Here is a 44,152-nt window from a genome sequence, read left to right on the forward strand (position 1 = left end):
GCGCCGATGGTAGTGTGGCATTCGCCATGCGAGAGTAGGACACTGCCAGGCACCCAATACAAGAAACCCCGCTCATCGAGCGGGGTTTTTTGTTGCATGCAATTTATTAAATCGTCTGATAATTGTCCCGTTTTATTCCTCTCCCTTTGAATGCCTAGTCTTCCCCGTCGGTTTTACTCATAAAAAACGGTCACAACAGCGTAAAATGGTGCTTTATTTCGTCGGAGATAGCCCATGTTTTGTCCAAAATGCGGCGGTCAAACCCTGCAGAGCGTCAGCCCTAAAGAGTTTCGCTGTGGCTGCGGTTTTCATTTTTTCCAAAATGTGGCGACGGCTGTGATGGTGGCGCTTTGCTGGCAGGACGAGGTGCTGGTTGCGGTGCGTGCCCGTAATCCTGGCAAGGGGTTGCTGGATCTGCCGGGCGGATTTGTCGATCCCGGCGAGTCGCTGGAGGGGGCGCTGGTGCGGGAATTGCAGGAGGAGCTGGGGCTCAATGTCAGCGCCCAACCTTTTACCTATCTTGGTTCATACCCCAATATCTATCCCTACGACAATATCACCTACCACACCTGTGACACCTTCTTCGCCATCAGGCTGAGTCAAAAACCTGTCATCCAGCCGGCTGACGATGTGGCCGCCTGTCAGTGGCTGAAGATTAGCGATATCCCCTTGCCCCGCTTTGCTTTCGAGTCGACGCGCACCGCGATGGCGCGGCTGCAGCAATCCTCTTTGCAAGCCTGATTCCTGCTGATGACGATGGGGATTGGCAGCGACCATCCCTGTCTCATCCATGTCCGCTTTTGTCCCGCAGACGCCATTCGTCAGACGGTGAGTGGTATAGTCAGCAGTGGATCCGGATTCAAGGAGCATATCGTGAAGAAGATAGTTCTCATCTTGCTCGGCATCGCCGTAGCGGCCTTGCTGGCCATAGTGACGCTGATAAGCCTTATCGACCCCAATCAATTCAAGCCCCAACTGGCTGAACAGGTGCGCAAGAGCACAGGCCGGGAGCTGGTGATGGCGGGGGAGATTGACTGGCGTTTCTGGCCGAGTCTCGGCCTCTCGCTGGAGAAGGTCGCCCTGCGCAATCCGGCCGGTTTTGCCGAGCCGGATCTGGTTCGTTTCGAGCAGGGCGAGGCCTCGGTGGCCCTGTTGCCGCTGCTCTCCCATCGTCTGGAGATCGGCAAGGTGACCCTGAGTGGCGCCCATCTCTTTATCCAGACCAAGGCGGATGGCAGCTCCAATCTGAGCGGACTGATCAAAGATGCCACTGCTGATACAAGCGAACCGGTCGCTCCCGCAGCTCCTGCGCCAACCGCTGATAGCAAGCCCTGGCAGATCAGCTTGCAGGGTGTCGCGCTCTTCCAGGCCAGTGCGCTGGTACAGGATGATCGCAGCGGCACCTCGCTGCGACTGGATCGCCTCGATCTCGATATGGGGCAGCTGGCCACCGGTCAGTGGGTACCCGTGACGCTGGCCGCCAAGGGGAGTGCCGACAAGCTCGCTTTCGATGTTAAAGGGCAGGCCCAGATCAAGCTGGCGCAGGAGGTGATGGCGAGTGAACTGAAAGACTTGAGCCTCAGTGGCAGCCTGAGTGATCCGTCCCTGCGACTCGACAGTTTCTCCATCAAGGGAGACCGATTGGCCCTCGGTGAGTGGAGCAACCTCACGTTGGCGCTGAAGGGTGCCAAGGTAGAGGGGCAGCAAGCTTCACTGGCTGGCTCTCTGGAAGGAACACTTAAAGGGCGGCTCGACAAGGAGATGAAGCTTGCCGAGCTCTCCGATGTACTGCTGACCGCAGCGCTGGAAGGTGATGCGCTGCCACGCCCGCAGATGAAGCTGAAACTGGCCGGGTTTGCCCGTGCCGAGCTCGACAAGCAGCTGATCACCCTGAGCAAGCTGGTGATGAGTGCCGATGAGGCGCTGCTGAGTGGTGATGGAACCGTGCAGCTTGGCGCAGTTCCCTCCATCAGCTTCGATCTCAAGGGGGAGAAGCTGGATCTCGACAAATGGCTCGCCAAATCGGCACCGACCACACCTGCGCAGGCGAAAGAGGACAAACCGGCGGCCGGTGTTGCCAACACCGCTGCAAGTGGCAATAAAGCGATAACCGGCAAGAGCGAAGCCCTCTCCGCGGTTGAACCGGATCTGGGCGCGCTCAAAGGGGTGGATCTGGATGGTCGGCTGCAACTCGGCAGCCTGCGCCTGAAAGGGCTGGATCTCGGTGCTGTCGATCTGCAGCTGGCTCTGGCCAAGGGACTGCTGACGCTCAAACAGTTCAGCGCGACCGTGGCTGGCGGTCAGGTAAGCGCGAACGGGGTACTCGACGCGCGCCAGCAGCCCGCCACCTACAAGGTGCACAAGCAGGTGGCCGGAGTGAACATTCGTCCCTTGTTGCAGACTCTGGCCCAGAGCGATCTGCTGGAGGGCAGGGGCGATCTCGATGTGCAGGTGCAGGGGCGCGGTCTCTCTCCTCTGGCACTGCGCAACGGGATGCGGGGCAAGGTCACATTGAAACTGAGCGACGGCGCCCTGCACGGCATCAACCTGCCTGAGATGATCCGCGAGGCGCGGGCCACCCTCAGCGGCAAGGGGGCCGAGCAGGTGAAGGAGGCGCGCAAGACCGACTTCAGCGCCCTCACCGCCAGCTTCCAGATTGCCGACGGCATCGCCCGCAGCAACGACATCCAGCTCTTTGCCCCCGCCTTGCGGGTCAAGGGGGAGGGGCAGACGGCGCTGGTGCCGGAGAGCCTCGACTTCCTGTTCCTCACCTCCATTGTCGAGAGCAGCAAGGGGCAGGGAGGAAAGGATGTGGACGAGCTCAAAGAGATCACCATTCCGGTGCGGATCGGTGGCCACTGGCAAGCCCCCAGCTACCAGCTCGACGTGAAGGCGCTGCTCAGCAACAACAAGTTGCTGGAGGATAAGGCGCGCAAGGAGGCCGAACGCGGCCTCAAGAAGCTGCTGGGGGACAAGGCCGACAATGAAGCCGTCAAAGGTGTGGCTGACCAGCTGCTCAAGGGATTGTTCAAATAGCCCCAGCCTTTCGTTTTATCCCCATGCAGAGCCCGCCCCGTGCGGGCTCTTTCTTATTGTGGAGACCGTTCTGTGAGTGTCGTATCGGACTAGGCATTGGCCTGGCAACTCTATAGGGAAGGGCCCGCCTGAATTGCTTCAGGCGGACCCTTTTTCATTGCCGCTGGCGGGAATTACTCCCCCAGCAGGGTTTGCCAGACGCCGAGGACATGGCTGCGCTCACTCTGCAACTGATCGTCGCTCACCTTGCGGGAGATCTCCGAGAGGTTGAGGCGATGGCCGAGGTTGCGGATCTCCAGATAGGCCTGCTTCAGCCCCTCCGCTTGCTCCAGCGTCAGCACCCCTGCCATGACGCACTCGTCGAAGATGCGCACGTTATCGGACCAGCGAGTGAGGGCATCGGGTTCGACGCAGGCGTGGGCCAGCACCAGATACTGGGCGATAAACTCGATATCCACCATGCCGCCGGGGGACTGTTTGAGATCGAACTCGCCGGCACCGGCTTTGAGCAGGTGATCCCGCATCTTGTGGCGCATCTCGCGCACCTCGCGGGCTAGGGTCGGCAGCTCCCGCTCCTTGGCCAGCACATCGCGGCGGATACGGGCAAACTCGGCAACGATGGCATCATCGCCATAGATGGGGCGGGCCCGCACCAGCGCTTGATGTTCCCAGGTCCACGCCTCGTTTTGCTGATACTGCTCATAGGCCGAGAGGGACGAGACCAGCAGGCCGGAGTCGCCGGAAGGGCGCAGCCGCATATCGATCTCGTAGAGAATGCCGGAGGGGGTACGGGTGCTGAACAGGTGCAGGATCCGCTGGGCGAGACGCAGGTAGAACTGGCGGCTGTCGATGGGCTTGCGACCATCTGTGTAGCTGTTGGGATCGCCGCCGTGCAGAAACACCAGATCGAGATCCGAGCCGTAACCGAGCTCGATACCGCCCAGCTTGCCATAGGCCACCACTGCAAAGCCGCGCTGGCCGCTCAGCGCCACTTCGGGCGGCACTCCGTAGCGCTCGCTCATCTGGGCCCACGCCTGATTGACCACCTCTTCGGTGATCGCCTCTGCCAGCCAGGTGAGGTGGTCGCTCACCTTCATCAGCGGCAGGGCGCCGGCGATGTCGGCCGCCACGATGCGCAGCAGCTGTACCTGCTTGAACTGGCGCAGTGCCTCCATCTGCTGCTCCACGTCCTCTTCGGGGATGCGCAGCAGGAACTGGCGCAGCTGGGGCTTGTACTGGTCGAGCGGGGTGGGGTGGTAGAGGTGCTGGGGATCGAGCAGCTCGTCCAGCAAAATCGGGTAGCGGGCCAGCTGCTCGCTCACCAGATGGCTGGCGTCGCACAGCCGCACCAGCTGGCGCAGGGCGCCCGGGTTCTCCGCCAGCAGTTGCAAATAGGCGCTGCGGGTGAAGATGCGGGTCAGCAGCTCACAGACCCGTTCGAACAGGCGGGCGGGTTGCTCGCTGGCGACCACCAGCCGCAGCAGCTCCGGCATCAGCCAGTCCAGCGCGATGCGCCCCTGCGGCCCTACCTGACGGCGCTTGTACTCCTCCTTGAAACGCAGCAGCGCGGCACAGAGCGGGGCGGGCTCGGCCACCCCCTGCGCAGTCAGCAATTTTTCCAGCTCGGCGGCGTCGAGCTCGGTGCGCCACAGATCGAGCCAGAGCTGCTCCAGATGGGCGGGGGCCTCCTTCTCTTCCCCCACCACGGCGGCGAACTCCTGATGGACGGCGGCCATCTCCTCGTCCAGATGAGCCATAAAGGCGTCCCAGTCAGCAAAACCCAGAGCTGCGATCAGCCGTTGGCGATCCCGCTCCTCGGTGGGCAGGGTCTGGGTCTGCTGATCGCCGATCTCCTGCAGGATGTTTTCGACCCGGCGCAGGAAGCGATAGGCCGTCAGCAAGCGGTCGCAATGGGCGGATTCGAGGGCGCCACATTGGGCGATGGCGGCCAGCGCTTCGGGCAGGTGACGCACCCGCAGCGCCGGCTCGCGCCCGCCTCGGATCAGTTGCAGCGCCTGGGCGATAAACTCCACTTCACGGATGCCGCCAGCCCCCAGCTTGATGTTGCCCTCCAGCCCCTTGCGGCGCACCTCGGCGGCGATCATCGCCTTCATCTGGCGCAGGCCGTCGATAACGCCAAAGTCGATATAGCGGCGAAACACGAAGGGGCGAAGCATCTCGGCCAGCTCCACCGCGTGCTCGCACTGGGGCCCCAGTACCCGCGCCTTGACCATGGCGTAGCGCTCCCAGTTGCGGCCGTGGTGCTGGTAGTAATCCTCCATGGCGGCGAAGGAGATGGCGAGCGGCCCCGCATCGCCAAAGGGGCGTAAGCGCATATCGACCCGGAACACCTGACCATCCTGGGTGGGCTGGTGGAGGGCGTTGATGATGCGCTGGCCCAGCTTGATAAAGAACTGCTGGTTGGCGAGCTCGCGTCGCCCGCCAACCGTGTAGCCGTTCTCGGGGAAGGTGAAGATAAGGTCGATGTCCGAGGAGAAGTTCAGCTCGCCGCCCCCCAGCTTGCCCATACCGAGGATCAGCAGCGGTTGCGGGTTGCCATTGCCATCCATCGGGGTGCCCAGCTCGCCGCACTGTTTGGCGTAGAGCCAGTCGCGGGCAGAGCAGATCAGCGTATCTGCCAGCTTGGTGAGGTGGATAAAGCTCTCTTCTACTTCAGCGTGGCCCAGCAGCTCGCGCCAGGCGATCACCAGCATGCGGCTGCGGCGGAACTGGCGCAGGATGCGCTTGAGCGCCTCTTCATCACTCACCTCGGCGAGCAGGGCGGTCAGATCGCTCTGGTAGGCGGGCCAGCGCTCGGAGCGCTCCAGATCCCCGGAGGCGAGCAGTTCGGTCAGCAACTCCGGCTGTTTGAAGAGGGAGTCGGCGACAAAATCGGAGAGGCCGAGCAGGGTCAGCAGGGGCTGGCGAACGGGCTCGGGCAGCGAGCCATAGTCGGGGGCCAGCTCGACCAGCCGCTGCCACTGGCGCTCGGCCTGTTCTTGCAGCAAGGGCGGGAAAGCGGTGAGTGATGGGGAGATTGATGCGGAGATTGATGCTGAGGGAGAAGCAAAATGCTGGGCCACGGTTGCCGTCCTTGTGGTTCACGACAGGTGGTTAACGACATGGGGTTAACGAAACTGCCGGTTCAAAATGGTGGCTGCCAATCTAGCACTGTCAGGCCCCCGCGTCACAGCGCAGGGGCGAGAAGCATGATCCGGCAAATAAAAATGGGCTCCCTGTCGGGAGCCCATCGGATTGCGCTGGTCATTATCAGTGGCCGTCTACCCAGACGAACTTGAGCACGAACAGCAGGGCAACCACCAGCACGCAGGGGTTGATCTCGCGCCAGCGGCCGGTACCTGCCTTCATCACGCAGTAGGAGATGAAGCCCACGGCGATCCCCTCGGTGATGGAGAAGCTGAACGGCATCATCACCGCGGTCATGAAGGCTGGTACCGCTTCGGTCAGATCTTCCCACTTCACCCGGGTCAGCTCGGAGCACATCAGCACGCCCACATAAATGAGGGCGCCAGCGGCGGCGTAGGCCGGCACCATGGCGGCGACCGGAGAGAAGAAGATAGCCAGCAGGAACAGGATGCCGACCACGATGGCAGTCAGACCGGTACGGCCGCCGACGGCAACGCCGGAGCTGCTCTCGATAAAGGCGGTGACCGAGGAGGTGCCCATGAAAGCGCCGCCGACGGAGCTGACGCTATCCACCATCAGCGCCTGTTTCATGCGCGGGAAGTGGCCCTTGTCATCGGCCAGCTTGGCGCGGTTGGTGACACCGATCAGGGTGCCGGAAGAGTCGAACAGGTTGACCAGCATAAAGGAGAAGATGATCCCGGCGAGGCTGATATCGAGCGATCCCATCAGATCCAGCTGGCCGAACACCGGTTCGATGCTGGGGGGCATGGAGACAAAGCCCTTGAAGGTGACATCGCCAAACAGCCAGCCCAGACCCGTGGTGACCACGATGGCGATCAGCACGGCGGAGTGGACGCCGCGGGCGGAGAAAATGCAGATCAGGAAGAAACCGAGCAGACCCAGCAGGCAGGGCAGGGAGGTGAGGTTGCCCACGGTCACCATAGTCGCGGGGCTGGCCACCACGATCCCGGCGTTGTGCAGGCCGAGCAGGGCGATCAGCAAGCCGATACCGGCGGTGATGCCGACCCGCAGGGTGAGCGGGATGTTGCCGATCAGCCAGTAGCGCACCCGCAGCAGGGTGAGGATCAACAGACCCATGGCACCCCAGAAGATGGTGCCCATGCCCACTTGCCAGGAGTAACCCATGCCGGCGACGACCACGAAGGCGAAGAAGGCGTTGAGGCCCATGGCGGGAGCCAGGGCGATCGGCAGGTTGGCCAACAGGCCCATCAGGATGCTGCCGATACCGGCGATGAGGCAGGTGGTGACGAACACGGCCTGGGTGTCCATGCCCGCCGCAGAGAGGATCTGCGGGTTGACGAACACGATGTAGACCATGGTCAGGAAGGTGGTGATACCGGCGATCACTTCGGTGCGGGCGGTAGTGCCATGGCCTTGCAGGGCAAACAGGCGCTCAAGCAATCCTTGCCCGGCGGCCTGATTGGCAGCTTGGTGTTGTTGATTCATGTTGGATTCCAATAGGTGACGTGAAATAAGCAGCAGGGGAACGGGCTATCCCATCCATGCGGGGTAAATTGCCCTGTTTCTGGCGGTTAAGTAACCAGACTCGTCCTGATACCGTGACAGCGCGCACATTTTTACACAGGCGGCGCCGTTTACAAACCCCGGATCTGCGAAGCAGATCAATGAATAGAGTAAAAATTCAAACGTTTGCTTTTTGAGCGTGAAAAAAGGTTCTCAGCAGAGAACCTTTTATCGAAAATTGGGGCTTAAAGGGTCTTGAAGTAGCGCTCGACCAACTGGGCCAGCACCGAGTCGAGCCGGTCTTGAACCTCACCCAGTTCACGGCCGAAGCGGCGCAGAAAGAGGCTTGCCTGCTCTTCGGTCAGCTTGCGCCCCTCGATAAAGAACTCCTGCTCCGGCAGTTGCTTGTCGTAGCGGGGGATCAGCACCCAGCTCACCAGCTCGGGCTCCACGGCGGCAAAAATCTTGGCGGCTGCGGCACAGAAGGTCTCTATGTGCTCCTTGCCATCCGGCCCGAGGCACCCCGGTTCAACCCGGATCTGGATGGTGAGTTTTTTCTCTATGGGGGTCGTCATCGTGCTACATCCATGCAAAGGCATCCGTCTAGGATTGTAAGCCAAAAGACAACAGAAAGGGGAGCCGGAGCTCCCCTCAACACGCAGTCAGCCTTATTTGGCGATGCGCTTGTACTTGGCGCGATGGGGCTGGATCGCCTCGGCGCCGTAGGTCTTCTTCTTCCACTCTTCGTATTCGGTAAAGTTACCTTCGAAGAACTCGATCTTGCCCTCATCCTGATAGTCCAGGATGTGAGTGGCGATACGGTCGAGGAACCAGCGGTCGTGGGAGATGACCATGGCACAACCCGGGAACTCCAGCAGGGCGTTCTCGAGGGCGCGCAGGGTTTCGATATCCAGATCGTTGGTCGGTTCATCCAGCAGCAGCACGTTGCCGCCGGTCTGCAGCAGCTTGGCCAGATGCAGACGACCGCGCTCACCACCGGAGAGTTCGCCAACCCGCTTCTGCTGGTCGGAACCTTTGAAGTTGAAGCGGCCGATGTAGGCGCGGCTCGGGAACTCGTAGTTGCCGATGCGCAGGATATCTTGACCGTCAGCGACCTCTTCGAAGACCGTCTTCTTGTCATCCATGCTGTCGCGGAACTGATCGACAGAGGCCAGTACCACGGTTTCACCCAGGGTGATGGAGCCGGAATCCGGCTGCTCCTGACCCGACATCATGCGGAACAGGGTCGACTTACCGGCACCGTTCGGGCCTATGATGCCGACGATGGCCCCCTTCGGAATGGCAAACGACAGATCGTCGATCAGCACCCGATCACCGTAGGATTTGCGCAGGTTGGCCACTTCCACCACCTTGTCGCCGAGGCGCGGTCCGGGCGGAATGAACAGCTCGTTGGTCTCGTTGCGCTTCTGGTAGTCGTTGGTGTTGAGCTCTTCGAAGCGAGCCATACGGGCCTTGGACTTGGCCTGACGCCCTTTCGGGTTTTGACGAACCCACTCCAGCTCTTTCTCGATGGACTTGCGACGGGCCGCTTCGGAACTTGCTTCCTGCGCCAGACGGGCGTCCTTCTGCTCCAGCCAGGAGGAGTAGTTGCCTTCCCACGGGATACCTTCGCCGCGGTCCAGCTCCAGAATCCAGCCCGCCACGTTGTCGAGGAAGTAACGGTCGTGGGTGATCGCCACAACAGTGCCTTCGTAGTCGTGCAGGAAGCGCTCCAGCCAGGCCACGGATTCCGCATCCAGGTGGTTGGTCGGTTCGTCCAGCAGCAGCATGTCCGGCTTTTCCAGCAGCAGACGGCAGAGCGCCACACGGCGGCGCTCACCACCGGAGAGGTGCTTGATCTTGGCATCCCAGGCCGGCAGGCGCAGGGCATCGGCCGCGCGCTCCAGCTGGTTCTCCATGTTGTGGCCGCCCTGGGCCTGGATGATGGCTTCCAGCTCGCCCTGTTCGCGGGCCAGCTTGTCAAAGTCGGCATCCGGGTCGGCGTAGGCCGCATAGACCTCGTCCAGACGAGCCATGGCGCGCTTCACCTCGCCAACGGCCTCTTCGACCGCTTCGCGTACGGTCTGCTCCGGCTCCAGCTTCGGCTCCTGCGGCAGGTAGCCGATCTTGATGCCGGGCTGCGGACGGGCTTCCCCTTCGATCTCGGTGTCGATGCCCGCCATGATGCGAAGCAGGGTCGATTTACCGGCGCCGTTCAGACCCAGCACGCCGATCTTGGCGCCCGGGAAGAAGCTCAAGGAGATGTTCTTGAGAATATGACGCTTGGGCGGCACTACCTTGCCGACCCGGTTCATGGTGTAAATAAATTGAGCCATTGGCTAATTCTCTTCCTTTTCAGCAGGTTAATGTCTTGGCATTAACAGACTGATGTCGTGGTGGGGCCTGGTCGACACAGGTCAACCCGGTTCCAAAAAACGTTCCGATTGTAAACCAATGGGCAAGGGGGGGCAAAGATGGGGAAGATAGGCCGCCTGTCATGACGGCCTCTTATAGGGCCTTATGCCTTGTGGAAACTGTTGATCAGAGCGTTTGCGTAATCAATGACAAATTGCTGGCAGTGGATGGCAGTCTGCGGGTCAAACTCTTCACCGTGGAGATCGGTATTGGAGAGTACCCGGATGCCGACAAAGGGTACCTTGTAGGCCTCAGCCACTAGGGCGGCGGAGGAGGTTTCCATCTCTTCCGCGGCGGTCTGGTAGGTCTGATGCAGCCAGTTGATGCGCGCTACCTGTCGGTTCCACTCATCGGCGGTGCCAATGATGCCGCCTACTACTCGGCCGTGGCGATAGCGATCGGCCATACCGAGGGCGCGGCCAATCAGCTCGGGATCGCCAGCGAACGAGCTGTGCTCCACCAGCTTGCCGTTATCGCGCAGACGCATGGTGACCTCGAAGTTGTGCCATTTGCTCGGATCGACGCCTTGCTCGGCGGGCATCAGGTCACTGCGATAGGCTCCCATGTTGAAGCTCTTGGTGCCGATAACGATATCGCCCCGGTGCAGTGCCGGATCATGGCCTCCTGCCGTACCCTGATTGATGATGAGACGCGGCTTGAAACGCTCAATCGCCAACGTGGTGGCGGCAGCGGCATTGGCCAGACCCACCTCGGTGCGGGAGATGACCACCGGATAGTCCGAGATAGTACCCTGCCAGTATGTCCAGGCCCCCACAGTCAGCTCCGTCTTGTCTTTCAGTGCGGCAACGAGAGTTTCGACTTCGACGTCCATCGCCCCCTGGATCAGGATGGGGGCCGGGGTGGCCGCCATCACGCTGGAGGAGAGGAGGGCAAAGAGGGTGAGCAGGCGCGAACAGCGTTTGATGATATTCATGGGATACCTGTAGGGCTGGCGAGAAAGCGCCGGATCCTACCGAAAGGAAAACGGTTGCGCAATGTTGGTGCGTGTTTTGTCAGTAACGGACATGCTGATGAATGGCCTCAGGGCTGCTTGTGGCCAGCGAAGTAGAGCACCCGTTTTACATACTCCTGTGTTTCGTCATAGGGTGGGATCCCGCCATAGCGTTCCACCGCTTTTTCCCCGGCATTGTAGGCTGCCGAGATCAGTACCCAGTCGCCATCGAAGCGGCGATCCAGCCACTTGAGATAACTGACACCACCCTTGATGTTCTGGGCTGGATCGAATGGCCGGGTTACCCCGAACCGTTGCTGGGTTTCGGGGATCAGCTGCATTAGCCCCTGAGCATTTTTGGGTGAAACGGCGCGGCTGTTGAGATTGGATTCGGCGATGGCAATCGCCAGTACCAGCCGGGCATCCACCTTATGGTGTTTGGCGGCGTGACGCAGCATGCTGACCAGTTTTTGCTTGGCGGGGGGCTGGTGGGCAACCCAGGAGTCGACATTGAAGGGGGTGGAGGGGAGCTGCGCCAGATAGCCCCCCTGACCGCCACGGATCCCGATGCCACACCGCTCCCCCATAGGGGCATTGCCGATGCGGGCGTTGTAGTAACGGGCGGCCTGTTGGTTACCCAGGCGCATAGCCATGGCGAGATAACTGTTGGCCAGCCTGGCGCTGCGCACCGAGGCTGGGCCGGTGGCGAGCAGGCGGCCGATCCGGAAATAACCTTCGGGATTGCCGGTGCTGGCGGCGACACAGTAGAGGGCGATGGCTTTTTGCAGATTGCCGTGTTGCTGGGCCACTTGACCCTGCTTGATCGCCGTTAGCGCCTTGGGGGCCTGTCTGAAATCCCTGCCTTGTGCCATCGCCCGCGGCGTACCTGCCAGTAACAACGACAAAAAAAGCAGCAAAAACAGTCCGTTTTCGCTGATGTGCCTCATGGGTTATCTCCTGTTTGAGTACAGAAGATATAGAGGAACATGGCTGCTATCGCCACGAACCCAGTGGATCCTGTTGTTATAGCCGGTTGATTTCAGAGAGCAAAACGGTATGGAACTAACGGCATCTCGACAGTTTCACACCATTTTTCATCCGGTTAGAAGTCGTGGTGATACTCCTGCTCATCCAGCACCGTGGGAGGAAGCGTGCGATAGAAGCTGCCAATTTCGCTGACAACCCAGAGCGAAAGCAGGGCCAGCAGGCTGAGCAGGGGAAGCAGAGAGTGGCTCTGGGTCAGGGTATAGGCCGCAATGGCGGTACCGGTCAAAAGCAGGGTTCGGATCATGAGGTGGCTCCTTGTCGTCATGGGGGTGTTGCGTGGCCACGGACAGAGCGCCTGGGGTCGGGAGTTGTTCCCGGGTGGCACGAAGCGCGCTGAGTATATCGCGTCATGCCGTTGCCGATCCGTGGTGTCATCACACTTTCCATAGTCATGGGGTTCGTATCGAGTTGGGCCCCGCCAGATGCGGGGCCAGTAATGGTTTGATGGTCAGAAGAAACCGCCGTTGTTATCGTCACTGTCGGCCCAGCCGCTACTCTGGCTATCGTCGTCGAGAAAATTGCTGCCAACATCGGGAGGTGAATCCCAGCCGTCCCAGCGCACCGGTTCCGCATCGACCGGATTGGCGATGGGCGCTGGCTCTATGATGTCGATGATCTCCTCGGGGCGGTTGTGGTGAAACAGTCCGCCGATCATATCGGCCAGCATCACGCCACCGGCCACACCGGCGGCGGTTTGCAGAGCGCCGTCCAAAAAGGAGCTGGTACGGGATGCTGGCTGGGCAGGAGCGGATGCCGGTGGCGGCGTAAAGCGCGGAGGCGGGCTGCTTTCGCTACCAAACAGGCCGGAGAGAAAACTGCCGCCGCTCGAACTGTTCTGGCTGGCCTCCAGCTCCTTGACTCGATCGTTGAGGCGGGTAAGGGCTGCCTGCTGGATCAGCAGCGCCTGGGCCATGTAGTAGGGGGCATCGGGCTGCTCTGCCAGATGCTGGCGGATCAGCTGATCCGCTTGTGGGTCTCGTTTGCTATCCATGGCTTGCGCTTGCTTGAGGCGGTCGAACAGTCCATCGATCAGACCCTGTTCCTGTGATTGCATCTCAAATCCTCGCTATGGTGCGCAGACAGTGCGTTCAGCCATCCTAAAACCCGCGGGGCATCAGTGGTATCTGATTAACTCATCAATGACCGAGGGGCTACCCGCGCTCGTCAGCGGCGGGCGATAGTAGTCGAGATACCAGCGGACAAACTCGGCAACCCCCTGCTTGAGGGGCGTGGCGGGGCGCAGGCCGGTGAGGGTGTGCAGCGGTTCGCTGTCGGCCCAGGTAGCGTGCATGTCACCTGCCTGCATCGGCAGCATCCGCTTGATGGCGGGTTTGCCGATGGCCTCCTCCAGCGCCTCGATAAAATCGAGCAGCCGCACCGGCTGGCCGTTGCCAATATTGAGGATGCGGTAGGGAGCTGCGCTCTCGGCCGCGCTCTGCTCGCTGGCGTGCCAATCGGGATTGGGGCGGGGCGGCTGATCGGCGACGGCGAGGATCCCAGCGACGATGTCGTCTATGTAGGTGAAGTCGCGGCTGAGATCGCCGTGGTTGTATACGTCGATGGGCTCACCCGCGAGGATGGCGCGGGTGAACTTGATGATGGCCATGTCGGGCCGACCCCAGGGGCCGTAGACGGTAAAGAAGCGCAGCCCTGTGGTGGGCAGGCCATAGAGGGTAGAGTAGGCGTGGGCCATCAGCTCGCCGCTCTTTTTGGTCGCAGCGTAGAGGGAGACCGGGTGATCCACCTGCTGCGCGGTGGAGTAGGGCATCTGCTCCCCCATGCCATAGACCGAGCTGGAGGAGGCGTAGATGAGGTGCTGGATCCCGTGGTGACGACACCCCTCCAGCACCGTCAGCATGCCGGTGAGGTTACTGTCGGCATAGGCGAACGGATTGTCGATGGAGTAACGCACCCCCGCCTGCGCCCCCAGATGGATCACCCGCTCGAAACCATGATGGGCAAAGAGAGCCGCCATCGCCTCGCGATCCGCCAGATCCAGCCGCTCGAAGCGAAAATTGGGGAAACTGGCCAGCTGGGCCAGCCGTGCCTCTTTCAGGCTCACCTCGTAGTAGTCGTTGAGGTTGTCGATCCCCACCACCCGATGGCCTGCCGCACAGAGCTGGCTGGCCACATGAAAACCGATAAAACCGGCGACGCCGGTGACCAGATAGGTCATGGTTGGGGTCCTGTGCAGATCATGGGGCTCCTTACGGTGATGGGCAAAGGGGGCTGCGCGCTTTGTAGCAGAGCCGGCGCGTTTGTGCCATGGCAAACCGCCTCTGACGGCGCGGCATGCTGCATCTTGGTGCAGCGAGTGTCAATGCCAGATGACAGGCACCAGAATGGGGCGTTCAGCCTGACTGTTGTGATCCTTTTCACAAAAAATAGACTGGACCCCATAACGAAGCCCTGTGGACAGGGCTCGCAGCCTGCCCGCAACGGCAGGCGACAGACACTCTCTCTTTACTTCGCTTGGATACAGGTTATGGACAACACCTCGATTCGCACTGCCCATCCCATTTATGAGGATGTGCTGGCCCTGCTGACGGCGGCCAGCTTTGTTTCCCTCGGCATCTTTCTGTTTCATCAGGTTGGCCTGCTCACCGGCGGGACTGCCGGGCTGGCGCTGCTGCTGCAAAAGGTGACCGGCATCAGCTTCGGCCTGCTGTTTTTCGGCATCAACCTGCCCTTCTATGCGCTGGCATGGCTGCGGATGGGGCCACGTTTTACCTTCAACACCTTTGTCTCGGTGGCGGCGGTCTCCTACATGACCGATCACCTCAACGGTGTATTGCAGATCGGCAAGATAGAGCCCCTCTATGCGGCGCTGATCGGCGGTACCCTGATTGGCATGGGTCTGCTCATCATGTTTCGTCACAAGTCGAGTCTGGGGGGCTTCAACATTCTGGCGCTCTTTATTCAGGATCGCTTTGGCATCCGGGCGGGCAAGCTGCAGATGGGGCTCGATTGCGCCATTGTTGTCGCCTCGTTTTTCGTGGTGCAGCCCTGGATCCTGGCGCTTTCCATCGTGGCGGCGGTTATCTGTAATCTGGTGTTGACACTCAACCACAAGCCGGGCCGTTACCAGATTGCCTGACAAGCGGTAGCCGTGACCCGATAAGACAAGAGTGACCCGATAGCACGAGGCGGCCTGATGGCCGCCTCGTCTGTTTCTCCCCTGGTGTTTGTTCGCTGCGCCTAGCTCGCCTGTTCCAGCCTGCTGTCGCCGCTCATGGCGTTGCCGCTGATAGCGTGACCACCGACGGCGAGCGGGGTGTGGCAGGCCACTTGATGATGGGCCTCATCACACGCCTCAAGCTTGGGTGCCTTGCTTTTGCACAACTCGGTCGCATGGGGGCAGCGCTGGTGGAAGTGGCAGCCGCTTGGCGGCGAGATGGGGGAGGGCACATCGCCGGTCAGCAGAATGCGCTGACTGCGCCTGCGCGGGTCCGGTACCGGAATGGCAGAGATCAGCGCCTGGGTGTAAGGGTGGCGCGGCGCCAGATAGAGCGACTGGGCATCCGCCAGCTCGACGATCCGTCCCAGATACATCACCGCGATGCGATCCGAGATGTGTTTGACCACCGACAGATCGTGGGCGATGAAGATGATGGAGAGGTTCATCTCCCGCTGCAGGCTGAGCAGCAGGTTGACGATCTGCGACTGCACCGAGACATCGAGGGCCGAGACTGCCTCGTCACACACCAGCAGCTTGGGCTTGAGGGCGATGGCGCGGGCGATGCCGATCCGCTGGCGCTGACCGCCGGAAAACTCGTGGGGGTAGCGATCCACCGCACTGCCCGGCAGGCCCACTTTTGCCAGCAACTCCTGCACCCAGCCGCGGCGCTGCTCAGTGTTGCCTTTACCGTGGATGATAAAGGGCTCCTCCAAAATCTGGCCCACGGTGTGGCGGCTGTTGAGGGATTCTGCAGGGTCCTGAAACACCATCTGCATCTCCTGACGCAGGGAGCGCATCTCCTTCGGGCTGAGGGCGGTGATGTCGCGCCCCTCGAAGGTGATGGTGCCTGCGGTCGGCTCGAACAGCTTGAGCAGGCTGCGCCCGAGGGTGGACTTGCCGCAGCCCGACTCACCCACCAGCCCCAGCGTCTCCCCCTGCTTGAGATCGAAGCTGATGCCATCCACCGCGTGAACCTTATATTGCTTGCGCAGGAAGCCGCCTCCCAGCCGGAAGTGCTGTTTCAGATCCCTGACCGATAACAGAGTGCTCATGGGGTCAACTCCTTCCAGTAGTGACAGGCGACATGGTGGCGCGGATTGAGTTGCTCCACCGCCGGAATGGCGCTGATGCAGAGATCGGTCGCATGGGGGCAGCGGTTGGAGAAGCGGCAGCCTGCGGGCATCTCGTGCAGGGCTGGCACCTGTCCCTTGATGGTCTTGAGCAGGCTCTTGGGCTCATCCTCCAGGCGCGGGATCGAGCTCATCAGGCCGTGGGTATAGGGGTGACGGGGATGGTCAAACAGTTCGAACACATCGGCCTGCTCCACCGCCCGCCCGGCGTACATCACCACCACTTCGTCGCACAGCTCTGCAACCACCCCCAGATCGTGGGTGATAAAGATGATGGCCATCCCGGTCTGGGCCTGCAGCTCTTTCATCAGTTCGAGGATCTGGGCCTGAATGGTAACATCCAGCGCCGTGGTCGGCTCGTCGCAGATAAGCAAGTCTGGCTCGCAGGAGAGCGCCATGGCGATCATCACCCGCTGGCGCATACCGCCGGAGAGGTTGTGGGGATAGACCGCAAAGCGTTGGGCTGGTTCCGGGATCCCCACCTTCTGCAGCATGGCGATGGCCGCGGCTTTACGCTGGGCCTTGTCATACTCGGGGCGATGGAGACGAAACACCTCCATCAGCTGCTCACCGACCGTCTGCACCGGGTTGAGGGCCGTCATCGGCTCCTGAAAGATCATCGAGATGCGGTTGCCGCGCACCTTGTACATCTGATCCGGCGCAAGCGACAGCAGCTCCTCCCCCTGAAAGCGGATAGAACCGGCTACCACCTGACCGTGGGGTTTGGGCAAGAGCCCCATGATGGCGAGCGAGGTAACGCTCTTGCCACAGCCGGACTCGCCGACGATCCCCAGCGTCTGACCCGGGGCCACCTTGAAGCTGACCCCGTCGAGCACCTTGATTTTGCCGTCATCGACGGCGAACTCCACCTCAAGATCGCGTACTTCGAGGATTGGGGCCTGGTGCTGGCCGTTATCAGCGGCGAACACCCCCCCGTTATCCGGTACGTCAAGAATGGGGGCCTGAGTGTTGGGCATAACGGCTGCTCCCTTCGCAATGGCCTGAATATCAATGACGTGCATAGGTCTTGTCGAGCAGGTTGATGGGCGCCAGCGCCTCCCCTGCCTCCTTGGCGTTGCGGGTCTCTTCCTTCACCTTGGGATCGAGCCAGAGCAGACCACCACTACTGTGAGGATAACCATCCATCGGCCAGTAGAGCAGATCCGGCGTGTTCTTGGTGGCAGGTACGTCCGGCAGCATCACATAACGCCAGCTGCTGGCCCGCACATAGTTGAGCTGCACCCCGGGCACGAAGATGGCGAGATCATAGATGCGCTGCTGGATCTGGCGGGAGATCTCGGCCCGTTTGGCCATGTCGAATTCGACGTTGTAGGCGTCGATCAGTGCGTCCAGCTCCTTGTCCGCTACGTTGAACAGGTTGTTGGTCTGCGGTTTGTTGGCATTGGCGGAGTGGAACGACTCCCAATATTGTGGATAGAGACCGCCGCCGCCCCAGCCAAGCCAGGCCGCCTCGTGTTTCTTCTCCAGCATCACCTTGAAGCCGGTGGCGCCATCCACTAGGTTAAGCTCCAGATCGAGACCCGCTTTCTTGGCCTCCTCTTTCAACACGGTCAGGCGCTTGGAGTGCTCCTGACTGGTGTAGGTGAGTGCCAGCGTCAGCCGCTCCCCCTTCTCATTTTGCAGGATGCCGTCCGGCCCCGGCTTGTTGTAGCCGCCCTTGGCAAAGTACTCCCGCGCCTTGCCGATGTCATAAGCCCGCTCCGGCAGCGTCATGTCGGTGAACTCGCCAAAACCCGAGCCGAAGGTGGTGGCTCTGTCATAGTCGCCGCGCAGCACGGTCTCTATCATCTTGTCGATGTTGAAGGCGTGCTGGATGCCGAGGCGCACGTTTACGTCTGCCAGTTTGGGGTTGGCCACATTGAGGTGAACTCCCTGACCGCCCTGTTTGGTGTCGGTCATGGCCATCACCTTCTGCACGTACCCCTTCTTGTACTCCGGGGTGACCGCTTTTTCATGCCACCAGTTGGGCAGGATCATCTCGAAGGTATCGATCTCCCCTTTCAGGAAGTGGCGGAAGGCGATGTTGTGGTCGCGGATCACCTGCACCTTGATGGTGTCGATGTTGAATCTGTGCTGGTTATAGCGATCATCCTTTGCCCACCAATCCTTCTGCTTGCTGAAGGTGACCGACTTGCCCTTCTTGACGTCGCTGATCACGTAGGGACCTGTGGTGGGCACCACGGCCCAGTTGTACTGCTTCACCCAGTTGGGGGTCAGCTTGTAGTAGTGCTTGGGCTGGGGCCACAGCTCGGTGGTGTTGAGCAGATCCAGCTTGGCCTTGCGGCTGCCCGCTTTGACCATAATGGTGTGATCATCGATCTTCTCTACCGCGACCACTTCAGTGGTGTAGTAGTTGTTGAACCAGGGCCCCTTGATGTGTTTGGAGCGCATCATCTCGTAGCCGAAGGTGTAGTCGTCAGCATTGACCGGCTTGCCATCCGACCATTTGGCACGGGGATCCAGCTTGAAGTAGACGGTCTGGCTGTCTGGCGCTATGGCCCAGTGGGTCGCGAGCGAGGGGATGGGGTTGCCGGTATTGGGGTGGAAGCTGATGAGTCGCAACTGGTTATCGAGAATAAAGGAGCGGAACGATCCGTTGGAGTCAGGCCCCACGGTACGAAACGTCAGCGGAAAGCTCTCCACAAACATATTGAGGCTGCCACCCGGCAGCGCCTTGGGGGAGGCGAACACAGGATCCGTGTCGTTGGTCTCCCATTTGAGATCCGCGGGCAGGCTGGCCGCCCAGACCCAGGATCCGTTTACCAGCACAAAGAGAGCACCTATCCATTTGATTTTATTTTTCATGTTTGACTTCCAGGTCTGGCCCCTGCACTGGGGGTCTTGATTGATAACGGGATTATCCCTTGCTCCCGGGACCGCCGATGGCGGCGGCCCGTCCTTCATTAATCACTGTTCGTTACCCGGCACCTGCCGATGCGCTGGCATCGGCTGGCTTATTGGTAACGGGTAAATTTGCGCGGATCAAACGCCTCGCGGATCGCCTCACCGATAAAGGAGACCATGATCAGCACCAGACTCACCGCCGCCACCACGGAGCTGACGATCCAGATGGCATCCAGATTGTTGATGCCTTGGGAGAGCAGCTCCCCCCAGCTCGGGGTCGGCGGTGCCAGCCCGAAGCCCAGATAGTCGAGGGCCGTCAGGGTGGAGATATTGCCCACCACGGCGAACGGCGCCAGGGTGACGATCATCATCAGGGTGTTGGGCAGGATGTGGTTGAAGATGATCCGCCCGGTGGTCGCCCCTTGTGCCCGCGCCGCCATCACATAGTCCCGTGCCCGCTCCTTGTAGGTGAGGGTGCGCATATACCAGGTGATCCCCATCCAGCCGAACAGCACGTTGATGGCGACAAACAGGCCGAAGTTGGGCTTGGCCAGCGACACCAGGATCATGATGACGTAGAGAAACGGCACCTGGGACCAGATCTCGATAAAGCGTTGCAGGATGAGATCAAAGCGGCCGCCGAGAAAGCCCATGAGACAGCCGATGGTGACCCCGATGGCGTAACTGGCCGCCAGCGCGATAAAGGCAAAGCCGATGGCGATGCGAAAGCCGTAAACCAGTCGCGCCAGCACGTCGCGGCCGCTGGTGTCGGTGCCGAGGAAGTGGCGCTCGGCCGCGCTGGGGGCGTAGGGCGGGTAGGCATCCTCCTTGAAATCCTGCTCGTAGGGGTTCCAGGGTACCGGCGGCAGCAGCACCCAGTCGCCCTGGCCCTCTGCGGCAAATTTGGCCTTGAGCTGGCGGTAGTTGGTTTCGTACTCGTAATCGAGCCCGAACTGCTGACCGGGGATCACATCGCCATAGGTGGGGAAATGCAGCTGGCCCTGATAGCTCACTATCAGCGCCCGGCTGTTGACCAGCAGCTCAGCCAGCAGGGAGAGCAGCACCAGGGTGGTGAAGATGATGAAGGAGTAGTAACCGCGCTTGATCGACTTGAAGCGCTTGAGTTTTTTCAAGGTAACCGGATTGAGCTTCATGGTCAGTCTCCAAACCGCATGCGGGGATCAACAAGTACAACGCAGATATCGGAGATGATATGGCGTGATATCAGCATCGGCATGGCAATAGAGGTCTGGTTCATGGTCAATCTCCAAACCGCACACGCGGGTCAACCAGGGCAACGCAGATATCGGAGACGATATTGCCTATCAGCATCAGCATGGAGGTGATGGCCAGAATGCCCATGACGGTGGGGTAATCCCGTTCGACGATAGCCTCGTAACCGAGCAGGCCGATGCCGTCGATGTTGAAGATGGTCTCGATGAGGAAGGAGCCGCCAAAGAAAACGGTGAGCACAGACCCCAGGTGACTGGCGATGGGGATCAGGCTGTTGCGCATGGCGTGGTCGGTGACCGCCTTGCGAAACGGCAGTCCCTTGGCCACGGCGGTACGCACATAATCCGCCGACAGGTTCTCCATCAGGCTGTTTTTCATGGTCATGGTGAGGATGGCGAAATCGCCGATGGCGTAGGCGATAAGCGGCAGCAGGGCGTGGGCAAAGACAGTGCGGATCTGATCCCAGCTGCTCTCCATGTACTCAAAGTCGTCCCCCGGAAAACCGCCCATTGGCAGCCACTCCAGATGGAAGGCGAAGACGGTGATGAGGAAGATCCCCACCACGTAGGCGGGCAGGGCATAGGCCATGTAGATAAGCATGGAGCTTAACGAGTCGAAGCGGCTGTTGTGCCTGAGCGCCTTGGCCACCCCGAGCGGGATGGAGACCGCATAGCTCAGCAGAAAGGTCGCCAGCCCGAAGAAGGCGGTGACGGGGAGTCGATCCTTGATGAGATCCCACACCGGCTCGTAGTAGCGGGTCGATTCGCCCAGATCCAGCACCGCCAGCTTCTGCAGCCACTCCCAGTAGGCGACCAGCATGGGCTTGTCGAGGCCATAGAAGGCCTTGAGCTCCTCGATCTGCTCATCTGAGAGGGCCTGCGCCCCCTTGCTGCCGCTGGAACGGCCGGATTCATTCTGGGAAACCTGGGCTTGCAGCAGCATGCGTTCGACCGGTCCGCCCGGCACGAAACGGGTGATGGTGAAGACGAGCAGGGTGATACCGAGAAACGTCGGGATGATCAAAAGCATCCGGCGTAGGAAATACGACAGCATGGTGGAACCTCGTCCTTGTTGTTCTTTTTTGCGGCCAGTCAAATCCGGTGACGGGCCTGTCCTTCCTGGCATTACGCGCTGGATTGGTTGCCAAACAGCAGACAATCCGCTTGGCCACTGTAAAAGCTCTGCAACAAAAATCAAGTACAAGGAAATGGAAAACTGGGACAAATGACCCGCTGAGACCAAAAACACCGAAAAATGACGTTTTTTATCTGAAAAGTGAAAATCAAAACAAAACGCTACTGCTCAACATTATTTTAAAAAATATAAACAGCTGTTTGTTTGAATCTTGTGTTTATTTATGTGATTGAATTTTAAATGTTTTTATTTCTGCTGCCAAAGAAGGGAAAACGATATCATCTCGACAAATTTATCTATCTCCCCCATCGGAGTGGTCAGTCACAATAATAATTAAAATAGAGTTTTATTCTTATTTTTGCCAATAAATCGAAATAAGATATAAAGAGACAGCACGTAAATAAATAAGTTCATCAACTTTTAATTCAGCGTCTTTTACGTGTTTTAACAACGATTTCACATTGCGCGGGATGTTTTTGGCAGAATTATTCACTATTTATGCCGGTCAAAATTAATACACTCCGCTTATTCCACATCTCACCCTCCCGATCCCCCCACTCCATTGACGTCGCCAGTCAAAGATTGATAAGCCTTACGCATCGCTCCAAAGAGGGCGGTATCAGGAAGCAAACAATAAACAACCAGGAAGGATATAAGCGATGCTTAGGAAGAGCAGAATCTCTGCTGCGATTGCGTTCGCCTTGGCGAGCCTTGCGGCGGCCCCATCCGTATCTGCCGAAGAAGGGCAGAATGTCGAAAAACTGCAGAAAATCAAAGTCACTGGCTCCCGTATCTCTCGTGTTGATGTTGAGGGGGCGACTCCGGTTGTCTCTGTCAGCAAGGCCCAAATTGAACAGTCTGGCCAGCAGACTGTGGCTGATTATCTGAAACAGGCCTCCTACAACTCCTTTGGTGGTTTCTCTCCATCCTCCGGTAGCTCAGCCCAGTCACAAGCCACCGTAGGGCTGCGTGGCCTTGGTGAAGATCGCACACTGGTGCTGCTCAATGGCAAGCGTATCGCCGGTTCTCCCTCAATGGGGGGCACCGCCATCAACCTCAACACCATCCCCATGGCGGCCGTTGAGAGGGTGGAAGTGAACCTGGACGGTGGCTCTGCCCTGTATGGTTCTGATGCCATCGGTGGCGTTATCAACGTGATCCTCAAAGAGGGTTTTGAAGGTTTGTCATTCCAGGGGCGCGTCGGTTCACCGACCGAGGAAGGTGGTGACGAACAGAGTGGTTCCATCGTCAGCGGTATTTCGGGTGAGAAAGGTTCCCTGATGATGGTCTACGAGCATGATGTCAAAGACGAAATCTATTACAAGGATCGTGACTATCTGGCCAAGCAGGGGGCTGAGTCTCCTAGCCTCTATGGTCGCAATATCAAGGGAGTAGACGCGGCAACTGGCAAGACCGTAACCCGTACTCTGAATGGGGTCGACTGTGAAAGCACCGGCGCCGGTTTTGTCACCAAGGGTACGGCTTGCCGCTTCGACTTTGCCCAGGTCGCAGCCAAGACCGCCTCGCGTACTCGCGACACCGTCTATGTCAACGGCCGCTACCATATCAACGACAATGTGGATTTCGTGCCACAGATGATTGGTTCCCGGGTCACCAGTTTTGGTCGTTTCGCTCCTGCTGCTGGTGCCTTCACCGTGGATGGCTCCACCCCTGAAAGCGCTGCAGTCCTGTCTGCCAACAACTTTAGCACCGCCAAGGCTGCGACGGTTTACTACCGCTTCAACAACGTCGGTCCCCGTGACAATGAAGTGACCGACTTGACCGGTACCCTGAACCTGGGTTTTGAAGGGGTGGTTCCGACCGAGGCGGTTGGCGATCTGGAGTGGAACGCCGGTTACATGTACTCCAAGACAGATAACCAGAGTATTGGTAATGGCTATGTATTGGAGCCGGCGGTTCAGACTCAGGTAAACAGTGGAAACTTCGTCAACGGCAGCTTCTCCGCTGATGCCACCAAGGATCTCTCTTATACCACCAGCCGCAACTCCAAGATGGATTTCTTCCAGTGGTATGGCGGTCTTGGTTGGGAGATGGGCGAACTGCCTGCTGGCCCGGTCAGCTGGTATCTGGGTGCCGAGTATAACGATTGGGTTTATTCCGACACCTACGACAGCCAGTCCGAAGCGGGTAACGTACTGGGTTCATCCGGCAACTCCGGTAGCGGTGTGCGCGATGTGTTTGCCACCTACATCGAGAGCCTGATCCCCATCACCGAGCAGATCGAGCTGAACCTGGCGGGTCGTTATGACAAGTACAGCGACTTTGGCAGCGCCTTCTCGCCCAAAGCGAGTCTGCGTTATCAGCCACTCGACCAGCTGATGTTCCGTACCTCCTGGTCCCAGTCTTTCCGCGCGCCGGGTCTGAATGATCTCTATGCGGCGGATGCCCAGTCAGCGGATTTTGCCAAGGACTATGTCTACTGCCAGGCCAATGGTATTGCCAACTGTTCCGAAGAGCAGTACGAGACAACGCGCCAATCCAACAAGAACCTGAAGGAAGAGACCGCCAATACCTTCACTATCGGGGCGGCCTACAATCCGCTGGACAATCTGAACCTGTCGCTCGATTACTACTACATCAAGATTGATGACGTAATCCAGCTGGCTACCACCCAGACCCAGTTCTATCAGGAGCTCAATACCGGCAGCAACCCGAACGTCATTCGTGACGCCAACGGCGATGTCGAGAAGGTCTATGCCGGCATGGTCAACCTGGGGCAACTCAAGACCAGTGGTATCGACTTCAAGGCGGACTACAAGTACGACTTCAACTCCTTCACCCTGCGATACGACTTTGGCAGCAGCTACATCCTGAAATATGAGGAAGGTCTGTTTGCTGGTGGCCCAATGGTTGACAAGAAGGGCTGGAATGGCAAACCCGATTTCCGTTTCAACTCCGGGATCGGTGCCAACTTCCCGCAGCTGTGGAATCTGGATACCTACCTGAGCACCAACTATATCGACTCCCAGAGCCAGGACTATGTGGATGACAAGGAAGAGGGCCATATTGCTTCCAACACCATCTGGAACCTGAACGTCGCGGTCGATACCAGCTGGAATGCCAAGATCCAGACCGGCGTGAAGAACATGTTCAACCGTGGACCTTCCCTGTCAAATGATGGTTACACCTACGATGAATACCTCTACAGCATTGACGGACGGGTCTACTACATCGACTACACCCAGAAGTTCTAATCAACCCTGTTGATATACAACCTCAGCCGGCCCGGTCGGGCCGGCTGTGCCCAACGTCCAAGGAAGTTACGGAGATAGGGTAATCCTATGAAGACAAGGACCATTACAATGAAGAAAGCGCTCCTTGGCAGCCTGGTTTCGGCCGCCTTGTTGACCAGCTTCAATCTGAGTGCCGCCACTGCCGGTCAGGCCGTGGACGCTCAAGCCGCCACCGACAACGCATCAAAAGTTTCCCAGCAGAAGATCGACAGCTATGCCGAATCTGCCGAATCCGCATTGGCCCAGTACAAGGCCGCCCTGCGTCAGGTCGACAGTCTGCGCACCTACAACGAGCAGGTGAGCAAGATGGTCGAGTCCCAGAGTGCCGAGCTGGCGTCGATGCAAAAGCAGATCGCCCAGATTGATCAGACCAGCACCGAAGTGGTGCCCCTGATGCTCAAGATGATCGACTCCCTCGAGCAGTTTGTGGCGCTGGATCTGCCGTTCCAGAAGGTCGAGCGCGAGGACCGTGTGGCGGCTCTGACCGACCTGATGAACCGTGCTGATGTCACCATCTCCGAGAAGTACCGCAAGATCCTGGAGGCTTACCAGATCGAGGAGGGCTTCAGCCGCACCATCGAATCCTACAAGGCGAGCCTGGACAAGGATGGCAGCGAGAAGACCTACGAGTTCCTGCGGGTTGGCCGCATCGCGCTGCTCTATCAATCCCCGGATGGCAATGAGACCGGGATGTGGAACAAGAAGACTCGCCAGTGGGAAGAGTTGCCCCAGGAGTATCGCAGTGCGGTTGAACAGGGCCTTCGCATCGCCAAGAAGCAGGCGCCTCCCGCTCTGATCAAGCTGCCGGTTCAAACTGCGGAGAAAGCATCATGAAAGGAATCAAACTTGCGATTGCCTCCCTGATTGCGGGAGCAACCCTGGTCACCCTGCCGGTGACCGCCGCCGAAAAACCGGTGGATCTCAATGCGCTGCTGAATCAGGTCAAGGCCTCCAGCCTGAGCGAATCCCAACTCAACAAGGAGCGGGAAGCCCGCTTCCTGGCTGACAAGAACGAGCAGGGGGCGCTGCTGGCCAAGGCCAAGGCCGAGCTGGCTGCCGAAACCGCCAAGGGCGAGCAGCTCAAGGCGACCTTCGATGCCAATGACAAGCAGCTGACCGAGCTGACCGAAACCCTGCGCCAGCGTTCCGGCAACATGGGCGAGATGTTCGGCGTACTGCGTCAGTTCGCCGGTGAGTTCAAGGGGATCTTCAACGCCTCAGCCCGTCGGGTCGAGCATCCGGAACAGACCGCGCTGCTGACCCGTCTGGCCGAGAGTAAAGAGCTCCCCTCCAGCGACGATCTGGAAGCGTTCTGGACCACCACCCTCAGCCGCATGGTGGACGGTGGCAAGGTGAGCCAGATCCCGGCGACCGTGGTCTACGGCGAAGGCAACCAAGCCGAGAAGACGGTCACCCAGATCGGTGAGTTCAACACTGTCTCCGAAGGCAAGTACCTCACCTTCGTGCCGGAGACCGGCAAGTTCGAGCAGCTCTCCCGTCAACCGGAGAAGAGCGTGCTGGCTCCCATCGCCGAGTTTGAACAGGGCGGTGACGGGGTCAAGCCCATCTTCATCGACCCGTCTCGCGGCGTGATCCTCTCCCTGCTGGTGCAGTCACCGACCCTCAAGGAGCGTATCGATCAGGGTGGTTCCGTGGGTTATGTGATCCTGGCATTGGGGGTCATCGGTACCCTGCTGGCCATCTTCTGCGGTATCCGCCTGTCGCTGATCGGCTCGTCCATGCGCAAGCAGCTGAAATCCGATCAGATCATCAAGGGCAACCCCATTGGTGACATGCTGGGGGCCTACCAGAACCATCGCGGTGACAACATCGAGGATCTGGAGTCCAAGCTCGACGAGATAATCCTGCGCAACGTGCCCAAGTTCGAGAAGGGCATCAGCCTCATCAAGCTGATCGCCTCCGTCGCGCCGCTGCTGGGCCTGCTCGGTACCGTGGTGGGGATGATTGCCACCTTCCAGGCCATCACCCTGTTCGGTACCGGCGATCCCAAGCTGATGGCGGGCGGTATCTCCGAGGCGCTGGTGACCACCATGCAGGGTCTGGTCGTCGCGGTACCCATGCTGTTCCTCTACACCATAGTGCAGACCCAGAGCCGTCGTCTGATCCAGGTGCTGGAAGAGCAGAGCGCCGGTTTTGTCGCCCGTTATCAGGAACGTCTGCACGCCTCCAAAGCCGCAGCGTAAGGAGTCACCCATGTGGTTCTGGTTGATTGAAGAAGTCGAGTCGGTCCGCCGGTTTTTGGGATTGGGGGGCGATGTACTGGTCGCCCTGTTCTTCCTGACCCTGATGATGTGGGCCCTGTTGCTGGAGCGCTGGTTCTACTTCATGGCGGTCTACCCCAAACAGGTGAAGCAGACCAAGGCGACCTGGCTGGCCCGCACCGATCATCTCTCCTGGTCTGCCAAGCAGATCCGGCGCGAGCTGGTCTCACGGGTTGCCATGGCGGTGGACAAGGGGATGCCGGTCATCAAGGTGCTGATCGCTCTCTGCCCGTTGATGGGGCTGCTCGGGACCGTGGTGGGGATGGTGCAGGTATTTGACACCCTGGCCATCACAGGCACCGGTTCGCCGCGGGCGATGGCATCGGGGATCTCCAAGGCAACGGTACCGACCATGGCGGGCATGATCGCCGCCCTTTCCGGCCTGTTTTTTGTCAACCAGCTCGATCACAAGGCCAAACTGGCGGTGCAAAAGCTGGAAGACAACCTGAAACACGGTTGATGCAGGATGCATACCCCCGGCGAGGCATGGCCTGCCGGGGGCACAGAACAAGCAAGGAGTTTCTGCTATGAGAAAACGTTACAGCGACAGCGGTGCTGACGAGGCGGCTATCGATTTGACCCCCATGCTGGACATAGTGTTCATCATGCTGATCTTCTTCATCGTCACCACCTCCTTCGTCAAGGAGTCCGGTGTCGAGATCAACCGTCCCAGTGCCAGCACGGCCGAGACGGTGAAGAAGGGCAATATCATGGTCGCGGTGCGCGAAAACGGTCAGGTCTGGGTCGACAAGCGGGTGGTCGAGGTGGGGGCGGTGCGCGCCAACATCGAGCGGCTGCGGGCCGAAAACCCGGAGAGCGCCGTGGTGATCCAGGCCGATAACGAATCCCGTTCCGGTCTGGTGGTGCAGGTCATGGATCAGATCCGCATGGCCGGTGTCCAGAACATCTCCATCGCGGCAGACAAGAGCAGCTGATGCCGGAGAGAGACCTATGAGATACCTGATATCGTTGGCGGTCTCCTGTGTGGTGGTGTTCTTTCTGTTTCTGGGAATGAACAAGCTGATCACACCGGATCACCGGGAGCTGGTGGAGAAGGATGACGTCACCATGACCGATTTCATCCGCCTCAAGCCCCAGGAGACCCTGCAAGAGAAACAGCGGGAGCTGCCCAAACCGCCGCCGCCCAAGCGTCCGCCACCGCCTCCCGAGATGGAGGTGGCCAGCACGGATCGGCCGAAGATGGAGAGCGCGCCGATGGACATGCCCAAGCTCGACATCCCGGTCAATATCGGTGGAGGCAACGCGCTGGGTGCCTACAGCACCGGCGGTGGTGGTGGCGGAGTGGGTGGCAACAACGGCGCCATTCCGCTGGCAACCTTCGAGCCTATGATGCCCCGCAAGGCGGCACTGGCGGGGCTGGCCTCCGGCAAGGTGCTGGTGGAGTTCACCGTCACCGAGCGCGGCACCGTCAGCAACGTGCGGATCGTCAAGGAAGAGCCGCGCAGCTATGACCTCGGCAAAGAGGCGCGCAAAACCATCGCCAAGTGGACGTTCAAACCGGCCATGGTGGATGGCAAGCCGCAGGCGAGCCGTATGCAGCAAGAGATCGAGTTTGCGGTCAACTAAGGAAGGTGGCGATGAACAAGTTACACAAGATGATCCTCGCCCCGGTCGCCATGGCGGTGCTGCTCAGCACCGCCAGTTGGGCCGCCGAGCAGCCGGCCCTGTCGGATCGGGCCTATCGGGCGGTCAACAAGGCGCAGGAGCTGATCACCGAGAAGAAATACGGTGAGGCCAATGCCAAGCTGCAAGATGCGCTCTCCGGCGCGGGCGAGCGGGTCTACGACAAGGGGGTCATATTGCAGACCCTCGGTTTCGTGGCCGCCCAGCAGGAGAAATACGGTCAGGCGACCAAGTACTTTGCCGATGCCATCGCGACAGGCGGCCTGCCGCCACCGGTGGCCCAGCAGGTGCGCTACAACCTGGCCCAGCTCTATATGGCTGAGGGTAATTATCAGGGCTCGATCAAGACCATGAAGGAGTGGTTTGCCAACCAGGGCAAGGATGACAAGCCCAACTCCCATGCCTATATCACGCTGGCCAACGCCCACGTGCAGCTCAAGCAGTACCGTGACGCGATCCCGGCAGTGGATCAGGCGATCAAGCTGTCGGCAGGTAAAGCGCCGGAGTCCTGGTATCTGCTGAAGATGGGGGCTCACTACGAGCTGAAACAGTACAAACCGGCGACCGAGGTGCTGACCTCTCTGGTCAACATGTTCCCGGAGAAGAAGAAGTACTGGACCCAGCTGTCTGCCATGCATATGCAGGCAGGCAACGATGCCAAGGCGCTGGCTGCGCTGGAGTCGGCCTATAACCTCGGCATGTTGACCGAGGCCGCCGAGCTGCAGCGCCTCGCCAACTACCTCGCCTTCACCGGCATTCCTCATCGCGCCGCACGGGTGATGGAGAAGGGGATGAAGGACGGGGTGATTGAGCAGAGCGCCAGCAACTACAAGACCCTGGCCAACTACTGGCATCAGGCCAAGGAGCTGGATCCGGCCATCGACACCCTGGCCAAATCCTACCAGCTGGCCCCGAGCGCCGAATTGCAGCTGAAAATGGCGCGCATGATGATCCAGAGCAAGCGCTATCAGGATCTGGTGGCGCTGGCCGCCAAACCGGCAGCCAATGCCAATGGTGAACAGCGGGCGGATCTGAAGTTCCTGACCGGGGTCGCCTATTTTGAGCAACAAAAGCCGAAGGAGGCACTCAACGCCTTCACCCAGGCGGCTCAGAATGGCAACGTCAGCGGTCGGGCATCCCCCTGGATCAGCTTCCTCAAGGAGCAGAGTGGTGCGGGGGAGGCGGCCGTCCAGTAATTCCAATGACAACGCTTGAAGTCCCTTTTATGGTTGCCTGGTGGCTCCATTAACCGCTCTTCGGAGCGGTTTTTTTATGGCGGCAGCCAGTCCCTGCTGTAGTCGAAGCGCTATTTTCCCCCTTTTCGCTCCAATGAAAGTGCCACAGTCAACATTGGCCTATCTCCTCCGAGGTGACAAACGTTTCAGCTAGGGCTGCAACCGTGACACCAGGTGGCACAGCGCTGTGGTCTACGGGGGCGGGGTTGGTCCGCAGAGAGGGGGCTATGCTGTACATCTCTCTTTCAATGGCGACTTGCCAAGGGGGCTTTTGCTCTGTTGATAAGCATCACACCGAAAACGGCCACTTTTAACAAGAAAAGCAACATATGGAAGTTGAAATTTTGGCCGACTCGGGAAAGAATGCGCGCTCGGTTATTTGGCGCCGTGGTGCAGGTTGACCCGCCACCGGCAGACCGAAGATAAGATGGCCTCCGGCCCATTTGGTACAGGAAACCACACAGGAATTTTATGAACCCCCTTCGCACTGCCGCTTCGGCCCTTTTATGCACACTTGCGCTGATCAGCCAGCAGGCTGCCGCCGTCGAGTACCGTCTGCCTGCGGCCAACAGCCGTCTGATCGGTGAGAATCTGGAATATGTGGTGCCTGCGGACAATCGTCCGCTGGAGCAGATTGCCTCCGAGTTTCAGTTGGGTTTGACCAATATCATGGAAGCCAACCCGGGCGTTGATCCCTATCTGCCCAAAGCGGGCAGCACCCTGATCATCCCTCACCAGTTGATCCTGCCCAACGCGCCCCGCGAAGGGATCGTCATCAACGTTGCCGAGATGCGCCTCTACTACTATCCGAAAGGGAAGAACGTGGTACAGGTATTGCCCATCGGCATCGGTCAGCTGGGGGTGAACACCCCGGAGAACTGGATCACCAAGGTAGAGCGCAAGCGCGCCAACCCGACCTGGACCCCGACCGAAAACATTCGTCGTCGCTACGCCGCGAAGGGAATCACACTGCCTGCGGTCTGGCCAGCCGGCCCGGACAACCCCATGGGCCTGCACGCCCTCTACATCGGCAACCTCTATGCCATCCACGGAACCAACGCCACCTTCGGCATCGGTCTGCGGGTGAGCAGCGGCTGCGTACGTCTGCGTGCCGACGACATCAAGTATCTGTTCGACAACGTGCCGGTCGGTACCCGCGTCCAGTTCGTCAACCAGCCGGTCAAGACCACGGTCGAGCCGGATGGCGGTCGCTACATGGAAGTACATGAGCCGCTGTCGCGCACCGAGGAGGAGTTCAACTCCACCGCCTCCGTGCCGCTCCCGATGACACCGGCCATCACCCGTTTCATCGCCCACGCCGAGTCTGACTCCAACGTGGTCAAGCAGGTGCTGGAACAGCGTACCGGTATGCCGACCCGTCTCAATCCCTGATTGAGCAAGTTGGCGGTGCCGCGCGCACTGGCTGAATAAAGAAAACGGCGACCAGATGGTTGCCGTTTTCTTTATGGGGCATTCGCAGCTTGCTTACTGCACGCAGACCGGGCAGAAGGCGTAGGTGCCTTGTGGGTCGTTGAAGCGGGTGAGCGGGTCGAGACTGCGGTTCACTTCCACCAAGGCCTTGCCAAATCCAGCCGGCAGCCAGCTTTGCAACTGGGGGGCCAGCACTTGGGCACTGCTGTCAAACAGCTGGCGCAGGAACTTGTCCTTGGTGGACTCCTCCTGCTCGATGGGGGTCACCTGCCACTCTTTGAGGTTGGCCAGCTCGGCGGCGGCCTTGATGGCGTCATCCAGATTGCCGAACTCGTCCACCAGCCCCAGGGCCTTGGCATCTTCGCCGGTCCAGACCCGACCTTCGGCCGCTTTCTCGGCCTCTTCCGGGCTCAGGCCGCGGCCCTTGCTGACCAGACCGATGAAGCGCTGGTAGGTATCTTCCACGCTCAGCTGGATTGCCTGACCGATGTGATCCGGCAAGGCGCGGGTCGGGCCGACGCCGACGTAATCTGTGGTGCCGACCCCGTCGGTATGGACACCGAACTGGGCCAACGCCTTGTCGATGGTGGCAAACATGCCGAACACCCCGATGGAGCCGGTGAGGGTGGTCGGTGAGGCGAAGATCTTGTCCGCATCGGCGGAGATCCAGTAGCCACCGGAGGCGGCATAGCTGCCCATGGAGACCACTACCGGTTTGCCTGCCTGTTTCAGGGCCAGCAGCTCGGCGCGGATCTGCTCGGCGGCGAAGGCGCTGCCGCCCGGGCTGTCGACCCGCAGGACCACGGCTTTGACCTTGTCATCGCGGCGGGCATCGGCCAGCAGGTCGGAGAGGCTGTCGCCGCCGATGGTGCCGGCAGGCTGCACGCCATCCATGATGGCGCCGCTGGCGACCACCAGACCCACCTCATCCTTGCCGCTCTGGGGATATTGTTCCGGAATGGCAGCCAGATACTCTTTCAGGCCGACCCCTTTCCAGCCGTGGTCGTCCGCTTCACCCACCTCTTTAATGACCGCCTGGGTCATCTCGTCGCGTGTCGCCAGCTGATCCACCAGCCCGTTATCGAGGGCGTAGTTGGCGGCATTGCCACCGGCCTTGCGCAGCAGCTCGAGGAAGCGATCCTTGCCCGGCGCGACTGCATCGGGTTCGATCTCCCGCTGCTCGGCGACATCGGCCACATAGGATTGCCACAGCTGATCCAGCCAGCGTTGGTTCGCTTCTTTGCTCTCGGGGGACATCTCGTCGCGGGTATAGGGCTCGACGAAGGATTTGTAGGTGCCGACCTTGAATACATGCGGGGTGATGTTGAGCTTCTCCAGCGCCGACTTGAAGTAGGTCTGGTAGACACCAAGCCCCTCGATCACCACGGCGCCGCTCTGGTTGAGCAGCACATGATCGGCGTGGGCCGCCAGCAGGTATTGCCCCTGAGTGTAGAAGTCGGCCATGGCGATCACCGGTTTGCCGCTCTCCCGGAAGGAGTCGATGGCGCTCGCCACCTCCTGCAGTTTGGTGAAGTTGGCTCCCTGCAGCCCTTGCGGCTTGATCACCAGCGCCTTGATGCGCTCGTCATCCTTGGCACTCTTGATGGCCCACAGCAGGTCGGAGAGGACGATCTCGCTTGGCTGCTCGTCGCTGCTGTCCATCTGGCGCAGCAGTTGTACGGTGGGATCTGTCTGGGAGCGTTGCTCCACCAGCACGCCGTTGAGATTGAGGGTCAGCGCCCCTTCGATGGGCGCCTTGGGGGCCTCTTTCTGGCTGACGCTGAAGACGATGACCAGCACTACGATGAGAAACAGCAGATTGACCAGCATCAGCCGGGTGAAATTGAGCAGGCGCCACAGGCTGCGGAACAACCAACCCAGACCTTTGAAAATAGACATAGTCGCGTTATCGCCCTGTTAATGGGTAGAGAAGAGCCATTATTAACCAGTTGCGGGCGAAATTGCCATTTCCGACTGGCGGATCCCGCCTATCTTCGTTCAGGGCACGGCTGTTCGCTGAAAAATTGTCCAAACATTTGTTTGAAAAAGAATTTTCGATTCTTTACTCTAGCCTCAGTTTGATAACAAAAAATTAACTGGAGGCATCGTGAGCCGCTATCCGACCCTGCTGACCCCGCTAGACCTTGGTTTTACCCAGCTGCGCAACCGCGTCTTGATGGGCTCCATGCATACCGGCCTCGAAGAGGAGAAGGGCGGTTTTGACAAGCTGGCCGCCTTTTATGCCGAGCGAGCCCGTGGTGGCGTTGGCCTTATCGTCACCGGCGGTATCGCCCCCAACCTGCGCGGTCGGCTGGTGCCTCACGGTTCTCAGCTGAGCTTTCCCTGGCAGGTGAGCAAGCACAAGAAGGTGACCAGCGCCGTGCATCAGGAGGGGGGCAAGATTGCGCTGCAGATCCTCCATGCCGGTCGTTACGCCTACCATCCCTTCAGTCTGGCCCCGAGCGCCCTCAAGGCCCCCATCTCCCCATTCAAACCGCGCGCCATGAGCGAGCGGCAGATCCGCGGCACCATCCGCGACTTCGCGGCTACAGCCGCGCTGGCCAAGGCGGCTGGTTATGACGGCGTCGAGGTGATGGGCTCGGAAGGCTATCTCATCAACCAGTTCATCTGCGAGCGCACCAACAAGCGCACCGATGGCTGGGGCGGCAGCAGCGAAAACCGGATGCGCTTCCCGGTGGAGATTGTTCGCGCCATCCGCGAGCGGGTCGGCACCGACTTCATCATTATCTTCCGCCTCTCCATGCTGGATCTGGTGGAGCAGGGCTCGACCCTGGAAGAGGTGATCGCCCTTGGCAAAGCGCTGGAAGCGGTGGGGGTGACCCTCATCAACACCGGCATCGGTTGGCACGAAGCGCGTATTCCCACCATCGCCACCAGCGTGCCGCGCGGCGCTTTCAGCTGGGTGACCGCCGAGCTGAAAAAGCACCTCAAGGTGCCGCTTATCACCACCAACCGGATCAACACTCCCGAGGTGGCCGAGCGGATTCTGGCGGGGGGCGAGGCGGACATGGTCTCCATGGCGCGCCCCTTCCTGGCGGATCCCGAATTTGTCATCAAGGCGGCCGAAAATAGGGCGGACGAGATCAACACCTGCATCGCCTGCAATCAAGCCTGCCTCGACCATGTGTTCAAGCAGAAGCGCGCCTCCTGTCTGGTCAATCCTCGCGCCTGTTTCGAGACCGAGCTGACCTTTGGCCGCGTGCCCCAGCCCAAAAAACTGGCGGTCGTGGGGGCGGGCCCGGCCGGGCTGGCATTTGCCTGCTACGCTGCCGAGCGCGGTCATCAGGTGAGCCTGTTCGATCAGGCCAGCGAAATCGGCGGCCAGTTCAACTTCGCCAAGCAGATCCCGGGCAAGGAGGAGTTTCACGAAACCCTGCGCTATTTCGCCAAACGGCTGGAGAAGTGCGGCGTCGAGCTCTATCTCGGCCAGCGCCAGAGTGCCGAGAGCCTGCTCGGCGGCGGTTTTGACGAGGTGATCCTCGCTACCGGTATTCGTCCGCGCACCCCCAATATTCCGGGCATCGAACATCCCAAGGTGATGAGTTATCTTGATGTATTGCGGGATCACAAACCGGTCGGCCAGAAGGTGGCGGTGATCGGTGCCGGCGGCATCGGCTTCGATGTAGCTGAGTATCTGGTAGAGAAGAAAGTGGAGATGGATGCCGATGGGCACCGTGATCACTGGCTCAAGGAGTGGGGCATCGACAAACAGCTTGGCGAGCGCGGTGGCCTCACGGCTCCTGAAATCGACGCCCCCGAGCGCCAGATCTGGCTGCTCCAGCGCAAGGAGAGCAAGGTGGGTGACGGACTTGGCAAGACCACCGGCTGGATCCACCGTACCGTGCTCAAGAACCGCAAGGTGCAGATGCTCTCCGGGGTGCAATATCTGGGGATCGATGACGAGGGCTTGCACATTCAGGTGGGCGAGACCAAGCAGTGTCTGCCGGTGGATCAGGTTATCGTCTGCGCCGGGCAGGAGCCCCTTAAAGAACTGCAGGCCGGGTTGCAGGCGGCAGGCAAGCCGGTGCATATCATCGGCGGAGCCGACGTGGCTGCCGAGCTGGATGCCAAGCGCGCCATCCGGCAAGGGGCCGAGCTGGCTGCGCTCATCTAGCAAACTGTGCCCTCTTGTCCTTTATAGTGCGATAAACCCCTGAGCCTCAGGGGTTTTCTTCATTCGGTGCTGTGCTAAGGTAGCGCCATCATTGCCCCAGAGAAGGAATTGCCCATGGATGCCCTCACCCTGTTGCTCAATCGCCACTCCTGTGGCCGTCTCGCCGATCCCGCCCCGAGCGGTGAGGTGCTCGACAATATCCTCAAGGCGGGCCTGCGCGCGCCGGATCACGGCACCCTGACCCCTTGGCAGTTCATTCTGTTTGAAGGGGAGGGGCGTGAGCGGCTGGGCAAGCTGCTGGCCGAGGCGGCCCGTGCCCGTGGCGAAGATGAAGAGAGCATCAAGAAGTGCAGCGAAGCGCCACTGCGGGCGCCCTTGGTCGTCGCCGTGGCAACCCGTTATCAGGATCACCCCAAGGTGCCGAAACTCGAGCAGGAGCTCTCTGCCGGTTGTGCCCTGATGGCGATGCAGATGGCGGCGCAGGCGCAGGGTTTCAACGGCATCTGGCGCTCCGGCTGGTTTATCTTCGATGAGCAGATCAACAAGGGATTGGGACTGGCGGCAGAGGATCAGCTGGTGGGTTTCCTCTACCTCGGCACCCCCATGCTGGAAGCGCGTAAACTGCGCGAGCTGCCGCTCGATGAGTTTGTCCGCCGTTTCTGACTTTTCGGCCACGTTGCGGTTGAGAGAAGCAAAGCCTCGAGAAATCGGGGCTTTTCTGTTTAACCGTGAATAGTAACCAGAGAAATTGGGGAAAATAAATGGCTCAAAGAGGCTTCGCGCACCATAGCAGGTAATTATTTAAATAGTGCGATGTACCTCGCAATCCTGTGGTATTTCACTATGTAAAACGTTTGCGCATTCGCTAATATCTCCCTGCCAGTTTAGAAGGGCACTCCTTCTAATTTTTCTGCGATGAGAGTCGCAATTCCGTAGCACCTTTTAACAGCCCAACGTCTTCGTGACATTGGGCTTTATTTTTTATGGGGTGTCGGGGCTGTTGTGAGCTGATGGCGATATCGGCATACAACCCGGTTGGCAGCCTTATGCCCTGTTTTTGGCTGGCAGGATCCGGGCCGGGCTGCCGACTACCCGAGCTCCGGCCGGTACATCTTTGGTGACTACGGCACCCGCGCCGACGATCGCCTCTCGCCCTATGGTTACACCGGGCAGCAAGATGGCGCCGCCCCCAATCCAGACCTTGTCTTCAATGGTGACCGGCAGCGCCGTCTCTGTTCCCTGAATCCGTTCGTCGGCCTCCAGCGCATGGGCTGCGGTATAGATCTGCACATTTGGCCCAATCATCACATGGGCGCCGATGCGAATGGGGGCATTGTCCAGCAGGGTAGCCCCCATATTGATGTAGGAGTCCTTGCCCAGGTGGATGTGGCGGCCATAGGTACAGTAGAGGGGCGGGCAGATAAAGGCGTTCTCTGCCAGTTCGCCAATCAGCTCCGCCAGTAGTGCCCGCAGCTCTGCCTCCTCTTCTGCCTGATTGAAACGGCGATAGCGCCGTGCCGCCTCCCGGCGCAACTGGGCCAACTCGGGTGCCATGCAGTTGTACGGTTGGCTGCTGATCATCTTCTGGTATTCGGTCATGGCAGGGCCTCAATGATGTGGAGGAACGATGTTAATCCCTCATTGGCCAGAGAAGCGTGAACCTTCCCCCAGAGTGAGAAAAGGGAGAAACAACAAGAGCACCCGCGGGTGCTCTTGTTTAATAAAGATGCTGACTTGCCGCCTTGAGAGCGGGAGCTATGTTTAGGCGTGTTTGCGGCCAGAGAGGCGGCACCACTCCTCCTTGACGGCGGTCGGGTCCATCTCGAACCACTGGCCGTAGATGGTTTCCAGCTCCGGAGCCTGGCTCTCCAGCACGCCGGAGAGGGCCATCAGGCTGCCGGGCTTGCCGTGGCCGGCGATCAGCGGCGCCAGTTCGCGCAGCGGGCCGGCCAGAATGTTGGCGACTACCACGTCCGCTTCGACGTCTTGTGGCTGGTCGGCCGGCAGATAGAGTTCAATCTGGTCGGCGACGCCGTTGCGTGCAGCGTTGTCGCGGCTGGCCTGAATCGCCTGCGGGTCGATGTCGATGCCGATGACGCGGGCGGCACCCAGTTTCAGGGCGGCGATGCCGAGGATGCCGGAGCCGCAGCCAAAGTCGACCACGGTTTTACCGGCCAGATCCAGCCCGTCCAGCCACTGCAGGCAAAGCGCGGTGGTGGGGTGGGTACCGGTACCGAAGGCCAGACCCGGATCCAGCATGACGTTGACCGCATCGGGGTTTGGCACGTCGCGCCAGCTCGGGCAGATCCAGAGCCGCTCGCCAAACTGCATCGGGTGGAAGTGATCCATCCACTCGCGCACCCAGTCCTTGTCCTCCAGCTGCTCCACCTTGTAGCCCACGTCTTCACCGAAGATCTGCTGGAAGAAGGCGATGGTGGGGGCCGGATCGGTTTCGGCGTCAAACAGCCCCATCACTTCGGTCTCGCCCCACAGCGGGGTTTCGCCCGGCATGGGTTCATAGACGGGCACATCCTTGGCATCCATAAAGGTCACCGCCTGGGCACCACGCCCCAGCAGCATGTTGCTCACCTTGTCTGCGGTCTTGGCAGTGGCGTTGATTCGAATTTGTATCCAGGGCATGGCGTCGACTCTTCATAAATGTGAAACCGCGAGATTCTACCATCATGGGGCAGTGCTGTCGTGGTTTGCCCATGACGTGGAGGGATACGGGGGCTTTTGCCGGATTGGCACGGTTCCTGTATTGCTCTATGCAGGCGAAGACGACCGGTTTTCGCTGAACGCTTTGCTCAAGTTCCGTCATCTTTCACTGCCACCCTCGGGTGGCATTTTTTTATCTGCACTCCTTTGCCTGGTAAACAGTCTGCCAGACAAAAAAAGAGCAAGGTCGGCACCTTGCTCAAGGATGTACTGACGCCGTTTTGGCGCATTCATGCTGCTGTTGGCACGCCAGATGCAAAGACTAATATGTCCTGCATAAGGATATGTGTGTGATTGTTACCCCAATGTTCAGGTATTCAGGCCATTTCTCGCGAAATGGCCTCTTTTTTGGCTGATTGTTGGACGTTGGCCTGCTACTGGCTGTCATGAGTGCCGCTGGTTGTGCCCGTTTGGGGCATCTCCTTGGTGAACTTATCCCATCATGGTGCGTTTGAGGGCTTAGTTGGCAAAGCTGCTCATGTCGATCACCAGCTTGCCAACCATACGGCCCGCTTCCACCTCGGCATGGGCCTGAGCCAGCGTGATCGGGGTCAGTGACGAGATGGTTCTGGTCAGGGTGGTCTGCAATACCCCTTCATCGACCAGTGCCGCCACCCGGCCGAGCAGGCGGTGCTGCTCGATCATGTCCGGCGTCTGGAACAGGGAGCGGGTGAACATGAACTCCTGGCTGAAGGTGGCGCTCTTGCTCTTGAGCAGGGAGAGATCCCACGGCTCGCTCGATTCGGCGATGGTACAGATATGGCCAAACGGGCGGATCAGCCCGGCCATGGTGGCCCAGTGCTCGGCGGTGGCGTTGGTGCAGAAGATGGCATCGACCTGGGTGATGCCAAGGGCGGTCAGCTCCTCCTGCAACTTGTGGTGGTTCACGACCTGATGGGCGCCCATCTCGAGGCACCACTCGCGGCTCTCGGGGCGGGAGGCGGTCGCAATCACCTCCATGCCGGTGAGCTGGCGAGCCAGCTGGATGGCGATGGAGCCTACGCCACCGGCGCCGCCGATGATCAGCAGTTTGCCACGGCTCTCGCGGGTGAGGGCAAAGCGCTCGAACAGGGTCTCCCAGGCGGTGATGGCGGTCAGCGGCAGGGCGGCGGCCTCCACATCGCTCAAGCTGGTGGGGGCGATGGCGGCGATGCGCTCATCCACCAGTTGCAGGGCGCTGTTGCTGCCCGGACGGCTGATATCGCCGGCATACCACACCCGGTCGCCCGCCTTGAACAGGGTCACTTCGCTGCCGGTGGCGATCACTTCCCCCACCGCATCCCAGCCCAGTACCCGGGGCGAGCTTTCAATTTTGGCCTTGGGGGAACGCACCTTGGTATCCACCGGATTGACGGAGGTGGCGGTGACCCGCACCAGCAGATCCCGCGGACTCGGAACCGGATCGGGCAGGTTGGCGGCGATAAAGCAGTCGGGGTGGTCGCTTGGCAGATAGTGAGTCAGGGCAATGGCTTTCATGGTTTTTCCTTTCAAATCGCTGTGTTCGGGATTGCCACTCACTCTAGTCTGGTTGATTATCAAGATTAAGATGGGTAATCAGTAAAGACTGTTTGAATATATGAACAATGTCGATCTGGAGTTGATGGGACTGTTTGCCACCGTGGTGGAGCAGGGGAGCTTTACCCGGGCCGCCGAGCTGCTTGGTATGCCCAAGTCGTCGGTGAGCCAGAAGATCTCGCGGCTCGAATCCCAGCTCGGGGTGCGGCTGTTGCAGCGCACCACCCGCAGGTTGAGCCTGACCCCGCAGGGGGAACTCTATGTGGAGCACTGTCAGGGGCTGCTGGCACTGGCCCGCAGTGCCAATCTGGCGATGGCACGGCTGCGCTCTGCCCCGGCGGGGCGGGTGCGGATCACTGCCCCCGAGGCGACCGGCACCCTGCTGCTTGGCCGGATCCTCGCCGAGTTTCGCGCTCTCTATCCCGAAGTGGTGCTGGAGCTGACCCTGAGTGACGAACAGCTCGATCTGGTGGGGGAGGGTTACGATCTGGCGCTGCGGGCGGCGCCGCTGAAAGACTCCAGCCTCATCTGTCGGCGCATCGGTCAGGTGGCACGCCATCTGGTGGCCGCACCTGCCTATCTGGCGGCCCACGGCATGCCGCAACAGTTGAGCGAGCTGGGCCGCTATGCCTGTCTGGTGCACTCGGCCATGCCGGTGTGGCCATTGCAAGAGGGAGGCTGGCGGCCGCAGGGGGCCTGTGTCAGCAACAGCTTGCTGGCGCTGCGGGAGATGGCGCTCCATGACGGGGGGATTGCTCTGTTGCCCCACCATGTCTGTGAAGGGGATTTGGCTGCGGGGCGATTGCAGAAGGTGTTGCCGGATCAGCCCATTCCGGCCAACCCGTTTTACCTTATCTATCCGAGTCGGGAGCATCTGGCTCCCGCCCTGCGCACCCTGATGGATTTCGTGGCCGAGCGGTTGCCGTTCGCCTGAGTTACCAGCTGCTCTGGCTTGCCGACTCCTGATTGGGTTTGAGCCCGAGGGGGACCGACTGGCGCTCCGCCAGCATGCGGATCTGCCCTTCAATCAGGCTGGCGCTGGGGCCCAGCACCAGCACCAGCTGGTGGTCGTTGAGCTGGATCCAGGAGAGGCAGCCCAGGCCCAGCAGGCGGGATTGATCCACCAGTGAAATATCGCGCACCCGCAGGCTGAGGCGGGTGATGCAGACGCTCATCGCCACCAGATTGTCCATTCCGCCCAGCACCTTGAGATACTGGATCGCCAGCATCTGCGGGTCTGAGGGGGCAACGCTGGCAAGGCGCGGATGCTCCACTGCGATGGGCTTGCTCGGCATGCTGAGGGGGGCGCGCTCCAGTAGCTGATAGAACAGCAAGGTGTAGGCGACGAAGAACAGGATACCGACCGGAATGAGCCAGAAGCTGTGCTCCCCAGCCTGATAGCTCAGCACCAGATCCAGCAGACCGGCGGAGAAGTAACTGCCCACCTTGATCCCCAGCCCGCTACAGACCGCCAGCGACAGTCCGGTCAGCAGGGCGTGGGCGAGAAACAGCCAGGGGGCTGTAAAGGCGAACAAAAATTCGATAGGCTCTGTGATACCCACCAGTGCCGAGGTGAGCGCCAGGGTGAGCAGCAGCCCGCCCTGTGGCAGCCGCTGCATCCGTTGGCGGTGCAGCCAGATGGCAAAACAGGCGCCCGGCAGGCCGAACATGATGATGGGGTAGAGACCGGCCACATACCCTTCATGAAGGGGTTGGGCGGTGGCTAGCGCCTGCAGGTTGCTCTCGCCAAGGCCGATGACGCTGCCCAATACCTGATGGAGCCCGAGCGGGATCAGCAAGCGGTTGAGGGTGCCGTAGCAGAAGGCGCCAAACGGCGTGGTAAGCAGCTCGGAGGTGAGCAGGGTCAGCCCGCGCTCCAGTGGCGGCCACAGCAGCGAGAGGGGGATGGCGATCATCAGGCAGGCCAAGGCCGACACCAGCAGGCTGGGAAACTCCCCCCTGGCGATCTGCAGCCAGCGGGGTAGCGTTTGCTGGTGAACCCAGGGATAGATAATGGCGGTGGTGAGTCCCGCCAGCAGGCCGCAGATCATGTCGGCGTGCAGGTTGGGGGCCAGCGTATTGAAAGCTGTGCTGAGCAGCAGGAAGTTGACCGCACCCGCCAGCGTCTGTCCGCCCAGCTCTTGCCGACTCAGGCCAAAGGCGATCGCCACCGCATAGATAAGCGGCATCTGGCTGAAGATCGCCTGACCGGTGAGGGAGAGCACCGCCAAATCGAGCACGTCGGGTTGCCCAAGCCGGTAGATCAGCGCCGCCATCGGCAGGATGGAGACGGGCAGCAGCAGGGCATAACCGAGCCGCTGCAGGGCTTGAGTAACGACTTGTCGAGTGGCTTTAACGGGCATACAGCGGCTACGTTCTGTGACTTGGCGCACAGTTTAACCGGAAAACACCTATTTGGGGATAGTTTTGGAACCCCTAATTTATATTTTTATTATTTCTGCCCGAAAAGTTCGCGCACTTCCCGCGAGGGCGGTGCCGTCAGCAGGCTGACCGTGACAAAGACCACCATCGCCAGTGTAAGGCTTGGCACGATGGCGTGCAGGCCAGCCAGTTTGATCCCCCACTGACTCAGTACCCCATAACTGACGATGCCGCTGACCATGCTGGCCAGTGCGCCCGGGCCGTTGGCCCGCGACCAGTAGAGGCCGAGCACCAGTGGCCAGAGGAACACCGCTTGCAATCCGCCAAAGGCGAGCAGGTTGAGCCAGATGATCATCTCGGGCGGTTGCAACGCCGCCAGCAGCACCAGAGTGCCGAGGATCAGGGTACAGAGCAGGGAGAGGCGGGGGATGCGCACTTCCAGCTTCTCCTGCTTTGGACTCAGATAGTTGAGATAGAGATCCTTCACCAGAGTGGCGGAAGCCTGGATCAGCTGGGAGTCGATGGTGGACATGATGGCCGCCATCGGCGCCGCCAGAAAGACCCCGGCCAGCCAGGGGGGCAGCACTTCCATCATCAGGGAGGGCATGATCTTGTCCGGGCTGTCCATGCCGGGCAGGATGGCGCGGCCAAGGGCGCCCGCCAGATGCATGCCGAACATCAGCAGGGCGCTGACAACGGTGCCGATCAGAATGCCGCGATGGAGCGCCTTGCTGTCGCGATAGCCAAAGCAGCGCAGCGCCGAGTGGGGCAGCCCCACCACCCCGACACAGACCAGGATCCAGAAGCTCAACATAAAGGGCTGGGTCAGCATGTCGCCTGCCCCTTGCGGGCTCACCAGCTTGGGATCGATCTCCCTTAGCTGGTGGATAAGGTTTGGCAGGCCGTCACCGGCAATCAGAATTCCTGCCAGCAGGGCGCCGGTGCCGATCAGCATGATGATCCCCTGCAGGGCATCGGTCATCACCACGGCGCGGAAGCCGCCGATGATGGTGTAGAGCAGTACGCAGCTGGCAAACAGCATCAACCCCTGCTGGTAGGAGAGGCCGGTAGCGGTCTCCAGCAGGCGGGCGCCGCCGATAAACTGCACCACCATGGTCGCGATAAAGGCGAGGATGATAGTAACGGAGCCGAGGATCACCACCGCCTTGCTCTGATAGCGGGCCCACAGCATGTCGTTGATGGTCACCGCATTGACCCGGCGGGCGATGATGGCGAACTTCTTGCCAAGCACCCCCAGAGTGAGCCAGACGGTGGGCAGCTGGATCATCGCCAGCAACACCCAGCCCAGACCGATCTTGTAGGCCGCGCCCGGCCCACCGATAAAGGAGGAGGCCGAGGTGTAGGTGGCCACTAGCGTCATCGCCAGCACCAGCCCGCCCATGCTGCGGTTGCCGATGAAGTACTCCTGCACGAAGTTGCCTTGCGCGCGATGGCGGCTGGCCCAGAAACCCACCCCTAGCACCAGCACCAGATAGATGACGAGCGGCAGCATCAACTCAAGATTCATGGGATGACTCCTTGCCTGAAGGGGAGTGGGTATCGAGGGGGATCTCCACAAACAGCCGGTTCACCATCAGGGCGCAGAGCAGAATGAACAGCAGCGGCATCACCATGCAACTGAGCAGGAACCACAGCGGCAGCCCCCACAACTCCAGCTGGGGCGGGATAAAATAGGCGGTGCCATACCAGGCAAAGAAGTAGAACAGGGTCAGCAGCAGGCAGAAAGCTGCTTCCCGGCGGGCGAGAGCAAAACGGTTCACCTTGGCCTCCGACAAATTTGAGGGGCGCAAGGATAACAAAAAAGGGCCATGTCGCCATGGCCCTTTTTCAGCAGAGTGTCCCGTCCTGAATATGGTTTACACATTTCCCCCCAATAAATGGAGAACCCGATGGGACAAGGTGTGAAACGGACA

Annotated in this window: 35 protein-coding genes; 14 read left to right on the forward strand and 21 right to left on the reverse strand. The window is 60.1% G+C overall.

Annotation, left to right across the window (positions count from 1 at the left end; genetic code table 11):
* Positions 1–234 precede the first annotated feature (234 nt).
* Positions 235–741 (forward strand): NUDIX domain-containing protein, encoded by a 507-nt coding sequence (locus tag G5195_RS17975; RefSeq protein ID WP_421222423.1) that lies wholly within the window; start codon positions 235–237, stop codon positions 739–741.
* A gap of 132 nt (positions 742–873) precedes the next feature.
* On the forward strand, positions 874–3,036 hold the full coding sequence (locus G5195_RS17980; protein WP_421222421.1) for an AsmA family protein: 2,163 nt from the start codon (positions 874–876) through the stop codon (positions 3,034–3,036).
* Positions 3,037–3,209: 173 nt separating this feature from the next.
* Here the strand turns inward: G5195_RS17980 and glnE are convergent, their stop codons facing one another.
* The 9 genes from glnE to G5195_RS18025 all read right to left on the reverse strand — a co-directional run bounded on the left by glnE (position 3,210) and on the right by G5195_RS18025 (position 14,258).
* On the reverse strand, positions 3,210–6,119 hold the full coding sequence (glnE, locus tag G5195_RS17985; RefSeq protein ID WP_421222419.1) for a bifunctional [glutamate--ammonia ligase]-adenylyl-L-tyrosine phosphorylase/[glutamate--ammonia-ligase] adenylyltransferase: 2,910 nt from the start codon (positions 6,117–6,119) through the stop codon (positions 3,210–3,212).
* Between the two features lie 187 nt (positions 6,120–6,306).
* A complete protein-coding gene (locus tag G5195_RS17990) occupies positions 6,307–7,650 on the reverse strand; it encodes an NCS2 family permease (RefSeq protein ID WP_421222417.1) in 1,344 nt (447 codons plus the stop codon).
* 263 nt (positions 7,651–7,913) lie between these two features.
* On the reverse strand, positions 7,914–8,243 hold the full coding sequence (locus G5195_RS17995) for a hypothetical protein (protein WP_005343410.1): 330 nt from the start codon (positions 8,241–8,243) through the stop codon (positions 7,914–7,916).
* Positions 8,244–8,336: 93 nt separating this feature from the next.
* Positions 8,337–10,004 carry an energy-dependent translational throttle protein EttA gene (ettA, locus tag G5195_RS18000; RefSeq protein WP_042054910.1) on the reverse strand — a complete coding sequence of 556 codons (1,668 nt, stop codon included), beginning with the start codon at positions 10,002–10,004 and terminating at the stop codon, positions 8,337–8,339.
* Between the two features lie 182 nt (positions 10,005–10,186).
* A complete protein-coding gene (locus G5195_RS18005) occupies positions 10,187–11,017 on the reverse strand; it encodes a 5'-methylthioadenosine nucleosidase (RefSeq protein ID WP_216951989.1) in 831 nt (276 codons plus the stop codon).
* 107 nt (positions 11,018–11,124) lie between these two features.
* Entirely contained in the window at positions 11,125–11,982 is an 858-nt protein-coding gene (locus tag G5195_RS18010) for a lytic transglycosylase domain-containing protein (protein WP_421236363.1), read from the reverse strand.
* A gap of 155 nt (positions 11,983–12,137) precedes the next feature.
* Entirely contained in the window at positions 12,138–12,326 is a 189-nt protein-coding gene (locus tag G5195_RS18015; protein WP_421236364.1) for a hypothetical protein, read from the reverse strand.
* Between the two features lie 204 nt (positions 12,327–12,530).
* Complete coding sequence (locus tag G5195_RS18020) at positions 12,531–13,136, reverse strand: DUF2076 domain-containing protein (RefSeq protein ID WP_421236365.1); 606 nt, start codon at positions 13,134–13,136, stop codon at positions 12,531–12,533.
* 60 nt (positions 13,137–13,196) lie between these two features.
* Entirely contained in the window at positions 13,197–14,258 is a 1,062-nt protein-coding gene (locus G5195_RS18025) for an NAD-dependent epimerase (RefSeq protein ID WP_421236366.1), read from the reverse strand.
* A 309-nt stretch (positions 14,259–14,567) separates the two neighbouring features.
* Between G5195_RS18025 and G5195_RS18030 the strand changes: the two genes are divergently transcribed.
* Complete coding sequence (locus tag G5195_RS18030; protein ID WP_069556328.1) at positions 14,568–15,179, forward strand: YitT family protein; 612 nt, start codon at positions 14,568–14,570, stop codon at positions 15,177–15,179.
* 101 nt (positions 15,180–15,280) lie between these two features.
* Here the strand turns inward: G5195_RS18030 and G5195_RS18035 are convergent, their stop codons facing one another.
* The 5 genes from G5195_RS18035 to G5195_RS18055 all read right to left on the reverse strand — a co-directional run bounded on the left by G5195_RS18035 (position 15,281) and on the right by G5195_RS18055 (position 21,541).
* Positions 15,281–16,312, reverse strand: a complete 1,032-nt coding sequence (locus G5195_RS18035) for an ABC transporter ATP-binding protein (RefSeq protein WP_421236367.1) — start codon at positions 16,310–16,312, stop codon at positions 15,281–15,283.
* Positions 16,309–17,367: an ABC transporter ATP-binding protein gene (locus tag G5195_RS18040; protein WP_421222407.1), complete on the reverse strand. Its 1,059-nt coding sequence runs from the start codon at positions 17,365–17,367 to the stop codon at positions 16,309–16,311. The genes G5195_RS18035 and G5195_RS18040 overlap by 4 nt, the downstream gene beginning before the upstream one ends.
* A 31-nt stretch (positions 17,368–17,398) precedes the next feature.
* Positions 17,399–19,216 carry an extracellular solute-binding protein gene (locus G5195_RS18045; protein ID WP_337073557.1) on the reverse strand — a complete coding sequence of 606 codons (1,818 nt, stop codon included), beginning with the start codon at positions 19,214–19,216 and terminating at the stop codon, positions 17,399–17,401.
* Positions 19,217–19,365: 149 nt separating this feature from the next.
* Complete coding sequence (locus G5195_RS18050; protein WP_005343430.1) at positions 19,366–20,409, reverse strand: ABC transporter permease; 1,044 nt, start codon at positions 20,407–20,409, stop codon at positions 19,366–19,368.
* Positions 20,410–20,515: 106 nt separating this feature from the next.
* Positions 20,516–21,541 carry an ABC transporter permease subunit gene (locus tag G5195_RS18055; RefSeq protein ID WP_005349436.1) on the reverse strand — a complete coding sequence of 342 codons (1,026 nt, stop codon included), beginning with the start codon at positions 21,539–21,541 and terminating at the stop codon, positions 20,516–20,518.
* A 740-nt stretch (positions 21,542–22,281) separates the two neighbouring features.
* Here G5195_RS18055 and G5195_RS18060 point away from each other — a divergent pair.
* The 8 genes from G5195_RS18060 (at position 22,282) to G5195_RS18095 (ending at position 31,429) form a co-directional block, all read left to right on the forward strand.
* Positions 22,282–24,837 carry a TonB-dependent receptor gene (locus G5195_RS18060; RefSeq protein WP_216951982.1) on the forward strand — a complete coding sequence of 852 codons (2,556 nt, stop codon included), beginning with the start codon at positions 22,282–22,284 and terminating at the stop codon, positions 24,835–24,837.
* Positions 24,838–24,945: 108 nt separating this feature from the next.
* Positions 24,946–25,710, forward strand: a complete 765-nt coding sequence (locus G5195_RS18065) for a DUF3450 domain-containing protein (RefSeq protein WP_005343435.1) — start codon at positions 24,946–24,948, stop codon at positions 25,708–25,710.
* Entirely contained in the window at positions 25,707–27,080 is a 1,374-nt protein-coding gene (locus G5195_RS18070) for a MotA/TolQ/ExbB proton channel family protein (protein ID WP_021230404.1), read from the forward strand. Before G5195_RS18065 ends, G5195_RS18070 begins: the two co-directional genes overlap by 4 nt.
* A 10-nt stretch (positions 27,081–27,090) precedes the next feature.
* The gene (locus G5195_RS18075) at positions 27,091–27,618 is read left to right on the forward strand and encodes a MotA/TolQ/ExbB proton channel family protein (protein WP_005338936.1); all 528 of its coding nucleotides are present in this window, start codon (positions 27,091–27,093) and stop codon (positions 27,616–27,618) included.
* Positions 27,619–27,685: 67 nt separating this feature from the next.
* A complete protein-coding gene (locus G5195_RS18080) occupies positions 27,686–28,093 on the forward strand; it encodes an ExbD/TolR family protein (protein ID WP_005338933.1) in 408 nt (135 codons plus the stop codon).
* Between the two features lie 16 nt (positions 28,094–28,109).
* Complete coding sequence (locus tag G5195_RS18085) at positions 28,110–28,745, forward strand: energy transducer TonB (RefSeq protein WP_005343441.1); 636 nt, start codon at positions 28,110–28,112, stop codon at positions 28,743–28,745.
* A gap of 11 nt (positions 28,746–28,756) precedes the next feature.
* The gene (locus G5195_RS18090; protein ID WP_167572498.1) at positions 28,757–29,998 is read left to right on the forward strand and encodes a tetratricopeptide repeat protein; all 1,242 of its coding nucleotides are present in this window, start codon (positions 28,757–28,759) and stop codon (positions 29,996–29,998) included.
* Between the two features lie 510 nt (positions 29,999–30,508).
* On the forward strand, positions 30,509–31,429 hold the full coding sequence (locus G5195_RS18095; RefSeq protein WP_216979401.1) for a L,D-transpeptidase family protein: 921 nt from the start codon (positions 30,509–30,511) through the stop codon (positions 31,427–31,429).
* A 93-nt stretch (positions 31,430–31,522) separates the two neighbouring features.
* Here G5195_RS18095 and sppA read toward each other — a convergent pair whose 3' ends face one another.
* Positions 31,523–33,367, reverse strand: a complete 1,845-nt coding sequence (sppA, locus tag G5195_RS18100; protein ID WP_421222403.1) for a signal peptide peptidase SppA — start codon at positions 33,365–33,367, stop codon at positions 31,523–31,525.
* A 208-nt stretch (positions 33,368–33,575) separates the two neighbouring features.
* Here sppA and G5195_RS18105 point away from each other — a divergent pair, with 208 nt between their 5' ends.
* Together G5195_RS18105 and G5195_RS18110 are read left to right on the forward strand one after the other, a co-directional pair.
* Positions 33,576–35,603, forward strand: a complete 2,028-nt coding sequence (locus tag G5195_RS18105) for an FAD-dependent oxidoreductase (RefSeq protein WP_421222401.1) — start codon at positions 33,576–33,578, stop codon at positions 35,601–35,603.
* A gap of 114 nt (positions 35,604–35,717) precedes the next feature.
* Entirely contained in the window at positions 35,718–36,266 is a 549-nt protein-coding gene (locus G5195_RS18110) for an NAD(P)H nitroreductase (protein WP_005338924.1), read from the forward strand.
* A gap of 381 nt (positions 36,267–36,647) precedes the next feature.
* Here G5195_RS18110 and G5195_RS18115 read toward each other — a convergent pair whose 3' ends face one another.
* From G5195_RS18115 to G5195_RS18125, 3 genes are all read right to left on the reverse strand, one after another.
* Complete coding sequence (locus G5195_RS18115; RefSeq protein ID WP_421222399.1) at positions 36,648–37,202, reverse strand: sugar O-acetyltransferase; 555 nt, start codon at positions 37,200–37,202, stop codon at positions 36,648–36,650.
* A gap of 162 nt (positions 37,203–37,364) precedes the next feature.
* Positions 37,365–38,243, reverse strand: coding sequence for a 50S ribosomal protein L11 methyltransferase (prmA, locus tag G5195_RS18120; protein WP_421222398.1), 879 nt, complete (start codon positions 38,241–38,243; stop codon positions 37,365–37,367).
* A 537-nt stretch (positions 38,244–38,780) separates the two neighbouring features.
* Positions 38,781–39,797 (reverse strand): zinc-binding alcohol dehydrogenase family protein, encoded by a 1,017-nt coding sequence (locus G5195_RS18125; protein ID WP_421222396.1) that lies wholly within the window; start codon positions 39,795–39,797, stop codon positions 38,781–38,783.
* A gap of 100 nt (positions 39,798–39,897) precedes the next feature.
* On the opposite strand from G5195_RS18125, the gene G5195_RS18130 reads away from it, so the two are divergent.
* Positions 39,898–40,770, forward strand: coding sequence for a LysR family transcriptional regulator (locus G5195_RS18130; protein ID WP_005358412.1), 873 nt, complete (start codon positions 39,898–39,900; stop codon positions 40,768–40,770).
* 1 nt (position 40,771) lies between these two features.
* Here the strand turns inward: G5195_RS18130 and G5195_RS18135 are convergent, their stop codons facing one another.
* From G5195_RS18135 to G5195_RS18145, 3 genes are all read right to left on the reverse strand, one after another.
* On the reverse strand, positions 40,772–42,199 hold the full coding sequence (locus G5195_RS18135; protein WP_421222394.1) for a PTS transporter subunit EIIC: 1,428 nt from the start codon (positions 42,197–42,199) through the stop codon (positions 40,772–40,774).
* A gap of 89 nt (positions 42,200–42,288) precedes the next feature.
* Positions 42,289–43,746, reverse strand: a complete 1,458-nt coding sequence (panF, locus tag G5195_RS18140) for a sodium/pantothenate symporter (RefSeq protein ID WP_421222392.1) — start codon at positions 43,744–43,746, stop codon at positions 42,289–42,291.
* On the reverse strand, positions 43,736–43,999 hold the full coding sequence (locus G5195_RS18145; protein ID WP_047438157.1) for a YhdT family protein: 264 nt from the start codon (positions 43,997–43,999) through the stop codon (positions 43,736–43,738). The genes panF and G5195_RS18145 overlap by 11 nt, the downstream gene beginning before the upstream one ends.
* Between the last annotated feature and the right edge of the window lie 153 nt (positions 44,000–44,152).

It is taken from the genome of Aeromonas sp. 601039 (assembly GCF_049174415.1).
Lineage (GTDB): Bacteria > Pseudomonadota > Gammaproteobacteria > Enterobacterales > Aeromonadaceae > Aeromonas > Aeromonas veronii_A.

Bases quoted from the DNA above. Each gene is read 5' to 3' on its own strand.
- G5195_RS18035 (WP_421236367.1), bottom strand. From the start codon at position 16,312: ATGAGCACTCTGTTATCGGTCAGGGATCTGAAACAGCACTTCCGGCTG.
- G5195_RS18005 (WP_216951989.1), bottom strand. From the start codon at position 11,017: ATGAATATCATCAAACGCTGTTCGCGCCTGCTCACCCTCTTTGCCCTC.
- G5195_RS17995 (WP_005343410.1), bottom strand. From the start codon at position 8,243: ATGACGACCCCCATAGAGAAAAAACTCACCATCCAGATCCGGGTTGAA.
- G5195_RS18070 (WP_021230404.1), top strand. From the start codon at position 25,707: ATGAAAGGAATCAAACTTGCGATTGCCTCCCTGATTGCGGGAGCAACC.
- G5195_RS18110 (WP_005338924.1), top strand. From the start codon at position 35,718: ATGGATGCCCTCACCCTGTTGCTCAATCGCCACTCCTGTGGCCGTCTC.
- G5195_RS18045 (WP_337073557.1), bottom strand. From the start codon at position 19,216: ATGAAAAATAAAATCAAATGGATAGGTGCTCTCTTTGTGCTGGTAAAC.
- G5195_RS18060 (WP_216951982.1), top strand. From the start codon at position 22,282: ATGCTTAGGAAGAGCAGAATCTCTGCTGCGATTGCGTTCGCCTTGGCG.
- G5195_RS18085 (WP_005343441.1), top strand. From the start codon at position 28,110: ATGAGATACCTGATATCGTTGGCGGTCTCCTGTGTGGTGGTGTTCTTT.
- G5195_RS18115 (WP_421222399.1), bottom strand. From the start codon at position 37,202: ATGACCGAATACCAGAAGATGATCAGCAGCCAACCGTACAACTGCATG.
- G5195_RS18030 (WP_069556328.1), top strand. From the start codon at position 14,568: ATGGACAACACCTCGATTCGCACTGCCCATCCCATTTATGAGGATGTG.
- ettA (WP_042054910.1), bottom strand. From the start codon at position 10,004: ATGGCTCAATTTATTTACACCATGAACCGGGTCGGCAAGGTAGTGCCG.
- G5195_RS18040 (WP_421222407.1), bottom strand. From the start codon at position 17,367: ATGCCCAACACTCAGGCCCCCATTCTTGACGTACCGGATAACGGGGGG.
- G5195_RS18080 (WP_005338933.1), top strand. From the start codon at position 27,686: ATGAGAAAACGTTACAGCGACAGCGGTGCTGACGAGGCGGCTATCGAT.
- panF (WP_421222392.1), bottom strand. From the start codon at position 43,746: ATGAATCTTGAGTTGATGCTGCCGCTCGTCATCTATCTGGTGCTGGTG.
- G5195_RS18020 (WP_421236365.1), bottom strand. From the start codon at position 13,136: ATGCAATCACAGGAACAGGGTCTGATCGATGGACTGTTCGACCGCCTC.
- G5195_RS18065 (WP_005343435.1), top strand. From the start codon at position 24,946: ATGAAGAAAGCGCTCCTTGGCAGCCTGGTTTCGGCCGCCTTGTTGACC.
- G5195_RS18095 (WP_216979401.1), top strand. From the start codon at position 30,509: ATGAACCCCCTTCGCACTGCCGCTTCGGCCCTTTTATGCACACTTGCG.
- G5195_RS18055 (WP_005349436.1), bottom strand. From the start codon at position 21,541: ATGCTGTCGTATTTCCTACGCCGGATGCTTTTGATCATCCCGACGTTT.
- G5195_RS18010 (WP_421236363.1), bottom strand. From the start codon at position 11,982: ATGAGGCACATCAGCGAAAACGGACTGTTTTTGCTGCTTTTTTTGTCG.
- G5195_RS18125 (WP_421222396.1), bottom strand. From the start codon at position 39,797: ATGAAAGCCATTGCCCTGACTCACTATCTGCCAAGCGACCACCCCGAC.
- G5195_RS18015 (WP_421236364.1), bottom strand. From the start codon at position 12,326: ATGATCCGAACCCTGCTTTTGACCGGTACCGCCATTGCGGCCTATACC.
- G5195_RS18050 (WP_005343430.1), bottom strand. From the start codon at position 20,409: ATGAAGCTCAATCCGGTTACCTTGAAAAAACTCAAGCGCTTCAAGTCG.
- sppA (WP_421222403.1), bottom strand. From the start codon at position 33,367: ATGTCTATTTTCAAAGGTCTGGGTTGGTTGTTCCGCAGCCTGTGGCGC.
- G5195_RS18135 (WP_421222394.1), bottom strand. From the start codon at position 42,199: ATGCCCGTTAAAGCCACTCGACAAGTCGTTACTCAAGCCCTGCAGCGG.
- G5195_RS18025 (WP_421236366.1), bottom strand. From the start codon at position 14,258: ATGACCTATCTGGTCACCGGCGTCGCCGGTTTTATCGGTTTTCATGTG.
- G5195_RS17990 (WP_421222417.1), bottom strand. From the start codon at position 7,650: ATGAATCAACAACACCAAGCTGCCAATCAGGCCGCCGGGCAAGGATTG.
- prmA (WP_421222398.1), bottom strand. From the start codon at position 38,243: ATGCCCTGGATACAAATTCGAATCAACGCCACTGCCAAGACCGCAGAC.
- G5195_RS18075 (WP_005338936.1), top strand. From the start codon at position 27,091: ATGTGGTTCTGGTTGATTGAAGAAGTCGAGTCGGTCCGCCGGTTTTTG.
- G5195_RS18090 (WP_167572498.1), top strand. From the start codon at position 28,757: ATGAACAAGTTACACAAGATGATCCTCGCCCCGGTCGCCATGGCGGTG.
- G5195_RS18130 (WP_005358412.1), top strand. From the start codon at position 39,898: ATGAACAATGTCGATCTGGAGTTGATGGGACTGTTTGCCACCGTGGTG.
- G5195_RS17975 (WP_421222423.1), top strand. From the start codon at position 235: ATGTTTTGTCCAAAATGCGGCGGTCAAACCCTGCAGAGCGTCAGCCCT.